This is a genomic window from Enterobacter sp. 5-4, assembly GCF_000612205.1.
In the GTDB taxonomy this organism is placed as follows: domain Bacteria; phylum Pseudomonadota; class Gammaproteobacteria; order Enterobacterales; family Enterobacteriaceae; genus Enterobacter; species Enterobacter roggenkampii.
This window is the reverse complement of record NZ_JFHW01000013.1, coordinates 1-49,643: the sequence shown is the minus strand read 5'-3', so window position 1 is coordinate 49,643 and position 49,643 is coordinate 1. Positions and strand designations below refer to the sequence as shown.

44 protein-coding genes and 5 tRNA genes are annotated in these 49,643 nt (G+C 56.4%); 12 read left to right on the top strand and 37 right to left on the bottom strand.

Annotation, left to right across the window (positions count from 1 at the left end; genetic code table 11):
* Positions 1 to 88: 88 nt before the first annotated feature.
* From corA to AA74_RS0109035, 8 genes are all read right to left on the bottom strand, one after another.
* A complete protein-coding gene (corA, locus tag AA74_RS0109065; RefSeq protein ID WP_008501540.1) occupies positions 89 to 1,039 on the bottom strand; it encodes a magnesium/cobalt transporter CorA in 951 nt (316 codons plus the stop codon).
* A 150-nt stretch (positions 1,040 to 1,189) separates the two neighbouring features.
* Entirely contained in the window at positions 1,190 to 1,246 is a 57-nt protein-coding gene (gene ysgD / locus AA74_RS1000000123620; RefSeq protein WP_212743980.1) for a YsgD/CorL family protein, read from the bottom strand.
* 149 nt (positions 1,247 to 1,395) lie between these two features.
* Complete coding sequence (uvrD, locus tag AA74_RS0109060; RefSeq protein ID WP_025912241.1) at positions 1,396 to 3,558, bottom strand: DNA helicase II; 2,163 nt, start codon at positions 3,556 to 3,558, stop codon at positions 1,396 to 1,398.
* Positions 3,559 to 3,665: 107 nt separating this feature from the next.
* A complete protein-coding gene (gene yigB / locus AA74_RS0109055; RefSeq protein WP_023293565.1) occupies positions 3,666 to 4,382 on the bottom strand; it encodes a 5-amino-6-(5-phospho-D-ribitylamino)uracil phosphatase YigB in 717 nt (238 codons plus the stop codon).
* On the bottom strand, positions 4,382 to 5,284 hold the full coding sequence (gene xerC / locus AA74_RS0109050) for a tyrosine recombinase XerC (protein WP_008501543.1): 903 nt from the start codon (positions 5,282 to 5,284) through the stop codon (positions 4,382 to 4,384). Before xerC ends, yigB begins: the two co-directional genes overlap by 1 nt.
* Positions 5,281 to 5,988 (bottom strand): DUF484 domain-containing protein, encoded by a 708-nt coding sequence (locus AA74_RS0109045; protein WP_008501544.1) that lies wholly within the window; start codon positions 5,986 to 5,988, stop codon positions 5,281 to 5,283. Before AA74_RS0109045 ends, xerC begins: the two co-directional genes overlap by 4 nt.
* Positions 5,985 to 6,809, bottom strand: coding sequence for a diaminopimelate epimerase (gene dapF, locus AA74_RS0109040; protein WP_008501545.1), 825 nt, complete (start codon positions 6,807 to 6,809; stop codon positions 5,985 to 5,987). Before dapF ends, AA74_RS0109045 begins: the two co-directional genes overlap by 4 nt.
* Before the next feature lie 35 nt (positions 6,810 to 6,844).
* Complete coding sequence (locus AA74_RS0109035) at positions 6,845 to 7,048, bottom strand: lipoprotein (protein ID WP_021242847.1); 204 nt, start codon at positions 7,046 to 7,048, stop codon at positions 6,845 to 6,847.
* 135 nt (positions 7,049 to 7,183) lie between these two features.
* Here AA74_RS0109035 and cyaY point away from each other — a divergent pair, with 135 nt between their 5' ends.
* Positions 7,184 to 7,504, top strand: a complete 321-nt coding sequence (gene cyaY / locus AA74_RS0109030) for an iron donor protein CyaY (protein WP_025912240.1) — start codon at positions 7,184 to 7,186, stop codon at positions 7,502 to 7,504.
* Between the two features lie 89 nt (positions 7,505 to 7,593).
* On the opposite strand, the gene cyaA is transcribed toward cyaY, so the two are convergent.
* The gene (gene cyaA / locus AA74_RS0109025; protein ID WP_008501547.1) at positions 7,594 to 10,137 is read right to left on the bottom strand and encodes a class I adenylate cyclase; all 2,544 of its coding nucleotides are present in this window, start codon (positions 10,135 to 10,137) and stop codon (positions 7,594 to 7,596) included.
* Between the two features lie 349 nt (positions 10,138 to 10,486).
* Between cyaA and hemC the strand changes: the two genes are divergently transcribed.
* From hemC to AA74_RS0109000, 5 genes are all read left to right on the top strand, one after another.
* On the top strand, positions 10,487 to 11,428 hold the full coding sequence (gene hemC / locus AA74_RS0109020; RefSeq protein ID WP_032635435.1) for a hydroxymethylbilane synthase: 942 nt from the start codon (positions 10,487 to 10,489) through the stop codon (positions 11,426 to 11,428).
* Positions 11,425 to 12,165: a uroporphyrinogen-III synthase gene (hemD, locus tag AA74_RS0109015; RefSeq protein WP_023345088.1), complete on the top strand. Its 741-nt coding sequence runs from the start codon at positions 11,425 to 11,427 to the stop codon at positions 12,163 to 12,165. Before hemC ends, hemD begins: the two co-directional genes overlap by 4 nt.
* 20 nt (positions 12,166 to 12,185) lie before the next feature.
* Positions 12,186 to 13,382 carry a uroporphyrinogen-III C-methyltransferase gene (gene hemX / locus AA74_RS0109010; RefSeq protein WP_025912239.1) on the top strand — a complete coding sequence of 399 codons (1,197 nt, stop codon included), beginning with the start codon at positions 12,186 to 12,188 and terminating at the stop codon, positions 13,380 to 13,382.
* A gap of 2 nt (positions 13,383 to 13,384) precedes the next feature.
* Positions 13,385 to 14,584 (top strand): protoheme IX biogenesis protein HemY, encoded by a 1,200-nt coding sequence (gene hemY, locus AA74_RS0109005; protein ID WP_023293568.1) that lies wholly within the window; start codon positions 13,385 to 13,387, stop codon positions 14,582 to 14,584.
* Between the two features lie 172 nt (positions 14,585 to 14,756).
* Positions 14,757 to 15,968 carry an MFS transporter gene (locus tag AA74_RS0109000; protein WP_025912238.1) on the top strand — a complete coding sequence of 404 codons (1,212 nt, stop codon included), beginning with the start codon at positions 14,757 to 14,759 and terminating at the stop codon, positions 15,966 to 15,968.
* A 506-nt stretch (positions 15,969 to 16,474) separates the two neighbouring features.
* On the opposite strand, the gene AA74_RS0108995 is transcribed toward AA74_RS0109000, so the two are convergent.
* The 17 genes from AA74_RS0108995 to trxA form a co-directional block, all read right to left on the bottom strand.
* Positions 16,475 to 16,551: transfer RNA gene (locus AA74_RS0108995), tRNA-Pro, on the bottom strand.
* 45 nt (positions 16,552 to 16,596) lie between these two features.
* Positions 16,597 to 16,682, bottom strand: a tRNA-Leu gene (locus tag AA74_RS0108990).
* 21 nt (positions 16,683 to 16,703) lie between these two features.
* Positions 16,704 to 16,779, bottom strand: a tRNA-His gene (locus tag AA74_RS0108985).
* Positions 16,780 to 16,846: 67 nt separating this feature from the next.
* A tRNA-Arg gene (locus tag AA74_RS0108980) sits at positions 16,847 to 16,923 on the bottom strand.
* A gap of 102 nt (positions 16,924 to 17,025) precedes the next feature.
* On the bottom strand, positions 17,026 to 18,411 hold the full coding sequence (locus tag AA74_RS0108975; RefSeq protein WP_021242842.1) for an amino acid permease: 1,386 nt from the start codon (positions 18,409 to 18,411) through the stop codon (positions 17,026 to 17,028).
* Positions 18,412 to 18,608: 197 nt separating this feature from the next.
* Positions 18,609 to 19,349, bottom strand: coding sequence for a lipopolysaccharide N-acetylmannosaminouronosyltransferase (gene wecG, locus AA74_RS0108970; RefSeq protein ID WP_008501554.1), 741 nt, complete (start codon positions 19,347 to 19,349; stop codon positions 18,609 to 18,611).
* Between the two features lie 12 nt (positions 19,350 to 19,361).
* Positions 19,362 to 20,714, bottom strand: coding sequence for an ECA oligosaccharide polymerase (gene wzyE, locus AA74_RS0108965; RefSeq protein WP_025912237.1), 1,353 nt, complete (start codon positions 20,712 to 20,714; stop codon positions 19,362 to 19,364).
* Positions 20,711 to 21,790, bottom strand: a complete 1,080-nt coding sequence (locus tag AA74_RS0108960) for a TDP-N-acetylfucosamine:lipid II N-acetylfucosaminyltransferase (protein ID WP_023326288.1) — start codon at positions 21,788 to 21,790, stop codon at positions 20,711 to 20,713. The genes wzyE and AA74_RS0108960 overlap by 4 nt, the downstream gene beginning before the upstream one ends.
* Positions 21,787 to 23,037 (bottom strand): lipid III flippase WzxE, encoded by a 1,251-nt coding sequence (gene wzxE / locus AA74_RS0108955; protein WP_023326289.1) that lies wholly within the window; start codon positions 23,035 to 23,037, stop codon positions 21,787 to 21,789. Before wzxE ends, AA74_RS0108960 begins: the two co-directional genes overlap by 4 nt.
* Position 23,038: 1 nt before the next feature.
* On the bottom strand, positions 23,039 to 24,169 hold the full coding sequence (gene rffA / locus AA74_RS0108950) for a dTDP-4-amino-4,6-dideoxygalactose transaminase (protein ID WP_008501559.1): 1,131 nt from the start codon (positions 24,167 to 24,169) through the stop codon (positions 23,039 to 23,041).
* Positions 24,170 to 24,173: 4 nt separating this feature from the next.
* Positions 24,174 to 24,854, bottom strand: a complete 681-nt coding sequence (gene rffC, locus AA74_RS0108945) for a dTDP-4-amino-4,6-dideoxy-D-galactose acyltransferase (RefSeq protein ID WP_025912236.1) — start codon at positions 24,852 to 24,854, stop codon at positions 24,174 to 24,176.
* Positions 24,851 to 26,113, bottom strand: coding sequence for a UDP-N-acetyl-D-mannosamine dehydrogenase (gene wecC, locus AA74_RS0108940; protein WP_025912235.1), 1,263 nt, complete (start codon positions 26,111 to 26,113; stop codon positions 24,851 to 24,853). The genes rffC and wecC overlap by 4 nt, the downstream gene beginning before the upstream one ends.
* Positions 26,110 to 27,240, bottom strand: coding sequence for a non-hydrolyzing UDP-N-acetylglucosamine 2-epimerase (gene wecB / locus AA74_RS0108935; RefSeq protein WP_023615519.1), 1,131 nt, complete (start codon positions 27,238 to 27,240; stop codon positions 26,110 to 26,112). The genes wecC and wecB overlap by 4 nt, the downstream gene beginning before the upstream one ends.
* Positions 27,241 to 27,296: 56 nt before the next feature.
* A complete protein-coding gene (gene wzzE / locus AA74_RS0108930; protein ID WP_008501563.1) occupies positions 27,297 to 28,343 on the bottom strand; it encodes an ECA polysaccharide chain length modulation protein in 1,047 nt (348 codons plus the stop codon).
* 13 nt (positions 28,344 to 28,356) lie between these two features.
* The gene (gene wecA, locus AA74_RS0108925; RefSeq protein ID WP_025912234.1) at positions 28,357 to 29,460 is read right to left on the bottom strand and encodes a UDP-N-acetylglucosamine--undecaprenyl-phosphate N-acetylglucosaminephosphotransferase; all 1,104 of its coding nucleotides are present in this window, start codon (positions 29,458 to 29,460) and stop codon (positions 28,357 to 28,359) included.
* Between the two features lie 241 nt (positions 29,461 to 29,701).
* Complete coding sequence (gene rho, locus AA74_RS0108920) at positions 29,702 to 30,961, bottom strand: transcription termination factor Rho (RefSeq protein ID WP_008501566.1); 1,260 nt, start codon at positions 30,959 to 30,961, stop codon at positions 29,702 to 29,704.
* Between the two features lie 345 nt (positions 30,962 to 31,306).
* The gene (gene trxA / locus AA74_RS0108915) at positions 31,307 to 31,636 is read right to left on the bottom strand and encodes a thioredoxin TrxA (RefSeq protein ID WP_006179218.1); all 330 of its coding nucleotides are present in this window, start codon (positions 31,634 to 31,636) and stop codon (positions 31,307 to 31,309) included.
* A gap of 144 nt (positions 31,637 to 31,780) precedes the next feature.
* Here trxA and rhlB point away from each other — a divergent pair, with 144 nt between their 5' ends.
* Both rhlB and gppA read left to right on the top strand, forming a co-directional pair.
* The gene (gene rhlB, locus AA74_RS0108910; protein WP_021242834.1) at positions 31,781 to 33,049 is read left to right on the top strand and encodes an ATP-dependent RNA helicase RhlB; all 1,269 of its coding nucleotides are present in this window, start codon (positions 31,781 to 31,783) and stop codon (positions 33,047 to 33,049) included.
* Between the two features lie 6 nt (positions 33,050 to 33,055).
* The gene (gene gppA / locus AA74_RS0108905; RefSeq protein WP_025912233.1) at positions 33,056 to 34,540 is read left to right on the top strand and encodes a guanosine-5'-triphosphate,3'-diphosphate diphosphatase; all 1,485 of its coding nucleotides are present in this window, start codon (positions 33,056 to 33,058) and stop codon (positions 34,538 to 34,540) included.
* 51 nt (positions 34,541 to 34,591) lie between these two features.
* Here gppA and rep read toward each other — a convergent pair whose 3' ends face one another.
* Positions 34,592 to 36,616 carry a DNA helicase Rep gene (gene rep, locus AA74_RS0108900; protein WP_008501569.1) on the bottom strand — a complete coding sequence of 675 codons (2,025 nt, stop codon included), beginning with the start codon at positions 36,614 to 36,616 and terminating at the stop codon, positions 34,592 to 34,594.
* A gap of 85 nt (positions 36,617 to 36,701) precedes the next feature.
* On the opposite strand from rep, the gene ppiC reads away from it, so the two are divergent.
* Entirely contained in the window at positions 36,702 to 36,983 is a 282-nt protein-coding gene (ppiC, locus tag AA74_RS0108895) for a peptidylprolyl isomerase PpiC (protein WP_008501570.1), read from the top strand.
* Between the two features lie 86 nt (positions 36,984 to 37,069).
* Here ppiC and ilvC read toward each other — a convergent pair whose 3' ends face one another.
* Complete coding sequence (gene ilvC, locus AA74_RS0108890) at positions 37,070 to 38,545, bottom strand: ketol-acid reductoisomerase (RefSeq protein ID WP_008501571.1); 1,476 nt, start codon at positions 38,543 to 38,545, stop codon at positions 37,070 to 37,072.
* A gap of 152 nt (positions 38,546 to 38,697) precedes the next feature.
* On the opposite strand from ilvC, the gene ilvY reads away from it, so the two are divergent.
* The gene (gene ilvY / locus AA74_RS0108885; RefSeq protein ID WP_023293577.1) at positions 38,698 to 39,588 is read left to right on the top strand and encodes an HTH-type transcriptional activator IlvY; all 891 of its coding nucleotides are present in this window, start codon (positions 38,698 to 38,700) and stop codon (positions 39,586 to 39,588) included.
* 45 nt (positions 39,589 to 39,633) lie between these two features.
* On the opposite strand, the gene ilvA is transcribed toward ilvY, so the two are convergent.
* From ilvA to ilvL, 7 genes are all read right to left on the bottom strand, one after another.
* A complete protein-coding gene (gene ilvA, locus AA74_RS0108880) occupies positions 39,634 to 41,178 on the bottom strand; it encodes a threonine ammonia-lyase, biosynthetic (protein WP_025912232.1) in 1,545 nt (514 codons plus the stop codon).
* Between the two features lie 2 nt (positions 41,179 to 41,180).
* A complete protein-coding gene (gene ilvD / locus AA74_RS0108875; RefSeq protein ID WP_025912231.1) occupies positions 41,181 to 43,031 on the bottom strand; it encodes a dihydroxy-acid dehydratase in 1,851 nt (616 codons plus the stop codon).
* A 60-nt stretch (positions 43,032 to 43,091) separates the two neighbouring features.
* Positions 43,092 to 44,021, bottom strand: a complete 930-nt coding sequence (gene ilvE, locus AA74_RS0108870; RefSeq protein ID WP_023326297.1) for a branched-chain-amino-acid transaminase — start codon at positions 44,019 to 44,021, stop codon at positions 43,092 to 43,094.
* Positions 44,022 to 44,039: 18 nt separating this feature from the next.
* Positions 44,040 to 44,303, bottom strand: a complete 264-nt coding sequence (gene ilvM, locus AA74_RS0108865) for an acetolactate synthase 2 small subunit (protein ID WP_003860184.1) — start codon at positions 44,301 to 44,303, stop codon at positions 44,040 to 44,042.
* On the bottom strand, positions 44,300 to 45,946 hold the full coding sequence (ilvG, locus tag AA74_RS0108860; RefSeq protein WP_025912230.1) for an acetolactate synthase 2 catalytic subunit: 1,647 nt from the start codon (positions 45,944 to 45,946) through the stop codon (positions 44,300 to 44,302). Before ilvG ends, ilvM begins: the two co-directional genes overlap by 4 nt.
* 2 nt (positions 45,947 to 45,948) lie before the next feature.
* Complete coding sequence (ilvX, locus tag AA74_RS1000000123615; RefSeq protein ID WP_192930497.1) at positions 45,949 to 45,999, bottom strand: peptide IlvX; 51 nt, start codon at positions 45,997 to 45,999, stop codon at positions 45,949 to 45,951.
* Positions 46,000 to 46,085: 86 nt separating this feature from the next.
* Positions 46,086 to 46,184, bottom strand: coding sequence for an ilv operon leader peptide (gene ilvL, locus AA74_RS1000000122755; protein WP_001311244.1), 99 nt, complete (start codon positions 46,182 to 46,184; stop codon positions 46,086 to 46,088).
* A 341-nt stretch (positions 46,185 to 46,525) separates the two neighbouring features.
* On the opposite strand from ilvL, the gene AA74_RS0108855 reads away from it, so the two are divergent.
* Positions 46,526 to 48,046, top strand: a complete 1,521-nt coding sequence (locus AA74_RS0108855) for a YifB family Mg chelatase-like AAA ATPase (RefSeq protein WP_025912229.1) — start codon at positions 46,526 to 46,528, stop codon at positions 48,044 to 48,046.
* A gap of 30 nt (positions 48,047 to 48,076) precedes the next feature.
* Here AA74_RS0108855 and AA74_RS0108850 read toward each other — a convergent pair whose 3' ends face one another.
* Positions 48,077 to 48,415: a DUF413 domain-containing protein gene (locus AA74_RS0108850; RefSeq protein ID WP_008501577.1), complete on the bottom strand. Its 339-nt coding sequence runs from the start codon at positions 48,413 to 48,415 to the stop codon at positions 48,077 to 48,079.
* A gap of 118 nt (positions 48,416 to 48,533) precedes the next feature.
* On the opposite strand from AA74_RS0108850, the gene hdfR reads away from it, so the two are divergent.
* Complete coding sequence (gene hdfR / locus AA74_RS0108845) at positions 48,534 to 49,355, top strand: HTH-type transcriptional regulator HdfR (protein WP_021242824.1); 822 nt, start codon at positions 48,534 to 48,536, stop codon at positions 49,353 to 49,355.
* Positions 49,356 to 49,453: 98 nt separating this feature from the next.
* Here hdfR and AA74_RS0108840 read toward each other — a convergent pair.
* Positions 49,454 to 49,529: transfer RNA gene (locus AA74_RS0108840), tRNA-Trp, on the bottom strand.
* Between the last annotated feature and the right edge of the window lie 114 nt (positions 49,530 to 49,643).

Here is a 49,643-nt window from a genome sequence, read left to right as displayed (position 1 = left end):
CTATGCCAGTTATAACTGTTACCCATGTATCCGGTCTAAAGTGTTACCCATGTTTCCGGTTCATACCGTAGCGCCACCGGGCGGATTCTCAAAGCCAGTTACGACGCTTAAAGTAGAGATACGGCGCCAGCCCGGCGAGGATCATGAAGATAATCGCCCCCGGGTAACCAAAGCTCCACTTCAGCTCCGGCATAAACTCAAAGTTCATCCCGTAGCTGGACGCCACCAGCGTCGGCGGCAGGAACACCACGGACACCACCGAGAAGATCTTAATGATGCGGTTCTGCTCGATGTTGATAAAGCCCATCGCCGCCTGCATCAGGAAGTTGACCTTCTGGAACAGGGATTCGTTGTGCGGCAGCAGGGATTCGATATCGCGCAGGATCTCACGCGCCTGCTCCAGCTGACCGCCCGGCAGACGCGCCTTGCGCACCAGGAAGTTCAGCGCGCGCTGGGTATCCATCAGACACAAGCGCACCTTCCAGCCGATATCTTCCAGCTCCGCCAGCGTCGAAAGCGCTTCGTCGTACTCATCGCCCTGATGGCCTTCCATGATCACGCGGCTCAGCTTTTCCAGATCGCTGTAGATGTTTTCAATTTCATCCGCCAGCTGTTCAATTTTGGTCTCGAACAGATCGAGCAGCAGCTCATAGGCGTTGCCGTCCACCATCGCCTGGCTGCGGGCGCGCATGCGGTAGAGGCGGAATGCCGGTAGCTCACGCTCGCGCAGGGTAAACAGGCGGCCGTCGCGAATGGTAAATGCCACGGTGGAGTTGCCCGCGTGGTCTTCGGCATCTTCGAAGAAGAAGAAGGAGTGAATGTGCAGGCCGTCTTCGTCTTCAAAAAAACGGGCGGATGCTTCGATGTCTTCCAGTTCCGGGCGCGTTGCCAGGCTTTGCCCCAGCTCAGATTGTACGCGAAGGCGCTCATCGTCGTCCGGCTCGACCAGATCCACCCATACGGCATCAATGAGGGGCTGTGACTCTTCGGCTTCAAGCCGAGTCAGTCGGTTATTTTCGAGTTGAAATGCGCTCAACATGACCGGGACTCCCAATGCAAAAAATATCGGACAGTTCGGTGGGCACACAGAAACAAATTGGGTTTCAGACCATTAAACAGCCTGACTCAGCGCGACGGGAATAATGCAGTCGCTGACAACCACTAAGGCCATCAGCAAGAGGAGATAGCCTTAGGAGTTGTTCCTGGATGACAGGGAATTGAGCCAGTATCTACTGGGTGTGTCCAAGGCGAATGTCCTCTTAGCGTAATCGTGCGCGCATGTTACGCCAGCTATAACTGTGGCGTCAACACGCAACGAAACGCTGAAGGGCATTAATTGACCTTCAACGTATAAGGCTAGCAGATTATTACAAAATAATGATATTTTTCTGAAAGTTAGACTGTTTCCAGCTTCGCGTAGGCGGCCACCAGCCATTTGATCCCCTGCCCCTGGAACGCCACCTGCAGGCGGCTGTGCTCGCCGCTGCCTTCCAGATTCACAATGGTGCCTTCGCCAAACTTCGAATGGCGCACGCGCTGGCCCAGCTTGTAGCCGGTGTCGGTTTCCGCCATCGGCGAGCCCATGCGCTGATGGCTGACCGGACGGCTGATGCTCGCCCGCAGACGTACCTCTTCGACACACTCTTCCGGCAGTTCACCGATAAAGCGCGACGGACGGTGGTAGACCTCTTTACCATAGAGACGTCGGGTTTCAGCGTAGGTCAGCGTCAGCTTCTGCATCGCTCGCGTCACGCCCACGTAGGCTAGACGACGCTCCTCTTCCAGACGTCCGCCTTCATCCAGCGACATCTGGCTCGGGAACATCCCCTCTTCCATCCCGACGATAAACACCTGCGGGAACTCCAGACCTTTGGCGGAGTGCAGGGTCATAAGCTGAACCGCATCCTGCCAGGTGTCCGCCTGCCCTTCACCCGCTTCCAGCGCGGCGTGGGAGAGGAATGCCTGCAGCGGCATCAGGTCCTCGTCTTCTTCGTTGTAGCTGAACTGGCGCGTTGCCGTGACCAGTTCCTCTAAGTTCTCAATACGGGTCTGGCCCTTCTCGCCTTTTTCCTGCTCGTACATGGTGCGCAGGCCGGAGTCTTTAATCACCCGGTCGGTCTGCACGTGCAGCGGCATGTCGGCGGTTTCCTGCGCCAGGGCGTCAATCAGTTCAAGGAAGCGCTGCAGGGCGCTGGCCGCGCGTCCGGCAAGCGCTTTTTCCTGCAGCAGCTCGCGGCACGCCTGCCACAGCGTCAGCTGACGGTCGCGCGAGGCCTGACGCACCACGTCCAGCGTGCGGTCGCCAATCCCGCGGGTCGGCGTGTTAACCACGCGTTCAAACGCCGCGTCGTCGTTACGGTTGGCAATCAGACGCAGATACGAGAGCGCATCTTTGATTTCCTGACGTTCGAAGAAGCGCATACCGCCGTAAATGCGGTACGGCATCCCCACCTGCAGCAGCGCCTCTTCCAGCACGCGCGACTGGGCGTTGCTGCGATAGAGAATGGCGCACTGCTCCAGCGCGCCGCCGTTGTCCTGCCAGGTTTTGATGCGGTTGACCACGAAGCGCGCTTCGTCGAGCTCGTTGAAGGCGCAGTAAATCGAAATCGGTTCGCCGTCGACGCCGTCGGTCCACAGCTTTTTACCCAGACGCCCGTTGTTGTTCTCAATCAGGGCGTTAGCCGCGCTCAGGATATTGCTGGTAGAGCGGTAGTTCTGCTCCAGACGGATGGTTTGCGCGCCGGGGAAATCGTTGAGGAAGCGCTGAATGTTCTCCACCTGCGCCCCGCGCCAGCCGTAGATCGACTGATCGTCATCGCCCACGATCATCACCTTGCCGGTATCGCCGGCCAGCAGGCGGATCCATGCGTACTGGATGTTGTTGGTATCCTGGAATTCGTCCACCAGAATGTTGGTGAAGCGTTCGCGGTAGTGCTGCAGGATGTGCGGCTTGTTGAGCCACAGCTCGTGAGCGCGCAGCAGCAGCTCGGCGAAATCCACCAGGCCGGCGCGATCGCACGCTTCCTGATAGGCCTTGTAGACGTTCTGCCAGGTCTGCTCGATCGGGTTGCCGAAGCTCTGAATGTGGTGCGGGCGCAGCCCCTCGTCTTTCTGACCGTTGATGTACCACATCGCCTGACGCGGCGGCCACTGCTTCTCGTCGAGGTTCATCGCCTTGATCAGGCGCTTCAGCAAACGGAGCTGATCTTCGCTGTCGAGGATCTGGAAATCCTGCGGCAGGTTGGCGTCCATGTGGTGCGCACGCAGCAGGCGGTGCGCCAGACCGTGGAAGGTGCCGACCCACATCCCGCCCTGGCTGGTGCCCATCAGCTGGGCGATGCGGTGGCGCATCTCCGCCGCCGCCTTGTTGGTGAACGTGACCGCCATGATGGAGTACGGCGAGCAGTTTTCCACGCTCTGCAGCCAGGCGATACGGTGAACCAGCACGCGCGTCTTACCACTGCCCGCTCCAGCCAGCACCAGCAGGTTGGTGCGCGAGGCGGCAACCGCGTCACGCTGTTTGTCATTAAGGCTGTCGAGCAGGTAAGAAACGTCCATTGGCACCGTCACATAGTATTCAGGAACAGAGCAAAACGCCCGGTGGCGCTTCGCTTACCGGGCCTACAACAGCAAAACCCTGGTAATTTATACAATATTACTGGTGATTATATCAGCGTCGTGAGGGATGCCAACCGCGAAATTTCCACGTGCGGCAGAAGACGGCTATCGGAGGCGATCATCAGGTCAGCATTTTCCGGCTTGATCCAGCAGGCCTGCATGCCGCAGCGGATGGCGCCCGCCACGTCTGTGGTCAGGTCATCCCCCACGTGCAGGATCTTACCCAGCGGCAGGTTAAGCTTATCCGCCGCCAGATGGTACATGTCGCTGAACGGCTTCGCGCGCCCGTGAGGACCCGCACGCAGCACGAATTCAAAGTAATCGCTGAGGCCGAACAGCTCCGGCTGGGCATTGCCGTTGGTGATGGCCACCAGCGGCCACTTTTCGGCAAGCGTCGCCAGCGTGTCGTGGGTTTCCTGCGGCACGTCGATACGGCTGCGCCATTTGGCGAAGTTTTCCATGGCCGCTTCCGCCCCAATCGCGGCATCCTGCGCACTCAGGCCTACATTCAGCATCGCCTGCTCAACCGCGCGACGACGCCATTCGGTCACGTCGTGGTAAATGTCCGGCTCGGTCTCCCGCAGGGACTGACGCAGCTTCTGGAAGTCCTTGTTCTGCATCGTCTTCAGCGCGGGATGATAGTTCTGCACAAACGCCAGCGACTCCTGCTCGGTACGCAGGATCACCTCGCGGTTGTCATAAAGAGTGTCATCAAGGTCAAACGTCAGGGCTGAGATCTGACCGAGTGGGCGGTAAAAACGCATTATTTCCCCCGTTTGGCGCGTGGATGCGCCGCGTCATACACCGAGGCGAGGTGTTGGAAGTCTAAGTGGGTATAAATTTGAGTGGTCGACAGATTTGCGTGGCCAAGCAGTTCCTGCACGCCGCGCAGATCGCCGCTCGACTCAAGCATGTGTGTTGCAAAGGAGTGGCGCAGCTTGTGCGGATGCACGTGGCTGTTTAGCCCCTGCTTAATGCCCCACTCCGCAAAGCGCTTCTGCACGTTACGCGCCGAGATCCGCTTGCCGAGTTTCGACAGGAACAGCGCATCTTCGTCGGTGCCAAACAGCCCGCGCAGGTCAAGCCAGTGCTCAATCCAGGAGACCGCATTGCGGCCAATCGGCAGGCGGCGCTCTTTGCTGCCCTTACCCATTACCCACACTTCGCCCGATTCCAGATCGAGATGCTTCAGGTCGAGGTTGACGAGTTCAGACAGACGCAGCCCGGCACCGTACATCACCTCCAGCATCGCGCGATCGCGGACGGCCAGCGGATCGTTCAGATCGATATCCAGCAGACGGTTTACGTCGTCAACGTCAATATTTTTAGGCAGATGGCGCGGCGCTTTCGGCGTGGCGATCCCTTTTGCCGGGTTGGCTTTTATGCCGCCCTGGCTGACCAGCCAGTCGAAGAAGCTGCGCAGCGCAGAGAGCCTGAGCGCCAGGCTTGCCGGGCTGAGATTTTTTTTGCGGCTACGCACGACGAACGCGCGTACCGTCGCAGCATCACATTGTTGCCAGCTTTTCAGGCCGATCTCGTCGGCGATCTGCATGATGGCATCAAGCTGACGCTGATAGTTAAGCAGCGTAATGGGGCTAAGCTGACGTTCCACGCCGAGATAGCGCAGAAAGCGCGAGACGTCAGTGGCGAGCAGTCCGTCCGTCATACGCGCTCAATCCAGCGCTCCAGCAGCTCGGGCAGCATCAGGGCGATCTCCTGCAGCAGGTGCGTGGCTTGCCCCTGCTCATAGTGATGCGCGTCGCGGCTGGTAAATAAGATGACGCCCAGATCGCCATCGCGCCCCATCAGCGACATCGCCACCGAGCCAATCGCTTTGGCCTCCGGTAACACCACCAGCAGCTCAGGTCCGTTAAGCGGCCCCAGATAGTGGTGCTCATGGCCCAGACGCTGAATGCGCAGCGGTTCAAACGCCTGACGGCTCAGTGCCAGATGGGTAAATCCCGACGGTGCGCCGATGCGCCAGCGGTCAGGAAAAAGACGAATCGTTGCACCCGCCAGCCCCAGCTCGCGGGCCCAGCGGTGGAAGCGGCTGAGGAACTCGTCAAGACTGTGCGCCGACGCCAGACGCGCCTGCAGATGCAGCAGACGATAGAACAGGCTTTCATTGGTGCTGGCCTGCTCCATCAGCAGCGTCATGTTCTCTTCAAGCTGGCTGATGTGGTTGCGCGCGCGCGCCATGTGCCATTCCACCAGCGACACGGTTCCGCGAACCGGATGCGGCACGCGCATCTCTTCGACGACGCGTGCATTGCGAATAAAAAACTCAGGATTGCGCAGCAGATAATCAACAACAGCTCTGTCGTCCAGTTCCGTCACTGTTTCCTGCAGTTCTTCCCCTGGTTGTTTCATAGATGGATAAACCCGTCATAGACATGTGCCGCCGGGCCAGTCATATACAGTGGATGACCCGGTCCTTTCCAGGCGATATCAAGCCGACCGCCCGGTAATTCCACGCGAACCTCTTCAGCCAGTAACCCCTGGGAGATGCCCACGGCCACTGCCGCACAGGCTCCGCTTCCGCAGGCCTGCGTCTCGCCCGCACCGCGCTCGTAAACCCGCAGACGAATGTGCTCGCGCTTCACCACCTGCATAAAACCGATGTTCGCGCGCTCCGGGAAACGTTCGTGGCTTTCCAGCACCGGGCCGAGCGTTTCGACCGCGGCAGTTTCCACATCATCAACCTGAATCACGCAGTGTGGGTTACCCATAGAGACGACGCCGCACAACACTGTCTGCTCGGCCGCCCGCATAATATAGGTCTTTTCCGCTTTGTTTGCGCGAAACGGCACGACGGAAGGCTCGAAGTTAGGCTCGCCCATGTTCACGCGCACCAGCTCATCATCGGTGACGCTGAGCACCATGCGACCATTGGCTGTACTGACGCGAATATCACGCTTGTTAGTCAGCCCTTTCAGGCGGACAAAGCGGGCGAAACAGCGCGCGCCGTTGCCGCACTGGTTCACTTCGCTGCCGTCCGCGTTAAAAATACGGTAGTGGAAATCGAGGTCGGGATCGTACGGCGGCTCAACCACCAGCAGCTGATCGAACCCCACGCCCAGATGCCGATCCGCCAGACGACGGATCAGTTCCGGTGAGAAAAACACATTCTGCGTTACCGCGTCGACGACCATAAAATCGTTGCCAAGGCCATGCATTTTAGAGAACTGCATCATTTGCTCCATTGCGCGGGTACAGAACGTTGTCGTCAGAGATTAACCTGAGTCGGGCCGCCGTTGTCGCCACGGTCGTTAGTATCTGGCGTGGAAGACTCAATGCCGCTGTTAACCGGTTTCGTCGGCGGTGGTGCGGTTTTATCCGCAGGCGGAAAGTACAGTGGTCCCTTCAGTCCGCAGCCAGTCAGGCTAAACAGCGTGATGAGAACGGCAAGCGTTCGGAAAGCGTTTTTCATTATAAAGTTGCCCGTAAGTTCAAATCTGTTTCTATCATCGCAGGAGAAGACACAAAAGCAAGAGTTTGCCGCTTTCCTGCAACGGGAATTATTTAGGGTTATACTGCCGGCATCACGAAAAACAGGAACAAAACCATGAACGACAGTGAATTCCATCGCCTTGCCGACAACCTGTGGATGACCATCGAAGAGCGTCTTGACGACTGGGACGGCGACAGCGATATCGATTGTGAAATCAACGGCGGTATTCTGACCCTGAGCTTCGAAAATGGCAGCAAAATTATTATTAACCGTCAGGAGCCGCTTCACCAGGTGTGGCTGGCGGCCAAACAGGGCGGCTATCACTTCGATCTGAAGGGTGATGAGTGGGTGTGCGACCGTAGCGGCGTACCGTTCTGGGATCTGCTGGAACAGGCCGCGACCGCGCAGGCGGGTGAGGCGGTGCGTTTCAGGTAGTTTTGTTGCCCGGTGGCGGCTGCGCCTAACCGGGCCTACAACGGCTCGAACCGTAGGCCGGGTAAGCATTAGCCACCCGGCGAAAAGGCTCAGGAGAAATACTGCTGCAACAGCGGCGCGGTGTCCTGATTGGCAGGCGCGGCAGGCGTGACGGCCTGAGTGCGGAACGGGATCACCTGCGCACGGCCATCGACGTTCACAATCTGGTAGAACTGCGGCAGGTTAAAGTTGATAAAGCTTGAGCCGTAGGTAAAGCGGTCATGCGAAGAGGAGTAGAAGCGGCTGACGTCGCGCACCAGCTCCTCTTTACTGCCTTCACAGTGGTGATACACCTCGGCGCGGTTGGTCTCATCCAGAATGTAGATGTTGAACCCGGCATCGTCGCCCGACTCTTCAAAGAAGAACTGAATAATCCCTTCACTGGCAAAGCCGTCCACCACCTGCGGGAGCTTAACGTGGTTGGTTTCCACCTGCACCGACAGGCCATGCAGCTTGTTATGCGAAATCGCGCCGTAGAATTCAATGGCGTTTTCCAGCTTCTGTACCGATACGTTGAGACGTTCAAAGAACAGGCCCCAGGTCTGGCCGGAGACGCGCAGCGCTTTAAAGCGCCCGGTTTCCTGACGGGTACTGGAGAGACGCAGCTCGATACACTCCGAGACCAGCTGCTGCACGCGGGTACGAATCAATCCACGCAGGTGCTGGCTGTAGCAGAACACTTCCACGCTGTCCGGCGGCGCGGCATCCTGGTGCATCTTGCCGAGAATGGTTTTCAGCGCTTCGATCATCGCCTGCTCGCCGTTGAAGTGCAGGGTACGCACTTCGTTCCACGAGTTGCGGTACAGCAGGTCCACGCTGCCCACCAGGCAGTTTTGCTGCTCGCCAAAGCTAAAGACGTCCAGCTTGCGGAAGTCAAAATGGACCACCTGATTGCGGAAGGCCGCCGTCGGGTCATATTCCAGGTTGACGATGATCGCCAGATGGCGAATCTCGCACGGGCTGTAGAGCGCTTTTGGCGTCGGCGCAGGCAGACGCAGCGGGAAGTGGTGCGACACATCTGCGACCATCTCCTGCAGCTTAGCGAGATCGACCACCTCGTTGCCTTTGATAAACAGGCGCGTGCGCGAGGTCAGCAGGCCGTTAAACCAGGCCCAGGCCACCAGCTTGTTCAGATAGCGGTTATATTCCAGCGGCTGATGGCTGATGATGGAATCCATGCTTGGCGCACGGTTGTACAGATACCACCCGGTGCGGTTCGCGCGGCCCGGCGGCACGTAGATAAAGGTCAGGTTCGGTTCTGACAGGTCAGGCGAAATCTGCGGGTTAACCAGCGTGACTTTACCCGGCAGCGCTTCAAACGCGGCGTACAGCTTACGGGTCAATACCCCGATATCCTGCGGACTGGCGGAAACGCTGAGGTTGTTGCGGCGCGCAAAGCGGATCAGATTACGGTAGCTTTGCATCATCGCATCGAGCAGTTCGTTGTGCGCTTCACGCACCTGATCGATTTTCCAGTTGGCCCGGTTGTCGAGCATGGACAGACGCGCGTCGTCCCATCCCCACTCTTTTACTAACTGGCTGACCACTTCACGACGCCAGCCCACGCAGGCGCGTTCGCGGCTCAACTTCTCACAGACTTTGAGATAGAAACATCGACGTACCAGGTCCAGACGCGTGGTGTCATCAATGGCTTTCAGGTATTCGGTTACGCGCTCCAGCATCATGCAGTAGGCGTCCAGCCCGAAGGAGACGATCTCCCCGTCGTGCAGGCGCTGCTTGATGTCTTTCGCCAGCAGGCGCGGCGTCGGGTATTCCCAGGAGTAGGCTTCCAGCAGCAGCGTTTTCAGCACAGCTTTGTACGGTGAGTCGATACTCTTATAGAGCTGCCAGAGGCTTGCGCCGAAATACTCTTCCGCAGACAGTGAGCTGAGACCGCCGAGGTCCAGCCATTCGTTTGGCGTCAGTACGCCCTGCGCATAAAGCGACATGACGTAATCGTCGTAATGCTCTTCTTCTTCGCACGGGACCATATTCCACAGAATACGTTTCCCGGCCAGGCGAACGGCAGTACGGTAGAATTCATCCAGCAATAAGATGTGCTGGGTCGAGCCGCAGTCCTCACCACCCAGACTGCCGCTTTCGTTATGGCGGAAACGGTTTTCATCAATCAGGAAGAAGCTCACTTCCACGCCGAGCGATGCCGCCCAGCTCTCCAGCAGGCTGCATTTACGCTGCAGCAGCTGACGCTCTTCGTTGTCGAGCCAGGACTGATGACAGACCCAGATGTCCAGGTCAGAAGAACAGCTTTGCCCTACCGATGAGGTGCTCCCCATAGAGTAAACGCCGGTAATCGGCAGCTCACCTTTCGGGGACTCCTGTGGCGGCATGCCCCGGTAGAGTTCCAGCTCGTTCAAATAATGCTGTTGGGTTTCATCAGGCGTGAAAAGGCAAATGCCCTGGGGAACGTTACCATCAAGGTAGCCAGGCATCAGCGGGTGGTGATAGTGCAATAATGTCGGCAGCAGACTGTATACCTGCTGGAAAGCAGGGCCCATAGCAGCAAGCGCGCGATCCACACGCAGTTGATTTATGGCATCCAGTCTCTGTTTCAGAGTCTCAATATAGAGGTACAAGACGTATCGCCTGATGTTTCCGGGTGTCGCAGCTATTCAAAACACGAGTAACAGCGGACCCGCAGTATTTCAAAAAGATAACCGTTACCCTTTTTCGCCCTTATCATTTTTGGTGGTACCGACGAAAAAATGGTCTAAAACGTGATCAATTTAACACCTTGCCGATTGACCGTAAAGAAAGATGCGCTACATACAAGTGTAGCACCGTTCTGTACGTGTAAATTCCTGAATACGGCTATGGCTGACGAATACGCCGCCTTGTCCCTCTCACTCTTCATCAACCGTAAAACTGCCATCCCAGAGTCAACAATGTTAGGATGGTTAGCGATTGATAATGACGGTAACAAGCATGTTAGACAATGTTTTGAGAATTGCCACACGCCAAAGCCCTCTCGCGCTCTGGCAGGCACATTATGTGAAGCAGCGCCTGGAAGCCTGCCACAGTGGATTGCGCGTCGAGCTGGTGCCGATGGTCACGCGCGGTGACGTGATCCTCGATACGCCGCTGGCGAAAGTGGGCGGCAAGGGCCTGTTTGTCAAAGAACTGGAACTGGCATTGCTTGAGAACCGCGCCGATATCGCCGTACATTCGATGAAAGATGTGCCCGTCGAGTTCCCGGAAGGGCTGGGGCTAGTGACCATCTGCGAGCGCGAAGACCCGCGCGATGCGTTTGTCTCTAACCGCTATGACTCGCTCGACGCGCTGCCAGCGGGTAGCGTGGTTGGTACGTCGAGTTTACGCCGTCAGTGTCAGCTGGCGGAGCGTCGTCCTGACCTGATCATCCGCTCGCTGCGCGGTAACGTCGGCACGCGTCTGGGCAAGCTGGATAACGGCGATTACGATGCCATTATCCTCGCCGTTGCCGGCCTGAAGCGTCTGGGGCTGGAAGAACGTATTCGCGTAGCGCTGCCGCCAGAGCTCTCACTGCCCGCTGTTGGCCAGGGTGCCGTCGGCATCGAGTGCCGTCTGGACGATGTGCGTACCCGCGAGCTGCTTGCCCCACTGAATCATGACGAAACCGCTACGCGCGTAAAAGCGGAGCGGGCGATGAATACCCGCCTCGAAGGCGGGTGCCAGGTGCCAATTGGCAGCTATGCTGAATTGACGAATGGCGAACTGTGGCTGCGCGCGCTGGTAGGCGCCCCGGACGGTTCGCAGATGGTGCGCGGCGAACGTCGCGGTAACGCGCAAGATGCCGAGCAGCTTGGCGTGTCGCTGGCGGAAGAGTTACTGGATAACGGCGCCCGCGAGATCCTGGCTGACGTATATAATGGAGAGCCCCCTGCATGAGTATTCTCGTCACCCGCCCTTCTCCCGCAGGAGAGCAGTTAGTGAGCCGTCTGCGCACACTGGGGCAGGTGGCCTGGAGTTTTCCGCTCATTGAATTCTCCCCCGGTCGCGAGCTCTCTGCGCTCGCCGACCAGATGAATACCCTTCAGGACGGTGACCTGCTGTTTGCGCTGTCGCAGCATGCCGTGGAATTTGCCCACGCACAGCTGCAGCAGCAGGACATGGCCTGGCCAACCGCCCCCGGCTATTTCGCGATTGGCCGCACAACGGCACTGGCGCTGCATACCGTAAGCGGCGCGGACGTTCGTTACCCGTTAGATCGGGAAATCACTGAAGTCTTGCTACAATTACCTGAATTACAAACTGTTGCCGGAAAGCGTGCGCTCATTTTGCGCGGCAATGGGGGGCGCGAGCTGCTGGGCGAAACGCTGCGTGAACGTGGTGCGAACGTGACGTTCGTTGAGTGCTATCAGCGCTGTGCAAAACACTACGATGGCGCGGAAGAGGCGATGCGCTGGCACGCGCGAGGCATCAATACACTGGTGGTCACCAGCGGTGAAATGTTACAACAGCTTTGGGCGCTGATACCGCTTTGGTATCGCGAAAACTGGTTACTCCGCTGTCGGCTTCTGGTCGTCAGTGAGCGTCTGGCGAACCAGGCCCGGGAACTGGGCTGGCAGGATATTCGGATCGCTGATAACGCCGACAACGATGCGCTGCTGCGCGCATTACAATAACTCTCAAATGGGAAGCCATAATGACGGAACACGACAAATCCTCCGCCGTGGTTGAAGAGACCAGGGAGACTGTGGAGACGACGCCACAGCCAGAGACGACTGAGAAAACCGCTGAGAAGAAAAACGGCAGCAACAAAACAAGCCTCACGCTGAGCGCGATTGCCATCGCCATTGCGCTGGCAGCGGGGGTTGGCCTGTACGGGCTGGTGAAGCAACAGAGCGCTAACCAGACGTCCACCAGCGATGCGCTGGTGAATCAGCTCACTGCCCTGCAAAAAGAGCAGGAGACGCAGAAAACCGAGCTGGAAGCCGTGATTAAGCAGCAGACCGCCGCGCTTGCCGAAGCGAACAGCAAACAGGAAGAGCTGACCAAACAGCTGGGTGAAGTACAGCAGAAAGTCGCCACGATTTCCGGCACCGATGCCAAAACCTGGCTGCTCTCGCAGGCTGACTTCCTGGTGAAGCTCGCCGGACGTAAGCTCTGGAGCGATCAGGACGTCACCACTGCCGCCGCGCTGCTGAAAAGCGCCGATGCGAGCCTGGCAGACATGAACGATCCAAGCCTCATCGCAGCTCGTCGCGCGATTACCGAAGACATCGCCAGCCTCTCCGCCGTTTCGCAGGTGGATTACGACGGCATTATCCTCAAGGTGAACCAGCTTTCGAATCAAATTGATAACCTGCAGCTGGCGGATAACAACGACGACGACTCCCCGATGGATTCCGACGGTACCGAACTTTCCAGCTCCCTGAGCGAATGGCGCATAAACCTGCAGAAAAGCTGGCAGAACTTTATGGACAGCTTTATCACTATCCGCCGTCGCGACGAAACTGCCGTACCGCTGCTCGCGCCGAACCAGGACATCTATCTGCGCGAGAACATTCGTTCCCGCCTGCTGGTGGCGGCCCAGGCCGTGCCGCGTCATCAGGAAGAGACCTATAAACAGGCGCTGGATAACGTCTCAACGTGGGTACGCGCTTACTACAACACCGATGATGCGACGACCACCGCCTTCCTCGAAGACATTGATAAGCTGAGCCAGCAGAACATCACCATGAACGTGCCGGACAAGCTGACCAGCCAGCCGATTCTGGAGAAACTGATGCAGACGCGCGTGCGTAACCTGCTGGCGCAGCCGGGCGTGCCGGCTGAGCAAACGGGCGGAGCGGCACCTGCTCCGGCTCCTGCGCCTGAAAGCGCACCGCAGGGAGAGTAACGATGCTAAAAGTCCTCTTACTCTTTATCCTGCTGATCGCCGGGATCGTCCTGGGGCCTATGCTTGCGGGTCATCAGGGTTATGTCCTGATCCAGACCGATAACTACAACATTGAAACCAGCGTAACGGGTCTGACGATCATTCTGATCCTTGGCGTGGTGGTGCTGTTTGCGATCGAGTGGATCCTGCGCCGTATTTTCCGTACCGGTGCCCATACCCGCGGCTGGTTCGTTGGCCGTAAGCGCCGTCGCGCCCGTAAACAGACCGAGCAGGCGCTGCTTAAGCTCGCAGAGGGTGACTATCAGCAGGTTGAAAAGCTGATGTCGAAAAACGCCGACCATGCCGAACAGCCGGTGGTGAACTATCTGCTGGCGGCCGAAGCGGCGCAGCAGCGCGGTGATGAAGCCCGCGCTAATCAGCATCTGGAGCGAGCGGCTGAGCTGGCTCACGGCGACCCGATTCCGGTGGAAATCACGCGCGTTCGTCTGCAGCTGGCACGCAATGAGAATCACGCGGCTCGCCACGGCATCGACCGTCTGCTGGAAGTTGCGCCGCGTCATCCGGAAGTGCTGCGCCTTGCCGAGCAGGCCTATATTCGTACCGGCGCCTGGGGCTCACTGCTGGACATCATTCCGTCGATGGCGAAGGCCGAGGTGGGCGACGATGAACATCGTGATGAGCTTCAGCGTCTGGCGTGGATTGGCCTGATGGATCAGGCGCGCGCAGACCTGGGCAGCGACGGTCTGAAAACGTGGTGGAAGAATCAGAGCCGTAAAACGCGTCAGCAGGTTCCTCTGCAGGTGGCGATGGCGGAACATCTCATCGAATGTGACGATCACGACACGGCTCAGGCGATCCTCCTCGACGGTCTGAAGCGTCAGTACGACGATCGTCTGGTGATGGTGATCCCGCGCCTGAAAACCAACAATCCTGAGCAAATCGAAAAAGTGCTGCGTCAGCAGATTAAAACCGTCGGCGATCGACCGCTGCTGTGGAGCACGCTCGGCCAGTCGTTGATGAAGCACGGCGAATGGCAGGAGGCGAGCCTCGCCTTCCGTGCAGCGCTGAAGCAGCGTCCGGACGCCTTCGACTACGCCTGGCTTGCCGATACGCTGGACAAGCAGCATAAGCCGGAAGAGGCCGCCGCCATGCGCCGTGACGGGCTGTTGCTGACCCTGCAAAACAACGGTACCCAGCAATAATCAAAAAGGAGGCCAAACGGCCTCCTTTTTTTATCGCCTTTCTGCTGCTACATTCTTTACACCTGCATCCGCAAACGAGCCCGCCAATGTAACGATCTCTTTTCATTAACTTTTTCTCACACACGCGCACATTCTGCAGCGTGGATTAAATCGTTTTTGAAAGGAAATCGTCATGAACTCGCTTCTGTATGCGCTGATTGAAGCGCTGCGCTGCCACCGCTGGCTGCGCCTCCTTGCTTGTGCTTTTATCTTTTCTTCGCTGGGGAATGGCTTAACCCAGGTCGTGGTCTTCGGCTTGCTGTTAGCATGGTCAGCCCCGCCCGCACTGCTCACCCTCGCTTTTCTTTTCGCTACGGTGCCGGGGTTTATCGGAAGTACGATCGGCGAAAAGCTGTGCTCCCGATGTTCTCCGATCGCCCTGCTGATACTGACCGAGGCACTGGGATTGCTCGCCCTGCTCTTTCCCCTCCTTGGTGTGGGTTATCACAGCGTTACCGCGTTACTCGCCGTGCAATCCACCGAAGCGCTGCTCAGCGGGATGAGCTGGCCCGCGCTGACGTTGCTCTTCAAGCGCGGTCTCAGCGAAGCGGAGCTGCCTGCTGCGACCTGTCTGGAAAATGTGATTTTTGCTTCTCAGGTTTTGCTGGGGACCGGCCTGGGCGTGATGCTGTTTCAGAAGATATCCGTATTTACCCTGCTGGCCATTGATGCCGCCAGCTTTCTCGGGTCACTGCTCATGCTATGGCTGGCTGGACGCCGGTTTTCTGCGCCATCACTCCCGTCCCTCGAGGAAGAGGAAGCCCCTGCGGCATTACGCTGGCTGACGTTGACCGTTCGGCAGAAACGCAGTCTGCTCATCCTGCCAGCGCTGGCGGCCGTCGGCTCGCCGGCCGTGGCACTGCTTCCGGCACTGGCACAGCAACTCCATCCTCAGGATGCGGCGGGCCTTGCTCTGCCGCTGCTTTTCGCCAGGAGCCTGGGACAGCTTTGCGGTCCCATGTTGCTAAAAAAAGAGAGCCTGACGCGCTTTGCCGCTCGCACGCCACGCATCATCGTTTGTCTCGGCATCTTTCTGGCCGCTTATGGAATGCTGCCGTTGTTGTCCGGGTGGATGGCATGTGCGCTGGGGATGATCTTTATCGCGCATCTGGCTTCGAATGTTCTGTTCGCGGCCGGGACGTTTGGCGTTCTCAGTAGTTTTCATATTACGCAAACCGCTTCGGCCAGTGGTAAAGCCTGGCGCTTGCAAACGCTCAGCGCCTCTCTCTTCACCGGCATCGCAGCGGCAGTGGCTGCCGGGTTTGGCTCAGTAGCCGCACTCTATGCTGTCTCGTCAGCGGCCCTGGTGATGGTTGCCCTGATTGTGCGCCGGTATCGGGAATAAGGCATAAAAAAACGCCTGCTATAAAAGCAGGCGTTAAAACAGGTCTGTAAGACAACATATTTGGTGCTTCACTCAACGTTATGTCCATGGTGTCTGATGAGGCCGAAGCGACATCTGTCAGTGGACGATAAGCACCGTAAATGGCTCTGCGTCATTCCGGAGTTTATGAGGCACGAAGGCGAACATAAGAGATGGAATGAGCATCTACACGCATATTATTGCACGTAACGTGCCAACATGACACGCAGAACTTTTACATGACGCAACATTTTAAGATAAAAGGAAATTATGCTGTTAAGCGCCGTCTTAATCGCTACAACATATCGGTCAACGCAGAAATATGTCGCCAGGAGGAGACAGCAAAACCTATGGATAGTAAATATGTTTATTTTCAATGAATTATATGTCGCTGAATCGCGACAATGAAACAGGACGCTGTCGGGGAATCACTACAGGGGTGAAAAGTGGCAGAAAACAAAAAACCCCGCCGAAGCGGGGTTCAAAATTGGTCGGCGAGAGAGGATTCGAACCTCCGACCCACTGGTCCCAAACCAGTTGCGCTACCAAGCTGCGCTACTCGCCGATGTACTGCTTTTTGAATTTTTAGTTCAATTCATTTAAAAAGTCGTGGTGCGAGGGGGGGGACTCGAACCCCCACATCCTAAGGACACTAACACCTGAAGCTAGCGCGTCTACCAATTCCGCCACCTTCGCAATTCACAACTCTTTCAATAATGGGGTGGCTAATGGGATTCGAACCCACGACAACTGGAATCACAATCCAGGGCTCTACCAACTGAGCTATAGCCACCACTGTATTCTTTCACGCGGTACTGACTACTTCTCAGACCACCGCAGCTCTAGCGCCGGGACTAAAATGGCGCGCCCGACAGGATTCGAACCTGAGACCTCTGCCTCCGGAGGGCAGCGCTCTATCCAGCTGAGCTACGGGCGCTTAGCGCCGTTGCGGGGCTGGATATTACGTACCTCCGTCCCCGCTGTCTAGTGCTTTTTTGAAAAAAATGCGCGTTTGGTTATCGTTTGCACATTTTGCCGCTTATTCCTCCACTTTCTGCGTGGTGGCACGGCGACCGAGACCAAAAAGCTTATAGGCAGCCGTTACAGCGGCCAGGAAGATCATCCCGACAAACAGCGACATGCGGGTATCTTCATTAAAGTACATTCCGATTAATACGCAAATCAGGAACGCCATCGTTAAATAGTTCGCATACGGGAACAGAATTGAACGGAACGGATGGCTTTCAATCGCCTTTTTATGCGCATGACGGAAACGCAGCTGGCTGATGAGGATAACAAACCACGGCACCATGCCCGGCAGGACGCTGGCGCTGTAGACGTAAACAAACACCCGCTGCGGATTGGGAATGATGTAATTCAGGCAAGAACCAATCAGCAGGATCGCAATCGAAACCGCCACGCCCGCCACCGGCACGCCAGCACGTGACACTTTGCTCATCGCCGCAGGCAGCTGGTTATTCTTCGAGAGCGCATAGAGCATACGCCCACAGCTGTACATCCCGCTGTTACACCCTGACAGCGCGGCCGTCAGGACCACAAAGTTGATGATGCCCGCCGCCGCCGTGATGCCAATTTTGGCAAAGGTTAAAACAAACGGGCTGCCCGTCGTGCCAATTTCGTTCCACGGGAAGATGGTTACGATAACGAAGATCGCGCCCACATAGAAAATCAGGATGCGCCACAGCACTTTGCCCACCGCGCTACGCAGCGTGACCTGAGGATTTTTCGCTTCACCGGCAGTAATACCGATCAGCTCTACGCCCTGATACGAAGCCACAACGATACACAGCGCCGTCAGGAAACCCTTCCAGCCGCCGGCAAAGAAGCCGCCGTTTTCGGTCAGGTTACCGAAACCGATAGCGTGTCCACCGTTGCCAAAGCCGAAGAAAATCACGCCCAGGCCAACAACAATCATCACGATGATGGTGGTGACTTTAATCATCGCGAACCAGAACTCGATCTCACCATAAAGACGCACGGCGGCCAGGTTTGCCAGCGCCACCAGCCCCACGGCAATAAGCGCGGGTATCCACTGGGCCATGTCCGGGAACCAGAACTGGACGTAGACCCCTATCGCGGTGATCTCGGAGATGCCCACCGCCATCCACATGAACCAGTATGACCAGGCTGTCAGGTAGCCGAAAAAGGGGCTCATATACCGGTGCGCGTAAACGGCGAAGGAGCCGGTTACCGGCTCCAGGAAGAGCATTTCGCCCATGGAACGCATGATGAAGAAAACAAACAGCCCGGCAATAATGTACGCCAGTAATACGGAAGGGCCTGCCCACTTGAGCGTGCTTGCGGAGCCCATAAACAGGCCCACGCCGATAGTGCCGCCCAGCGCTATCAGTTCAATATGACGAGCTTCCAGCCCACGCTGTAGCTCCTGTTTTTTCTCTGCCATAGATCCTCGATTGTGTTTGCTGTTTCCCGACTTAAGACCGGGTATTGTTTTTTAGGGGGACTAAAATACGGAGCGAATGGTTTCTTAAAATGTGCCAAATGGCAAACGATGCATAAAAAAAATGAATGCATTGCACAGATTATCAGCAGTTTTGCAGGCGAGTTGCAGCGCGAATAGCATATCGCGCTACATTTTGATTACATTTTCCCGGTGTAATGCCAGGCGAGGTAGCGAAGCAGACGGATCTGGCGTTTAATGCGTGTCGGTTGCGATAGCAGGCGATACAGCCACTCCAGCCCCAGATGTTGCCAGACCGCTGGCGCACGCTTGACGTGGCCGGTAAAGACGTCATATGTGCCGCCAACGCCCATGTAGAGGGCATCCGGGCAGACCAGACGACAGTCACGCATCAGGATCTCCTGGCGCGGAGACCCCATCGCCACGGTGACAATCTTCGCCCCGCTGTCACGAACGCGCTCAAACAGCGCCTGCCGATCTTCCGGTTTGAAGTAACCATCCTGGCTGCCGACAATATTAACATTCCATTGACGACGCAGTTTCTCTTCCGTCTGGGCCAGTATCTCCGGCTTCCCGCCAATCAGGAACACGGGCGTTCCCTGCGCGCCTGCACGGGCCATAAGCTGCTCCCAGAGATCGGCACCCGCCACGCGGGAAACATTAGCGTCAGGATACTTTTTACGGATAGAGCGAACCACGCTGATCCCGTCCGCGTATTTAAATTCGGCCGCGTCTATCAGGCTTTTGACTTCCGCGTTATCCTCAACCGCCAGCATCTTTTCCGCGTTGATGGCCACCAGCGTACCGGATTTCATCTGGCCGTCGGCGAACAGAAAATCCAGCGCGTGCTGCATGTCGCGCCAGCCAATCAGCTGCAGACCACGTAGCGCATAGCGCGGTGCAGAAATTCTATCAGTCATTACTATCCTTACTCAGACTTGCGACAGCGTTGTGCTGCCCTGCCGCTCGCGCCTGTGCACAAGCCCGGCGCTGTCAAACAGCCAGTACAACAGTTTGGCCAGTAACAGGCAGATGCCGAAAACGACCATGAAGAACACCACGCGCGAAACGAACGAGTCCAGACCTTCGCGCGCCAGAACGATCATATTGAAAATGGCACCAAAGCAGAAACTGTGCAAAATGGCCGCTTTATAGCGGTTGGTCTCTTCATTGCCACGCAGGTAAAGCCAGTCGAACCACTTGATAATCAGCCCTACGGCAACCGCTCCGGGGAGAATGAACCATGCCCCGCCCATCACCACCAGGGAACCGAGCAGCGTGGGTGAAATTGCCAGACCGGAATGGTTGTTCAGCACTTCCCAGGTGAAGTAATTCGCCGTATTCAGCACCACGCCAGGACGGTCCGGCCATAGCCAGGAAGGGATAAAGACGTAGAAGTCGCGAACAATCGGCGCCAGCCCCTGGAAATCAATCCTGTCATAATTTTGCAGCAGCAGTGCCAGGTTTTCCCATGGCGAGAAGGTATCGCGCGTGAGGTAAAGGAACGTGTAAAACGCCTCATCACCCGCCACGTTCATCCCGTAGCGCTTCAGCGCCAGCCAGAACATCCCCACAATGCCAAACACGCCTGCTGCAACCAGCATCCAGAGCGAGATCCAGCCGCGGATAATGCCGATAAACAGGAAGATCGCGAAGGCGATGATGATGTTCGCGCGCGTACCGCCCACAATCATGTAGGTCAGGATGCCAAATGCGACGGTACTGACCAGGAAGAACAGCCACGCTTTGCTGTCCTGGCGCAGGAAGAAGATCACCAGCATCGCCGGGATGAAGAAGTAGAAGAAACGCTTAAGCGCCACGCCCGAGACTTCTGCCGAAAAAATCTGGCTGTAGGAGTGGAGTTTAAAAAGCAGGAAGCCGTTATGCATGAAGAAGATGCCAACGCTGACCAGGGCGATAGTCATCAGCATCACCCATGTCAGGTGGGTTTCCACCCGATTCATGGTAAAGAGCGCCCGGCGTGGGGCAGCTGTCTGCGCTGAACGCAGACGCGTTTTATAGGTGACGTAGTAAACCGCATAGAAGCAGGTCGCCGCCAGAAGCGCCTGGAGCAGAATGTCCGGCGGCGCGACGCTCACGTCAAAACGGAAGACCAGTATGCTGGTCAACGGGAAGCCGAAAAAGAACGTTAGCAGAAACAGTAACGAGAAGAAGACGTTAAAGTTGAAGCGCACGCGGCGGAATTCAAACCAGGTGAGCGTGGCGATAAACAGGCTGCTCAGAAGCCAGACAACCAGTAAGCCGCTGAATTGCAACTGACTCATGCTTTGTCTCCTGCAGCGATACGCAGCGCGCGGTGCCAGGGCGTGAGATAATTCGGGCTGAAAAAATCGATGCTGTTTTTATCCACCAGCGTGAGCTGACGTTGAGCTTCACGTACCACCTCGACATTCAGCGTGTCTGAGGTAAACAGCACCGGAATATGCTGCTCGGCCATGTCCTGCCAGAACGGGTTGTCGCGGTTGAGCACGCACGGTACACCTGCCTGAATCAGCAGGCACAGCGTGCCAATCCCCTGCTGCCGGGCAAAGATGAAATAACCGAGATCGCATTTTCTCAGCAGCGCAAGATATTCATCAAATTCCAGCTTATCGCTGAGGATGTGCAGATTTTCAGCGCTAAACAGCGCCAGCCCCTGCTGACGAACCTCGTCGATATAGGCGCTGTTGTTGGCGGGATAGCCCATCGGCACCACCACGTTCACCGTGTCGCCAAACTGCTGATGCACCGCCCTGAGCGCCGCGACATGTTCGTTACTGCGATCGCCGGAATTCCCCACCAGAATCGTCAGCTTGCCTTCTCGCACCGCGTCATTCGCCATGGCATTCAGCGCCGGATCCATGCGGGTGGGGAAATAGAGCAACTCGCCGCGCACGTTCGGGTGCTGTTTAGCAAAATAGTTGAGATCGCCGCGGGTAGCAAAAACGCAGCCTACGCGCCCCTGAGCCATGCGGCGCAGGGGATAAAAAAGACGGAATTTCCAGCCGCGGGAGACTTCATAAAGATCGGCTCCCCAGATATGCCAGCTGCACTGGGAGGGTTTAATCCCTCCGCTGAGAAGCGCCAGCCACAGGCCGGTATTGAACTGCCCGTGGAAAAAGAAACGTTGCTTACGATCCGCTTTGGCTTTGGCAACCACCGCCTTCGCCAGTGAGGCCTTATCCGGCCAGAAGCGAATCGTCAGTGCCGGAAACGCCTCGCTCAGGCCCTTATCCTGACCTGCAACCATAAACTCACGCGCATCAGGATCTCCCGATGCCAGCTCGTCGTTGAAGAACCGCAAAACGGTCTGGTTATGGTGTGGGATATCCGATCCCAGGATGTGAATCAGTGCAGTCATGCGCGTTTACGCCACAATAAAAATACACCGCAACAGGCGGCGAAATAAACGATATAGGTTGCCATGTAGGCCTGAGCCGCCCCCAGCGCACCGTGCGCGGGTATCAGCCAGTGCGAGAACGAAGTCAGTAATGCAAACTGGCTAATTTCCGCCAGGATATAGAGCCGCAGGGACGCTTTCGCGATCACCAGATAGCCGAAAACGTAAGCCCCCACTTTCAGTACATCACCCACCAGCTGCCAGGCAAAGAGATCGCGCATGGCGGTGAACTTCGCCGAGAACAGCAGCCAGATGGCGACATCGCGCAATAACCAGACGGTAAAGCTGGCAGCCGCGACGGCCGGCAATACAAAGCGCAGCGATCGGAAAATCTCGCGCGTTATGTCCTGTCTGGACGTCAGACGCGACAGGGTTGGCAGCAGGTAAACGCTAAAGGAAGCCGTAATAAACTGAAGATAGGCATCGGAAATACTGCTTACGCCCTGCCAGATCCCGACCTCATCCCAGCTATAGTGCGCCGCCAGCAGGTTTCGCATCATCACGTAGGCCACCGGCAGCGTGACGGAGGTGATGAGCGCCATCAGGGTAAATTTACCCAGTTGGCTGGCAAGCATCGAGTCCCATTGCGGTTTCAGGTAGCTCAGCGGAATGACGCCCCGACGCATCAGCATAAATGCCGCAGGCACAACCACCAGCGCCGGAACCAGCGCCAGCCCCAGCAGTGCGCCTTCATAGCCACCCAGGCGATAGCAGAAATAATAGGCAATCACGCCGATGACGCTGCCCAGGATCAACGCAAGCGCGTTCCCGGCAGCATCACGAAACCCTTTCATCAGCGCCAGCAGCAGGTTAGCCCAGGCAATTCCCATCTGAACCAATGCGACCAGACGCACCAGCCCCTGATAGTGGGTGTGACCGAATAATCCCTGGCTGATGGGCGCTGCCGCCAGCAGAAAGATGATCGCCATCAGGGTCGAAAAACCCGTGACCATCGCCGACGAGGTGCCCACGACCCTCCGAAGCTGGGCCGCATCATCATGATACTGCGCAACGTATTTGGTGACGCCGTTGAAGATACCGGCACCGGCCAGCACGCCAAGGACGGTGACAAGCTGACGGAAATTACCCGCCAGCCCCACTCCTGACGGGCCAAATGAGACGGCCAGGAGCTTGACGACCAACAGCCCGGCCCCAATTTTTACAAGCGTGGACGCGGCGGTCCACACCGATGCTTTTGCCAGAGACATATCAGCCGAAATAACTCAGGAGGGTATTAATCACCGTACGCTGGTTAACTGGCGCGAGGTTGTAGAACAGTGGCAGACGAAGCAAACGCTCACTTTCTTTGGTGGTGTAACGGTCTTCACCCGCGAACGTTCCAAACGCTTCGCCCGCCGGACTGGAGTGCAGCGGGATATAGTGGAACACCGCCATAATTTCGGCTTCTTTCAGCCAGGCGATGAGCTCGCTGCGGTCGTCGTTATCGCGCAGCTTGATGTAGAACATGTGCGCGTTGTGGACGCAATCCGCCGGAATCGTTGGCAGCGCAATACGCCCGGCTTTTGCCAGAGGTTCCAGCGCATCGTAATAGGTTTGCCACAGGGAGAGACGCTGCAGGTTGATGCGATCCGCGGCTTCCAGCTGCGCCCACAGGTACGCGGCCTGCAGATCCGCCATCAGATAGCTGGAGCCAATATCGCGCCAGGTGTATTTGTCTACCTGGCCGCGGAAGAACTGGCTGCGGTTGGTGCCTTTTTCGCGGATCACTTCCGCACGCTCCACGAGCGCCCGGTCGTTAATCAGCGTCGCGCCACCCTCTCCGCCTGCCGTGTAGTTTTTGGTTTCGTGGAAGCTAAAGCAGCCGATGTGGCCGATGGTGCCCAGCGCGCGTCCCTTGTAGGTCGACATCACGCCCTGCGCGGCATCTTCCACCACAAACAGGTTATGTTTTTTGGCGATGGCCATGATGGTGTCCATTTCACAGGCCACACCTGCGTAGTGAACCGGCACGATCGCGCGCGTTTTGTCGGTGATCGCCGCTTCAATCAGCGTCTCATCAATGTTCATGGTATCCGGGCGGATATCCACAAAGACGATTTTCGCCCCGCGCAGGACAAACGCATTCGCCGTGGAAACGAAGGTGTAGCTCGGCATGATCACTTCATCGCCGGGCTGGATATCCAGCAGCAGTGCGGCCATTTCCAGCGATGCCGTACAGGACGGGGTCAGCAGTACTTTGGCGCTGCGAAAACGCTGTTCCATCCACTGCTGACAGCGACGGGTGAAACCGCCGTCACCGCAGAGTTTGCCGCTGCCCATGGCAGACTGCATATAGTCGAGTTCCGTTCCGACGACGGGTGGTGCGTTAAATGGAATCATCTTGTCACCTGTATAACCAGTAGGCGGTGGCGTCGATGTTGGCACCACTCGCAATATAACGTTTAAGCGCGGCGGTGTTGCCCACCTGGGTCGCCACCCGCAGCGTCTCAACCTGCTGCTGCTGCTGCGCCCAGTGCAGCGCCGCCTGCATAAGTTTCTCACCCATGCCGCGCCCGGCTAATAAGCCAATACGCGCCTCGCGCACGTTGAGCTTGCGAAGCGAGACGAACCCCTGGGGTTGACCGTCCCCTGCGCGTAAAACCAGGCAGACGTGGTCAAAGGTGCCTTTAACCGCATTCTCTATCCACTGGGCATAGAAACGGCCGCTATCGTCAGGTGCGTACCAGGGCGTACGAAAGCGACTCTGCGCAAACGCCTGAGCCGCCATCTGACGCAGCACGGGAATATCCTGTTCGGTTGCGATTTCAGCGCCGGGTGCATCATGCCGGGTGAGGGTTATGGAAAGGTCTGCCTCACCTTCCACCAGCTGAAAACCGCGTTGCTGGAGCGCATCAAGCAGGTCGGTACGGTCCGCCGGGATCTTCGCCTGAATCCGTTGCCAGGCGATGAAATCCGATTCAGCCAGTACCGGCGCATCATCGCGCAGACGCACAATGGCCGACGGCAGGCCGAAAAAGGCACTCTCCCACTGCAGGGGCTCAAGTACCCCGTTCAGGCTGTTCAACGCCAGACACCTTTGGTATCAACCACATAATTCTGACGCACCGCATCACCGGACGTCGCTTTAAACGCTTTATGATCCACCAGCAGCACCAGCACGTCCGCCGTCGCCAGCGCCTCATCCAGCGCTGCCAGCGTGCAGTGCCCCGCCAGTTTTGCCGGCAACTCATGGATATTCGGCTCAACCACCAGCGTTTCACCCTTGTGCCATTCGGCAATCATCTGAGTAATTTCCATTGCCGGGCTTTCACGCAGATCGTCAATGTTGGGTTTGAATGCCAGACCAAAGCAGGCAATTTTCAGCTCGCTGGCGCGCTTTCCGCTCTCTGCCAGACAATCCGCTACCGTGGTTTTGACCTGATTGAGCACCCAGTGAGGTTTGCTGTCGTTCACTTCACGCGCGGTGCGAATCAGGCGCGCCTGCGCCGGATTCTGAGCCACAATAAACCACGGATCGACGGCGATGCAGTGTCCACCCACGCCCGGGCCTGGCTGGAGAATGTTTACACGCGGATGGCGATTCGCCAGGCTAATCAACTCCCAGACGTTAATCCCCTGATCGGCGCAAATCAGCGACAGTTCGTTCGCAAAGGCGATATTAACGTCACGGAAGCTGTTCTCCGTCAGCTTGCACATCTCGGCGGTGCGGGAGTTTGTCACCACGCACTCGCCTTCCAGGAAAATCTTGTACAGCGCGCTAGCGCGTTCGGAACAGACGGGCGTCATACCGCCAATGACGCGGTCATTTTTAATCAGTTCGACCATGACCTGGCCCGGTAGCACGCGCTCCGGACAGTAGGCAATGTTGATATCCGCCTGCTCCCCCGCCTGTTGCGGGAAGCTTAAATCAGGGCGCGCGTCGGCCAGCCACTGCGCCATCTGCTCGGTAGCACCGACCGGAGAGGTTGACTCCAGAATCACCAGCGCCCCTTTCTTCAGCACAGGAGCAATGGACTTTGCCGCCGCCTCGACGTAGACCATGTCGGGCTCGTGGTCGCCTTTAAAGGGCGTTGGAACAGCAATCAGGTAGGCATCCGCTTCAACCGGCGTGGTACTGGCGCGCAGGAAGCCGCCCTCCACCGCCTCTTTCACTACGCGATCCAAATCGGGCTCGACAATATGAATCTCGCCACGGTTAATGGTTTCCACCGCACGGGCGTTGATATCCACACCGACAACCTGTTTCTGACGAGAGGCAAACGCCGCCGCGGTAGGCAAGCCAATGTAGCCAAGACCAATGACAGAGAGGGTAGTAAAACTCATAGCGATACCTGATTGTGTTTAAGTGCATGCAAAATACGGCCACAAGCCTGCCCGTCTCCATACGGATTATGGGCCCGGCTCATCGCCTGATACGTTTCGTCGTCATGCAGAAGGCGCGTGACCTCTTCGACGATGAGTTCCGCGTTGGTGCCGACCAGACGCACCGTACCGGCTTTGACCGCTTCCGGACGTTCGGTGGTTTCACGCATCACCAGCACCGGTTTGCCAAGAGAAGGCGCTTCTTCCTGAATGCCGCCGGAATCGGTAAGGATCAGCCAGGCATGGTTCATCAGCCAGACAAACGGCAGATAGTCCTGAGGTTCAATCAGAAGGACATTTTCGATATGACCCAGGATGCGGTTAACCGGCTCGCTGACGTTAGGATTGAGATGGACCGGATAGACAATCTGCACGTCGTCGTTCTGCGCCGCGATTTCAGCCAGCGCGTGACAGATTTGCTCAAAACCCCGGCCAAAGCTTTCGCGACGGTGGCCGGTGACCAGAATGGTTTTTTTGCCGTTGTGCAGGAATGGATAGCGGGCAGCGAGTTCGTTCTTAAGCTCGTGGTTTGCCAGGACCCGGTCACGTACCCAAATTAACGCATCGATGACCGTATTGCCGGTCACAAAGATTTTGTTATCGGCGATATTTTCACGCAGCAGGTTCTGACGCGAGTTTTCCGTAGGCGCAAAGTGATACATCGCCAGGTGGCCCGTTAGCGTGCGGTTGGCCTCCTCCGGCCACGGCGAATAAAGATTGCCGGTACGCAGACCCGCCTCAACATGCCCCACGGGAATTCGCTGGTAAAACGCGGCCAGGCTGGTCGCCACGGTCGTGGTGGTGTCGCCGTGTACCAGCACCACGTCAGGCTTGAATGACTCCAGGATAGGCTTCAGCTCTTGCAGAATACGACAAGTTATCTCCGTCAATCCTTGCCCCGGTTTCATAATATTGAGGTCGTAATCCGGGACGATGGAAAAGAGCGTTAACACCTGATCGAGCATCTCACGGTGCTGGGCCGTGACGCACACTTTCGCTTCAATATCAGGATCGCTGGCCAGCGCATGAACCAGAGGCGCCATCTTTATGGCCTCCGGCCTGGTGCCAAATACGGTTAGTACTTTCACATCGATTCTCTTCGATTAGGCGATCAAGGCAGTAGCCTTCATCGTAAACGGTATTCTTAGTTTGTACGACGACGCGTTAACGCCACGCCTGCGCCCGTCAGTGCGCCCACAATCCCCCACATGATCATCAGGAATGCACGACGCGGACTATCGCGTTTTACAGGTTCTTCAGGCGTTCGCAAATAACGATAGGTCTGAAAACGCGGGTCCAGAGATGGACCGACATTAAGCGTATTGAGCATCGCGCGATTTTGATCGTAATCGAGGTCAAAATCAGGACCGACGGCCTGAAGGTTTTCCAGACGTGCCTGCAACATGGGGCGGCCAAGGAGGAACATCTCTGAATCAGGTAGTTCATCAGCCGGCACGTCCGTCTCAGTACGGGAAATATTGTGCTGTTCCGCAATTTTCAGCGCCTGCTCAATATTGTGTACACGGCGAGCGAAAATCGCTTTAGCCACCTCTTCCTGACGTTTCACCTGCGCTTTCATCTGGATGGTACGAGCCGACCAGGCGCCTTTAAGCTCTTCGTTAAGATGGCTTGCGGCACGCTGGCTGGCAAACGCGACATACTGACGCAGCAGGTTGTTGGCGTCCGGCGCGGTTTCTGCAATCAGCTTGACGCTGTCATTCACGTTACGCAGCGCGTCGCCCGGCATAAATTGAATATTGTTAATCAGATCGTCCAGCAGAGCGGCATCGGCTTTGGTGTTATCAACCCGACGCTGCTTGTAGTAATCCGTCTGGGACCAGAAGTCGCGGCGCGTATCCCACGAAGCCAGTTGCATCACAAACTCTTTATAGGCCTCATCCATAACGGAGACCTGATCCGGCGTGGCGAGGTTAGCTTTGATATCCAGGTTTCGCAGGAATTGCTGTTGGGAATAGAACCCCCCAAGCATGTTAACCGTTGGTTTGTCAGTGATTGCCGTGGCGCTCCACTCTTGTTTTGCAAAGAACGTATAGGCCAGCGCTAACAGTGCAAACCCCAGCGCGATCCCCGCAATCCAAAGTTTGCCTGCCCATAACACGCGAAACAAACCCCGAATATCCAGTTCATTCTCAGTTACCACTGATTTCGCTCCCGCCAACGGTTGAGTCATCATAGTCCCGGTTTTACTTAGTTAATGTTGTGTTTTTGCCACTGTTACGACGCATCCTGCGTTTAATACGTTTAATGAACCGCGCTACTTTCCATGCGCGCTTAATGCAGTAGCCGTAGAGAGAAAAAGCTAGCAAGAACAATACCAACATAGCCCATTCAGGTACAAAATGTGTATATTCCGCCGTCACGCCAATCGCCGCTAGAATAGCAGCCGCCAGCGTAATAAGCACAAATGCCTGCCGGGAAGTGAATCCGGCTCGCATGATTAAATGATGAATGTGCTGGCGGTCAGCAGAGAAAGGGCTCATCCCTTTACGCAGACGGCGATACATAATCGCAACCATATCCATTAACGGGATAGCGATAATCCATAATGCTGTTACCGGGCTAATGGGGTGTACATCACCCTGAGTGGTTTCCAGCAAGATCCAAATGATAGTAAAGCCGATAAGCGTGCTACCCGCATCACCCATGAATACTTTATAGCGCCGGCCCAATGCACCGAGATTTAACAGGATATAAGGCAGGATGGCCGCAATCATGGCAAAACACCACATAGCAAGGCTATATTGCCCATCGAACCATAAAATGAAACCAATTGCGGCAAATGAGACGCAGGACAGGCCTCCCAGCAAACCATCAATACCGTCAACCATGTTGAATGCGTTAATCGCCACCCACACGGCAAAAAGTGTCAGGAAATAACCGAACGGACCAAGTTCCATCTCCCAGGAGCCAAAAATATAGCCCAAGCTACTCAAGTGCAGCTTAGCGAACACCATCATAGCAATAGCCACAGCAGCCTGAACGAAGGCGCGGATTTTGACGCTAATATCATAACGGTCGTCAAGAGCGCCAACCACCACAAGCACCGTCGCGCAGGTTAGGTACAGCCTGGCATGTGGGATATAGTAATCCGCGATGGCAAACGTGAAGCAGATCCCCGCGAAAACAGAGATACCTCCGACCAAAGGGATCATGCCTTGATGACGCTTACGGAAGTTGGGTTTATCCACTAACCCCAGATATTTCGCCACCTTACGTGCCAGAAACAAAAAGCAGGTGGTAAACAAGAAAATACTGGTTAGTTCAGTAAACGTATCAAGTAGGTTCACAATGGATGTTCTCAACAAATGTTAGTCAAGGAAGTATAACCATCAAGGCGCTGAGCCTGAAGTTATAAAGCAAACCTCTTACAGTTCCATTTGTTTATTATTCAAGCTATTAATGTTTTTACTGTGCGAATTATCTTATTGTCGCACTGCCCAGTCAAAATTGTGAGTAGGTGGTACTAGCGTATAGTCCATAAAAGAAAAACGCCACGTAAAAACGTGGCGTTCGCTGGCTTTATTTGCGTTACGAGCGTTTCATCATGTCGAAGAAATCGTCGTTGGTTTTGGTCATTGCCAGTTTGTTAATGAGGAACTCCATCGCGTCGATTTCACCCATTGGATGAATGATTTTGCGCAGGATCCACATTTTCTGCAGCTCTTCCTGGGTGGTGAGCAGCTCTTCTTTACGGGTACCGGAACGGTTGTAGTCGATTGCCGGGAAGACGCGTTTTTCAGCGATCTTACGAGAGAGGTGCAGTTCCATGTTGCCTGTCCCTTTAAACTCTTCGTAGATAACTTCGTCCATTTTGGAACCGGTATCGATCAGCGCCGTCGCGATGATGGTCAGGCTGCCGCCCTCTTCGACGTTACGTGCAGCACCGAAGAAACGTTTTGGACGATGCAGGGCGTTAGCATCCACACCACCGGTCAGGACTTTACCAGACGCCGGGACCACGGTGTTGTAGGCACGCGCCAGACGGGTGATGGAGTCGAGCAGGATGATCACGTCTTTCTTGTGCTCAACCAGGCGTTTTGCCTTCTCGATAACCATTTCCGCAACCTGAACGTGGCGAGATGCTGGCTCGTCGAAGGTAGAAGCAACCACTTCACCTTTAACCAGACGCTGCATCTCGGTCACTTCTTCCGGACGTTCGTCAATCAGCAGCACCATCAGCACACAGTCAGGGTGGTTGTAAGCAATGCTCTGCGCGATGTTCTGCAGCAGCATGGTTTTACCCGCTTTTGGCGGCGCCACAATCAGACCACGCTGACCACGACCGATTGGTGAGGCCAGATCCAGAACGCGCGCGGTTAAGTCTTCGGTAGAACCGTTACCACGCTCCATACGCAGGCGAGAGTTCGCGTGCAGCGGCGTTAAGTTCTCAAAGAGGATCTTATTGCGCGAGTTTTCTGGCTTATCGAAGTTAACTTCATTGACTTTCAACAGCGCAAAGTAGCGTTCACCCTCTTTAGGAGGACGAATCTTACCTGAAATGGTGTCACCAGTGCGGAGGTTGAAACGGCGGATTTGGCTGGGGGATACGTAGATGTCGTCAGGGCCGGCGAGGTAGGAGCTGTCTGCAGAGCGGAGGAAACCAAATCCGTCTTGCAATATCTCCAGCACACCGTCGCCAAAGATATCTTCGCCACTCTTAGCGTGCTGCTTCAGGATGGCGAAAATGATGTCCTGCTTGCGCATACGAGCCTGGTTTTCCAGCCCCATATTTTCGCCGAGAGTGATCAGCTCAGAAACCGGCGTATTCTTTAATTCGGTAAGATTCATAATGGTGTGGGTTCTTAAACTCGGGGTGATTCTCGAACTTAATGTTGTGAATGGTATGGCAGGGTCATCCATGCCTGTTTAGCGGCCATCAACTCATGTCTGTTCGCTGTCTGGTCACAGGGAAAGAACGCAGAACTGAAACGACAAGACGGATTGAGTGACAAGCCCGGAATTTAGCCACTTCACGCACTGTTCATGTTAACAACGGGAAGTATCGGGTAAAACAAGATTCAAACAACAAGATATGTTTAAAACGAAGTCATAGCTAACTTAGCACGACTTCAGCCGGGCGTCCAGAGTTCCGAATCATTTAGCCGGGGGCTCTGAACGCACAGCGGAGAAACCTTACGCCAGGTTAGCGTCGAGGAACTCTTTCAGTTGACCTTTGGACAGCGCGCCCACTTTGGTCGCCGCCACTTCGCCGTTTTTGAACAGCAGCAGGGTCGGAATACCACGGATACCGTATTTTGGTGCGGTGCCCGGGTTCTGGTCGATGTTCAGCTTGGCAACGGTCAGTTTGCCCTGATATTCGTCGGCGATCTCATCCAGAATCGGGGCGATCATTTTGCAAGGACCACACCATTCAGCCCAGAAATCGACGAGGATCAGCCCGTCAGCCTTAAGTACGTCCGTGTCAAAACTGTCGTCAGTCAGGTGAATAATTTTATCGCTCATATATAACTCCACAGGAATAAGCCTGGTACGTTGGTTTTGTCTCCACCAACGACGCGTTGATGTCGCATTAACCAACTAAAGGTTGACTTTATTTCACCGGATACGCTTTCGTAAAGCAATAGTAAGCTGATATTCTACCACACTATGAGCAAAACACATTTAACAGAACAGAAGTTTTCCGACTTCGCGCTGCACCCGAAGGTGATTGAAGCCCTTGAAAATAAAGGGTTTCATAACTGCACGCCCATTCAGGCCCTCGCGCTGCCGCTGACGCTGGCCGGACGCGATGTTGCCGGGCAGGCGCAAACCGGTACCGGCAAAACGATGGCGTTTTTAACGTCAACGTTTCATTATTTACTTTCTCACCCAGCGATTGCAGACCGCAAAGTTAACCAGCCGCGCGCGCTAATTATGGCCCCGACGCGAGAACTGGCGGTACAGATCCACGCAGACGCTGAACCCCTGGCGCAGGCTACCGGCCTGAAGCTGGGCCTGGCCTATGGCGGCGATGGCTACGATAAGCAGCTGAAAGTGCTGGAAAGCGGTGTGGATATCCTGATCGGTACCACCGGCCGTCTTATTGATTACGCCAAACAGAACCACATTAACCTCGGTGCCATCCAGGTTGTGGTGCTCGATGAAGCTGACCGCATGTACGATCTGGGCTTCATTAAAGACATCCGCTGGCTGTTCCGCCGTATGCCTCCGGCTAATCAGCGCCTGAATATGCTGTTCTCTGCAACCCTCTCCTACCGCGTTCGCGAGCTGGCGTTCGAACAGATGAACAACGCCGAATACGTTGAAGTGGAACCGGAACAGAAAACGGGTCACCGCATTAAAGAAGAGCTCTTCTATCCTTCAAATGAAGAGAAAATGCGCCTGCTGCAAACGCTGATTGAAGAAGAGTGGCCAGATCGCGCCATCATCTTTGCCAACACCAAACACCGTTGTGAAGACATCTGGGGCCACCTGGCTGCCGATGGTCACCGTGTTGGCCTGTTGACCGGCGACGTGGCGCAGAAAAAACGCCTGCGTATTCTCGAAGAGTTTACCCGCGGCGATCTCGATATTCTGGTCGCCACCGACGTGGCTGCACGTGGTTTACACATTCCAGCCGTAACGCACGTCTTTAACTACGATCTGCCAGACGACTGCGAAGACTACGTACACCGTATCGGTCGTACCGGTCGTGCGGGCGCAAGCGGTCACTCTATTAGCCTTGCGTGTGAAGAGTATGCGCTGAACCTTCCGGCCATTGAGACCTACATCGGTCACTCTATTCCGCAGAGCAAATACAATCCGGAAGCGCTGTTAAGCGAACTGCCGCCGCCTAAGCGTCTTACCCGCCCACGCTCCGGCAATGGTCCGCGTCGTTCAGGCGGCGCACCGCGTAATCGTCGTCGTTCAGGTTAAGAAAATATGCTCAGCTCCACCACGCTTTATGCGGCAATTGATCTCGGTTCGAATAGTTTTCATATGCTGGTTGTGCGCGAGGTGGCGGGAAGCATACAAACGCTGACGCGCATTAAGCGCAAGGTCCGCCTCGCGGCGGGCCTGAGCAGCGACAATCACCTCTCGCCTGAAGCCATGGAACGTGGCTGGCAGTGCCTGCGACTCTTTGCCGAGCGTCTGCAGGATATCCCGCACGCCCAAATAACCGTTGTCGCCACTGCGACACTCCGCCTGGCGGTTAACGCCGTGGATTTTATTGCCAGAGCGCAGGAGATTCTCGGTTGCCCGGTTCAGGTTATTAGCGGTGAAGAAGAAGCTCGCTTGATTTATCAGGGGGTTGCACACACCACGGGGGGTGACGATCGCCGCCTGGTGGTGGATATCGGCGGAGCCAGTACCGAGCTGGTGACCGGCACCGGCGCGCAGGCTACGTCGCTGTTCAGCCTGTCGATGGGCTGCGTGACCTGGCTTGAGCGCTATTTTACCGATCGTAATCTGGGTAAAGAGAACTTCGACGAGGCAGAAAATGCCGCGCGCGAGGTATTACGTCCCGTGATGGACGAACTGCGCTATCACGGCTGGAAAGTGTGCGTGGGTGCGTCGGGGACCGTGCAGGCCCTGCAGGAAATCATGATGGCGCAGGGAATGGACGAGCGGATTACGCTTGCCAAACTTCAGCAGCTAAAACAGCGCGCCATCCAGTGCGGACGCCTGGAAGAACTGGAAATTGAAGGCCTGACGCTGGAACGCGCGCTGGTCTTCCCGAGCGGGCTGGCCATTCTGATCGCCATTTTCACCGAGCTCAACATCCAGTGTATGACCCTTGCCGGCGGCGCGCTGCGCGAAGGTCTGGTCTACGGGATGCTGCATCTGTCGGTCGATCAGGATATCCGCAGCCGAACCCTGCGCAACGTACAGCGTCGTTTTCTGGTCGATATCGATCAGGCAGGACGCGTATCGCAGCTGGCATCTCGCTTCGCCGATCAGGTCGCTAACGTCTGGGATCTTGATCATCTGAGCCGCGATTTACTGCTGAGCGCCTGTGCGCTGCATGAAGTGGGGCTGAGCATTGATTTTAAGCAGGCCCCCGCTCACGCAGCGTATCTGGTTCGCAACCTGGATTTACCGGGCTACACGCCCGCACAGAAAAAGCTGCTGGCAACGCTGCTGCTGAACCAGACCAACGCCGTTGATCTCTCATCTTTGCATCAGCAAAACGCCGTACCGCCGCGCGTGGCCGAGCATCTGTGCCGCCTGCTGCGTCTGGCGATTCTCTTTGCCAGCCGCCGTCGCGATGATTTGCTGCCTGCAATCAATCTGGTGGCCGATGACGAAAAACTGTCGCTGACGCTGCCGGAAAACTGGATTGAGCGTCACCCGCTTGGGGCAGAGATGATCGAGCAGGAGTGCCAGTGGCAGAGCTATGTGCACTGGGTGCTGGAAGTGAAGTAATACGCTGAACATTGCCGGGTGGCGGCTTCGCCTTATCCGGCCTACTCATCATTATCCTTTCTCTTTGGCTTTTGCCAGCATGGCGCGAATGTTCGCCACGTTAGCCTGCCCCTTATGCATCCGCTCTTCTGCGGTAATCACTTTGCGTTCCTGTTCCCAGATCAGGTCATCCTGCGGCAGCTCCAGCAGGAAACGGCTCGGCTCCGGGCGGACGAGTTCGCCATACTGACGGCGCTCTTTACACAGCGTGAACGTCAGCTCTTTCTGCGCACGGGTGATCCCCACGTAGGCCAGGCGGCGCTCCTCGTCGACGTTGTCTTCATCAATGCTGCTCTGATGCGGTAACAACCCCTCTTCCATACCAACCAGATAGACATACGGGAACTCCAGACCTTTTGACGCGTGCAGCGTCATCAGCTGTACCTGATCGGCCTCTTCTTCGCTCTCGCCACGCTCCATCATGTCGCGCAGGGTAAAGCGGGTGACGACCTGCGTCAGGGTCATCGGCTCGTCGATTTCAGAGCCCTCCAGCATTTCGGTCATCCAGCTGAAGAGCTGGTTAACGTTTTTCATCCGCATCTCAGCCGCTTTCGGGCTGGCCGAGGTTTCGTACAGCCAGGACTCATAGTCGATGCCGTGAATAAGATCGCGCACCGCCGCCACCGGCTCGCGCTCCGCGAGACGCTGCACTTCGCCGAGCCAGTGGGTGAATCGCGTTAGCGAATCATAGCCGCGACCGGTTAACGTCTGGCTCAGCCCCATGTCGAAGCTGGCGGTAAACAGGCTTTTATTACGCGTCATCGCCCACTCGCCCAGCTTTTGCAGCGTCGCCGGGCCAATCTCGCGCTTCGGCGTATTCACGATGCGCAGAAACGCGCTGTCGTCATCCGGGTTCGTGAGCACGCGCAGATAGGCCAGCAGATCTTTAATCTCTGGCCGTGAGAAGAACGACGTACCGCCCGAGATTTTGTACGGAATGCGGTTCTGCATCAGCATCTTTTCAAAGACGCGCGACTGGTGATTGCCGCGATAGAGGATCGCGTAATCCTTATATTCGGTTTTATTGACGAAGTGGTGGGCGATCAATTCGCCCGTCACGCGCTCCGCCTCATGCTCTTCATTATTGGCGCTGAGCACCTTCAATTCAGTACCGTAACCCAGCTCGGAGAAGAGACGCTTCTCAAACACATGCGGGTTATTGGCGATCAGGATATTTGCCGCTTTCAGGATACGCCCGGAGGAGCGGTAGTTTTGCTCCAGCTTAATCACCTGCAGAGCGGGAAAATCTTTGCTCAGCAGCACCAGGTTTTGCGGACGCGCGCCGCGCCAGGAGTAAATTGACTGGTCGTCGTCGCCGACAACTGTGAAACGCGCGCGCTGCCCCACCAGCAGCTTCACCAGCTCGTACTGGCTGGTGTTGGTGTCCTGATACTCATCCACCAGCAGGTAACGGATTTTGTTCTGCCAGCGCTCGCGAACCTCTTCGTTCCGCTGCAGCAGCAGCGTGGGCAGCAGAATCAGGTCGTCAAAGTCCAGCACGTTGCACGCTTTCATATGTGCATCGTACAGACCGTAGCAGTGGGCGAAGATCCGATCCCGTTCGCCTTTGGCGATCGCCGCGGCCTGGGCCGGGGTCATCAGATCGTTTTTCCAGTTTGAGATCGTTGAGATCAGCTGCTGCAACAGCACCTTGTCATCTTCGATCAACCCCTCGGTGAGCTCTTTGAGCAACGCCACCTGGTCGGTGTCATCGAAGAGCGAGAAGTTGGACTTCATTCCCAGCGCAGCATACTCGCGTTTAATGATATCCAGCCCCAGCGTGTGGAAGGTGGAGATCATCAGGCCGCGCGCCTCTTTTCGTCCCAGCGTCTGGCCGACACGCTCTTTCATCTCACGCGCCGCTTTATTGGTAAAGGTTACCGCCGCAATGTGCCGGGCCTGATAGCCACAGCCGCGGATCAGGTGCGCAATCTTATTGGTGATAACGCGCGTTTTGCCGGATCCTGCACCCGCCAGCACCAGACACGGTCCGGTGACAAATTCGACGGCTTGTTGTTGTCCGGGGTTTAAACGCATAAATGATCGCTCAATGAAAGTCAGGAGGGGAGAATAACAGCGTGGTAGTATAGCGAGCCTAATCCATACCACTCAAGGCACGATCATGGCAAAAACAGCAGCAGCACTGCATATTCTTGTTAAAGAAGAGAAACTGGCTCTGGATCTTCTGGAGCAGATCAAAAACGGCGCCGACTTCGGCAAGCTGGCGAAGAAGCACTCTATCTGTCCGTCAGGCAAACGCGGCGGCGATCTGGGTGAATTCCGCCAGGGTCAGATGGTACCGGCATTCGATAAAGTGGTCTTCTCCTGCCCGGTGCTGGAGCCAACCGGCCCGCTGCACACGCAGTTCGGCTACCACGTGATTAAAGTGCTGTACCGCAAATAAACAAGCCGGGTGGCGGCTGCGCCTTACCCGGCCTACATCTTACGGTTTTGTAGGTCGGGTAAGCAAAGCGCCACCCGACAAAGTTGTTAACCCGCTACCGCGATACGCTTCATGTCGGTCATGTAGCCACGCAGTTTGTGACCCACTTTCTCGATCTGGTGGCTGCGAATCGCTTCGTTCACATCGCGCAGCTGCGCGTTGTCCACGGCACCTTCTGCAATCGCTTTACCCAGATCGCCCGGCTGCAGAGTGGTCATAAACTCTTTCAGCAGCGGTACGCAGGCGTAAGAGAACAGGTAGTTACCGTATTCTGCAGTATCAGAGATAACCACGTTCATTTCGTACAGACGCTTACGGGCGATGGTGTTCGCGATCAGCGGCAGCTCGTGCAGTGATTCGTAGTACGCAGACTCTTCAATGATGCCGGAATCCACCATGGTTTCGAACGCCAGCTCAACGCCTGCTTTCACCATCGCGATCATCAGCACGCCTTTATCGAAGTACTCCTGCTCGCCGATTTTACCTTCGTACTGTGGCGCGGTTTCGAACGCGGTCTTACCGGTCTCTTCACGCCAGGTCAGCAGTTTCTTATCGTCGTTCGCCCAGTCAGCCATCATGCCGGAAGAGAACTCGCCGGAAATGATGTCGTCCATATGTTTCTGGAACAGTGGCGCCATGATGGTTTTCAGCTGTTCAGACAGCGCGTAAGCACGCAGTTTTGCCGGATTGGACAGACGGTCCATCATCAGCGTAATACCGCCCTGCTTCAGCGCTTCGGTGATGGTTTCCCAGCCGAACTGAATCAGTTTTTCCGCGTATGCCGGGTCGGTGCCCTCTTCAACCAGCTTATCGAAGCACAGCAGAGAACCGGCCTGCAGCATGCCGCACAGAATGGTCTGCTCGCCCATCAGGTCGGATTTCACTTCGGCAACGAAGGACGATTCCAGCACGCCCGCACGGTGGCCGCCGGTCGCCGCTGCCCATGCCTTGGCAATCGCCATGCCTTCGCCTTTCGGATCGTTTTCCGGGTGAACCGCGATCAGCGTCGGCACGCCGAAGCCACGTTTGTACTCTTCACGGACTTCGGTACCCGGGCACTTCGGTGCCACCATCACTACGGTGATGTCTTTACGGATCTGCTCGCCCACTTCAACGATGTTGAAGCCGTGGGAGTAACCCAGCGCCGCGCCGTCTTTCATCAGCGGCTGTACGGAACGCACAACGTCTGAGTGCTGCTTGTCCGGCGTCAGGTTAACCACCAGATCCGCCTGCGGGATCAGCTCTTCGTAGGTACCCACTTTGAAGCCATTTTCGGTCGCTTTGCGCCAGGAGGCACGCTTCTCGGCAATCGCTTCTTTGCGCAGGGCGTAGGAGATATCCAGACCGGAGTCACGCATGTTCAGGCCCTGGTTCAGACCCTGTGCGCCACAGCCGACGATGACCACTTTTTTACCCTGAAGGTAGCTCGCGCCATCGGCAAATTCATCGCGCGCCATGAAGCGGCATTTGCCCAGCTGCGCCAGCTGCTGGCGCAAGTTCAGTGTATTAAAGTAGTTAGCCATGGGTGATACCTCGTGATGTTGTGTGTCTTATTGTTCGGTTCGCGTTTCAGCGAGAATGTACCCACATTACAACAGGAAATTTATTGCGGAAATTGATATATTCACAACGTCACATTGCAATTTATGCAATGTAAAAAGAGGGAGTGGAATCGGTGGATTTACGCGATCTGAAAATGTTCCTGCACCTGGCGGAAAGCCGTCACTTTGGCCGCAGCGCCCGGGCGATGCACGTCAGCCCCTCCACGCTTTCGCGCCAGATCCAGCGCCTTGAGGAAGACCTCGGCCAGCCGCTGTTCGTGCGCGATAACCGCACCGTCACCCTCACGGAAGCGGGCGAAGAGCTGCGTATTTTTGCCCAGCAGACGCTGTTGCAGTACCAGCAGCTGCGGCACTCTATCGATCAGCAGGGGCCGTCACTCTCCGGTGAGCTGCATATTTTCTGCTCCGTGACCGCCGCCTACAGCCATCTGCCGCCCATCCTTGACCGCTTTCGCGCGGCGCATCCGTCGGTTGAAATTAAGCTCACTACCGGCGACGCTGCCGACGCGATGGAAAAAGTGGTGACAGGCGAAGCGGATCTCGCCATTGCCGGGAAGCCGGAAACCCTGCCGGGCGCGGTAGCGTTCTCGATGCTGGAAAATCTGGCGGTGGTGTTGATTGCCCCGGCGCTGCCCTGCCCGGTGCGTAACCAGGTATCGGTGGAAAAACCGGACTGGTCCACGGTGCCGTTTATCATGGCCGATCAGGGCCCGGTTCGCCGCCGCATTGAGCTGTGGTTCCGCCGTCAGAAAATCAGCAACCCGTCGATTTACGCCACCGTCAGCGGCCATGAGGCGATGGTGTCGATGGTGGCGCTGGGCTGCGGCGTGGCGCTGCTGCCGGAAGTGGTGCTGGACAACAGCCCGGAGCCGGTGCGCAATCGCGTGATGATTTTAGAGCGCAGCGACGAGAAAACGCCGTTTGAGCTTGGCGTGTGCGCACAAAAAAAGCGGCTGCATGAGCCGCTTATTGATGCGTTCTGGACGATACTGCCGAACCACTAAAGCCGGGTGGCGCTGCGCTTACCCGGCCTACATGCCGCTCAGCCCTTAGCCTGCCAGGAAGAAGCGGAACGCCGGGTTGTGGGTTTCGTCATGGCACTCGTAGCCCAGCTCGTTCAGCCGCGTTTCGAAATCCGGCTCGTGCTCGCCCAGTTCGAACGCCGCCAGCACGCGGCCGTAGTCGGTGCCGTGGCTGCGGTAGTGGAACAGAGAGATGTTCCAGTGCGTGCCCAGCGTGTGCAGGAACTTGAGCAACGCGCCCGGCGATTCCGGGAACTCAAAGCTGAACAGGCGTTCCCTGAGCGGCTTCGAAGGACGACCACCGACCATGTAACGCACGTGCAGCTTCGCCATCTCGTCGTCGGAGAGATCGACTACGCTATAGCCGCCCTCATGCAGCAGGCTGAGGATCTCTTTGCGCTCCTCCACGCCGCGGCTCAGACGCACGCCGACAAAAATACAGGCGTCTTTAGCATCGGCAAAACGGTAGTTAAACTCCGTCACCGAACGACCGCCCAGCAGCTGACAGAACTTCAGGAAGCTGCCCTTCTCTTCCGGAATGGTCACCGCCAGCAGCGCTTCACGCTGTTCGCCCAGCTCGCAGCGCTCGGACACGTAGCGAAGACCGTGGAAGTTCACGTTGGCACCGGAAAGCACGTGCGCCAGACGCTCGCCGCGAATGTTGTGCTGCGCGATGTATTTTTTCATGCCCGCCAGCGCCAGCGCGCCGGAGGGTTCCGCCACCGCACGCACGTCTTCGAACAGATCCTTCATCGCCGCGCAGATCGCATCGCTATCCACCGTGACGATATCGTCGAGATATTCCCGGCACAGGCGGAACGTTTCGTCGCCAATGCGCTTCACCGCCACGCCCTCGGCAAACAGCCCGACGCGCGGCAGGTCGACCGGATGCCCGGCATCCAGCGCCGCTTTCAGGCAGGCGGAGTCTTCCGCTTCCACGGCAATGACTTTGATCTGCGGCATCAGCTGTTTGATCAGCACCGCCACGCCTGCGGCTAAACCACCGCCGCCCACCGGGACAAAGACGCGGTCGAGATGGGCATCCTGCTGCAGCAGCTCCAGCGCCAGCGTCCCCTGCCCGGCAATCACCATCGGGTGGTCGAACGGCGGCACCCAGGTGAACCCCTGCTGCTGCGCCAGTTCAATCGCTTTGGCTTTTGCTTCGTCAAAGTTGGCCCCGTGGAGCAAGACTTCGCCGCCGAAACCGCGCACCGCGTCGACCTTGATATCGGCGGTAGCAACCGGCATCACGATCAGCGCTTTCAGCCCCAGACGGGCAGACGAGAACGCCACGCCCTGCGCGTGGTTGCCCGCCGATGCGGTAATCACCCCGCGCGCTTTCTGCTCGTCGGTCAGCCCGGCCATCATCGCGTAGGCACCGCGCAGCTTGAAGCTGTGCACCGGCTGGCGGTCTTCGCGCTTCACCAGGATGACGTTGTCGAGGCGCGAAGAGAGTTTTTCCATTTTCTGCAGGGGAGTGACCTGCACGGCTTCATAGACCGGCGCGCGAAGCACCGCCCTGAGATATTCCGCCCCCTCGGGGGCGGCGGATAAGGGTTGCGACTCGGCCATCGTTAGCCCCCAAGTTTAGATTTATCGCGCACCGCGCCTTTATCTGCACTGGTGGCAAGGCTCGCGTAGGCGCGCAGGGCGAAGGAAACTTCACGCTGGCGGTCTTTCGGCGTCCAGGCTTTATCGCCGCGCGCTTCCTGCGCTTCACGACGCGCCGCGATCTCCTGGTCGCTCAGCTTGAGCTGAATGCCGCGATTCGGAATGTCTATTTCGATCAGGTCGCCGTCTTCGATGATGGCGATGTTGCCGCCGCTTGCCGCTTCCGGCGAAACGTGACCGATGGAGAGACCAGAGGTCCCGCCGGAGAAACGACCGTCGGTGATCAGCGCACAGGCTTTACCGAGGCCCATGGATTTCAGGAAGGTGGTCGGGTAGAGCATCTCCTGCATGCCCGGCCCGCCTTTTGGACCTTCGTAGCGAATGACCACCACGTCGCCTTCCACCACTTTGCCGCCGAGGATGGCGTCTACCGCTTCATCCTGGCTTTCGTACACCTTCGCCGGACCGGTGAATTTCAGGATGCTGTCGTCCACGCCAGCGGTCTTCACGATGCAGCCATTTTCCGCAAAGTTACCGTACAGCACGGCCAGGCCGCCGTCTTTGCTATAGGCATGCTCCAGCGAGCGGATGCAGCCTTCAGCGCGGTCATCGTCCAGGGTATCCCAGCGGCAGTCCTGCGAGAACGCCTGGGTAGTACGAATACCAGCAGGGCCCGCGCGGAACATCTTTTTCACCGCGTCGTCTTTGGTCAGCATCACGTCGTACTGGTTCAGCGACTCAGGCAGCGACAGGCCAAGCACGTTTTTCACGTCACGGTTCAGCAGCCCGGCGCGATCCAGCTCGCCGAGGATACCGATGACGCCACCCGCGCGATGCACGTCTTCCATATGGTACTTCTGGGTACTCGGTGCGACCTTACACAGCTGCGGCACTTTACGGGAGAGCCTGTCGATGTCGCTCATGGTGAAGTCGATTTCGGCTTCCTGCGCGGCGGCCAGCAGGTGCAGAACGGTGTTGGTGGAACCACCCATGGCGATGTCCAGGGTCATGGCGTTCTCGAACGCCGCTTTGCTGGCGATGCTGCGCGGCAGCGCGCTGGTGTCGTCCTGCTCGTAGTAGCGCTTAGTCAGCTCAACGATGCGTTTACCAGCACTGAGGAACAGCTGCTTACGGTCGGCGTGGGTCGCCAGCAGCGAGCCGTTGCCCGGCTGAGAGAGGCCCAGCGCTTCGGTCAGGCAGTTCATGGAGTTCGCCGTGAACATACCGGAACAGGAGCCGCAGGTCGGGCACGCGGAGCGCTCCACCTGGTCACTCTGCTCGTCAGAGACTTTCGGGTCCGCGCCCTGAATCATCGCATCGACCAGGTCGAGCTTGATGATTTTGTCGGAGAGCTTGGTTTTCCCCGCTTCCATCGGGCCACCGGAGACGAAGATCACCGGAATGTTCAGGCGCAGGGAGGCCATCAGCATCCCCGGGGTGATTTTGTCGCAGTTGGAGATACAGACCATCGCATCGGCGCAGTGGGCGTTAACCATGTACTCTACCGAGTCGGCGATCAGCTCGCGCGACGGCAGTGAATAGAGCATGCCCCCATGGCCCATCGCGATACCGTCATCCACCGCAATGGTGTTGAACTCTTTCGCCACGCCGCCGGAGGCTTCGATTTGCTCGGCAACCAGCTTACCGAGATCGCGCAGGTGCACGTGGCCCGGTACGAACTGGGTGAAGGAGTTCACCACGGCGATAATTGGCTTGCCGAAATCGGCGTCGGTCATTCCGGTGGCGCGCCACAGCGCGCGGGCACCGGCCATGTTACGGCCGTGGGTGGTGGTGGCTGAACGATACTTAGGCATGCTTTATTTACTCCCGTCTGACTATGTAATGGGACGGTGCGTGCCGTCCCAAATTTATATTTAGTGATTAACCTGATCCAACCAGCCGTATTTATCTTCTGTCTCGCCGGTGAAGAGGCCAAAGAACGCTTGCTGAATGCGTTTGGTGACCGGGCCACAGCGGCCCTCGCCCACCTGAATGCCGTCTACGCTGCGCACCGGGGTGATTTCAGCCGCGGTACCGGACATAAACACTTCATCGGCCAGGTACAGGGATTCGCGGGACAGCACCTGCTCGCGCACTTCGATACCCAGATCTTTCGCCAGCTTGATGATGGCATCACGGGTGATGCCCGGCAGCGCGGACGAGGTGAATGGCGGCGTAAACAGAATGCCGTCTTTCACTTCAAACAGGTTTTCACCTGCGCCTTCGGAGATGTAGCCATTCACGTCGAGCGCGATACCTTCCTGGTAGCCGTGACGGCGCGCTTCGCTGCCGACCAGCAGGGAAGAAAGGTAGTTACCGCCCGCTTTCGCCGCGGTCGGGATGGTGTTTGGTGCAACGCGGTTCCAGGAAGAGACCATTGCGTCGATCCCCTGCTCCAGGGCTTCAGCACCCAGGTAGGCACCCCATGGGAACGCGGCAATGATCACATCGGTGTTGTAACCGGCTGGCGGGTTCACGCCCATACCGACGTCACCCACGAAGACCAGCGGACGAATATAGGCGCTAGTCAGGTTGTTCTTACGGATCACGTCGCGGCAGGCTTCCATCAGCTCATCCACGCTCTGAGAAACCGGGAAACGATAAATTTTGGCTGAGTCATGCAGACGCTGCATATGTTCGCGATGGCGGAACACCACTGGCCCTTTGTGAGAATCGTAGCAGCGGATGCCTTCAAACACGGAGGTACCGTAATGCAGCGCGTGGGACATCACGTGGACCTTCGCGTCCTCCCAGCGAACCATCTCACCATTGAACCAAATGTAATCAGCTTTTTTTGTCGTCATTTTTTCGTCCTGTCACGCTTAAGCGCGGATTTGTTGTGATGTGGTTGTGCTCTGGCAGATGGCAACATGGGCAACGTCTACCAGCTTTGATAACTGACTAAACAGTAAGTCGACCGGCCGCGGGCTGGCAACGGTTAATTCGATACTGATGTTTTGCGCGTCGGTGGCCGTCTCCATATTCATAGAGCAAATCTGAAAACCACGATGGCGCACCACGCGCAAAACGCGTTCTAATGTTTCCGGGTTGAAGCGAGCCTGCACGGCGACCTGATGTTGCATCATGATAATTTCTCCAGCATTTGTGAGTTACTGGCACCGGGCGGTACCAACGGCCAGACGTTCTCAAGCTCGTCGATTGAGACATGAAGCAGGTATGGCCCTTCGCTTGACAGCATGGTGTCGAGTGCCGCTTCAACCTGGTCTTTACGGGTGATGTGCTGGCCAGGAATGCCGAAGGCGCTGGCCAGGGTGAGGAAATCGGGGTTATCGGTCAGGGTGGTTTCACTGTAACGTTCCTGGAAGAACAGCTGTTGCCACTGGCGAACCATCCCTAAACGCTGGTTATCGAGCAACACGATCTTCAGCGGTAACTGCTTGCGCTTCACGGTGCCGAGCTCCTGAACGTTCATCATGAAGGAGCCGTCACCGGAGATACAGATAACGGTATCGTTCGGGCGGGCAACCTGTGCGCCAACCGCGGCTGGCAGACCGAAGCCCATCGTCCCTAACCCGCTGGAAGTGATGAAGTTTTCCGGACGGGTGTAGGTCATGTGCTGGGCGGACCACATCTGATGCTGGCCGACATCGGTCGTCACCACGCTGTCGGCGGGCTTACGGTCGGACAACTGCTTCAACAGCAGCGGCGCGTAGATGGCCTCGCCGGGATGGTCGTAACGCCAGGCGTGTTCAGCGCGCATATCGGCGGTATGCTGACGCCATGCGTTGATATCCAGCGGCTGCTGCAATGCCGGTAACAGCGCGTTGAGATCGCCCTGCAGCGCGACGTGCGCCTGACGCAGCTTGTTCATCTCCGCCGGGTCGATATCCATATGGATAACTTTGGCGTTCGGCGCAAAGGTATTCAGCTTACCGGTGACGCGGTCGTCAAAACGGGCACCGACGGCGATGAGCAGATCGCACGCCTGCACCGCCAGGTTTGCCGCTTTGGTGCCGTGCATCCCCAGCATGCCCAGATAGTAGGGGTAATCGGCATCTACCGCACCCAACCCTTTCAGCGTGCAGGTGGCAGGCATTTGCGTTGCCGCGATAAATTCGCGCAGGGCAGGAACCGCCTGCGCCATGCCTACGCCACCGCCAACGTACAGCATCGGCTGTTTCGCCTGCACCAGCATCTGACGCGCCTCTTCAACTTCCGCATGCGGAAACGCGTCGTCGTTTCCAACGGTGGAGAAGTGCGGCTCCAGTTCGCCGTGTGCGACCTGGATATCTTTCGGGATATCGACCAGAACCGGACCAGGGCGACCGGAGCTGGCAACCTCGAATGCTTCTGCCATTACGCGCGGCAGCTCTTCCAGTGACTGAACGAGAAAACTGTGTTTGGTGCAGGCCAGCGATAAACCGAGTACATCGACTTCCTGGAACGCGTCGGTGCCGATGAACGGAGAGGCAACCTGTCCGGTGATGGCAACAACGGGAACAGAATCCAGCAGTGCATCAGCCAGACCGGTGATCAGGTTCGTTGCGCCCGGACCTGAGGTCGCCATACAGACACCGGTTTTACCGGTGGCACGGGCATAACCGATGGCGGCCATCGCTGCGCCCTGCTCGTGTCGGCACAACAGGTGCTCCACGCCGCCGTCATACAGTGCATCGTAAATCGGCATAATTGCGCCACCCGGATAACCGAATACTGTCTCGACTCCCTGCGCGCGCAACGCATGTACTACCCACTGTGCCCCATTCATAGTTAGTTCCCCGTCATAAATCGGGAGAAACAGAATTTTGTGCTACTTGTCATTCTCTGCTCCTCATTTACGTTTTTTAGTCATAAAAAAACCCCCGGACCTTTCGGTGCGGGGGTCTTAGTTCGTTAAGGCTTGATTTCTAAGCCTTTCCTCGTCCAAGTGCAGCCCCGCACGGTGGGATAATAATCACCACCACGCTAATCACGACCAGGCTAATCACTCGTAGAAGGGCTGTCATTTTCAGTTCTTTTTGCATCTTGTTCGAAGGAATACCTAAAGAGTTATCACAGTTTTTCAATCAAACACAAGATTTATTTATGACGGATTTGGTTAGCCCGCGAATCATATTTCTTAAAATCGTTGTTTTATATACGGAAATTAGAAAATGAATATTTTTCACTTTTTTACTCCTCCGCTAACCGTCAAAACAGGTTTTTTTTCGCTCTGCGAGGAGGGTTCCACGATTGTGCAATAGTTTCAGTGTGCTTTTAAAATCCCTGAACAGGCAGCGTAAATTCGCTAAATAGCGCTAAACAGGCATAACGCGTACTGGCATAGTGACACCAGGAGGTAGTGCAAATGTCACTGTCAGTTGTTTATACGCGTGCGGCTCTCGGGGTAAAGGCACCGCTTGTTTCCGTAGAGGTTCATTTGAGTAATGGGCTGCCCGGACTCACGCTTGTCGGGTTACCTGAAACGACGGTTAAAGAGGCCAGGGATCGCGTTCGCAGCGCAATAATAAATAGCGGTTATACCTTCCCCGCGAAGAAGATCACCATCAACCTTGCCCCCGCCGATCTGCCCAAAGAGGGCGGGCGATACGATTTACCTATCGCAATTGCGCTTCTCGCGGCTTCTGAGCAGCTTACTACGACCAGGCTAGGCTCGTACGAGTTCGTGGGTGAACTCGCGCTCACAGGCGCATTGAGAGGCGTTCCCGGTGCGATATCGGGAGCGCTGGAAGCCATTCGTGCAGGGCGGCAAATCATTGTCGCCAATGAAAACGCATCAGAAGTGAGTCTTATTGCCGAAAAGGGGTGCCTCATCGCCGGGCATCTTCAGGAAGTGTGTGCCTGGCTGGAAGGCCGACATGAACTGTCCGAGCCGGAGGAGTGCGACGAGGCTGTAGCAGATGTGCCAGAAGATCTCAGTGAGATCATGGGACAGGAGCAAGGTAAACGGGCGCTGGAGATTACGGCTGCAGGCGGACACAATCTCCTGCTGATTGGCCCGCCTGGTACAGGTAAAACGATGCTGGCGAGCAGGCTGAGTGGGTTGCTCCCGCCGCTCAATAATCATGAAGCGCTGGAAAGCGCTGCCATATATAGCCTCATCAGTTCGGCATCGTTGCAAAAACAGTGGCGCCGTCGCCCTTTTCGTTCCCCACATCATAGCGCTTCTCTGACGGCAATGGTCGGCGGTGGGTCTATCCCCGGACCGGGTGAGATCTCACTGGCACACAATGGCATTCTGTTTCTTGATGAGTTGCCTGAGTTTGAGCGTCGCGTGCTGGATGCACTGAGAGAACCTATTGAATCTGGAGAAATACATATCTCGCGCACGCGGGCCAAAATAAGCTATCCCGCGCAGTTTCAACTGGTCGCTGCGATGAACCCCAGCCCCACGGGGCATTATCAGGGCAACCATAACCGCTGTACGCCAGAGCAGACGCTGCGCTATCTGGGAAAGCTTTCCGGCCCATTCCTCGACCGTTTCGATTTATCCCTCGAAATCCCCCTCCCGCCGCCGGGCCTGCTCAGGCAGACGGGCATAACGGGTGAGAGCTCAGTAAAAGTGCGCGAGCGGGTGATCGCTGCCCAGGCACGACAATACGCCCGTCAAAACAGGCTGAATGCTCGGCTTGATAATGCCGGGATCCGGCAGTTTTGTTCGCTTAACAGTGAAGATGCAGGATGGCTTGAGGAGACGTTGACGCGCTTTGGGCTGTCTATACGAGCGTGGCAACGTTTGCTAAAAGTGGCCAGAACCATTGCTGACGTGGAGGGATGTACTGACATTGAGAGGAAACACTTGCAGGAGGCGCTGAGTTACCGCGCTATCGATCGTTTGCTGCTGCACCTGCAGAAGTTGCTGGCATAAAAAAAGGGGCCGTAGCCCCTTCTTATCATCTTAGTCATCAGACTCGGTGTAGTCTTCTGCACCTTCCATCTGCGGCTTACCGCCAGACAGCGTATGGAAGCGCTTTGGACGCTTAATGCGTGCCATATACTTGATCCATACACGTTCCGCTTCAGACTGCGGCTCACGCTCACCACGGCAAACAGAAACAAACTGTTTTTCGTCTTCAGTAGCAGGCTCACGCTTGCCCAGATCCAGCTCGTTAAAGGCATAACCATGGCGCTCAAGCAGTTGAGCTTCTTTGATGGTGAAATCGCCGTGACGAGAGAACCCGCGCGGATAATGTTTATTGTCGAAAAAACGATTAGTCGTCGTAAAGCTTTCCGCCATCCTACACGCTCCTAATTCTTTGGCCGAGCTATTTATGGCGCGGAGTATTAGTTACGCTTGACAGAGTGTAAAACAAAACATTTAAATCATAACGACAAATAATTTTGCGGAGAAAGATGTGGATACGGAATTGCTTAAAACTTTCCTTGAAGTGAGCAGAACACGCCACTTTGGGCGAGCAGCTGAAGCCCTTTACCTGACGCAGTCAGCAGTCAGTTTTCGTATTCGACAGCTGGAAAATCAACTGGGTGTGAATCTTTTTACCCGCCATCGCAACAATATCCGCCTCACGCCCGCCGGCGAAAAACTACTGCCGTACGCAGAAACGCTGATGAATACCTGGCAGGCGGCACGCAAAGAGGTTGCACATACTTCGAGGCATAATGAGTTCTCGATAGGGGCCAGCGCTTCCCTGTGGGAATGTATGCTAAGTCAGTGGCTTACCCGGCTTTATCAATCTCATAGCCACCTGCAATTTGAAGCCAGGATTGCGCAACGGCAGTCGCTGGTTAAGCAACTTCATGAGCGCCAGCTTGATCTTCTTATCACAACCGAAGCCCCCAAGATGGACGAATTTAGCAGCCAGATTGTGGGCCAGTTTGGCCTGGCGCTTTATGCCTCTGAACCTTCGATGATGAAGGCAGACCTGACCTATTTGCGCCTGGAATGGGGGCCTGATTTTCAGCAGCATGAGACGGGCTTGATTGCACCTGATGACGTCCCACAGTTAACGACCAGCTCTGCAGAGATCGCCTGTCAGCAACTGCCCTTGCTGAGAGGTTGTACCTGGTTACCTGTTCGCTGGGCAGACACTAAAGCTGGGCTGCATACCGTAATGGATTCCACCACGCTTACCAGACCGCTGTATGCGATTTGGCTGCAAAACAGTGATAAGCAGTCGCAGATAAAAGATCTGTTAAAAATCAATGTAATGGATTGATACATCAGCCAGCAGGAATGCTGGCTGAATAGTAAGAAGAGATGTTTTTACAGTCTTTCAGGCAAAAAAAATCCTTTGCCGAAGCAAAGGATTCTATATGGCAGGGGCGGAGAGACTCGAACTCGCGACACCCGGTTTTGGAGACCGGTGCTCTACCAACTGAGCTACGCCCCTAAAGTTTTTTTGCCATTAAGCCTGCCAGTAAGGCAGGCTTAATGTCTTAATAAGTGGCGGAACGGACGGGACTCGAACCCGCGACCCCCTGCGTGACAGGCAGGTATTCTAACC

Excerpts from the sequence above, each read along its gene's own strand:
- wzzE (WP_008501563.1), bottom strand. The coding sequence starts at position 28,343 with ATGACTCAACCGTTGGCGGGAGCGAAATCAGTGGTAACTGAGAATGAA.
- corA (WP_008501540.1), bottom strand. The coding sequence starts at position 1,039 with ATGTTGAGCGCATTTCAACTCGAAAATAACCGACTGACTCGGCTTGAA.
- hemY (WP_023293568.1), top strand. The coding sequence starts at position 13,385 with ATGCTAAAAGTCCTCTTACTCTTTATCCTGCTGATCGCCGGGATCGTC.
- AA74_RS0109045 (WP_008501544.1), bottom strand. The coding sequence starts at position 5,988 with ATGAAACAACCAGGGGAAGAACTGCAGGAAACAGTGACGGAACTGGAC.
- ilvD (WP_025912231.1), bottom strand. The coding sequence starts at position 43,031 with ATGCCTAAGTATCGTTCAGCCACCACCACCCACGGCCGTAACATGGCC.
- rffA (WP_008501559.1), bottom strand. The coding sequence starts at position 24,169 with ATGATTCCATTTAACGCACCACCCGTCGTCGGAACGGAACTCGACTAT.
- wecG (WP_008501554.1), bottom strand. The coding sequence starts at position 19,349 with ATGACTGATAGAATTTCTGCACCGCGCTATGCGCTACGTGGTCTGCAG.
- ppiC (WP_008501570.1), top strand. The coding sequence starts at position 36,702 with ATGGCAAAAACAGCAGCAGCACTGCATATTCTTGTTAAAGAAGAGAAA.
- rho (WP_008501566.1), bottom strand. The coding sequence starts at position 30,961 with ATGAATCTTACCGAATTAAAGAATACGCCGGTTTCTGAGCTGATCACT.
- AA74_RS0108975 (WP_021242842.1), bottom strand. The coding sequence starts at position 18,411 with ATGGCAGAGAAAAAACAGGAGCTACAGCGTGGGCTGGAAGCTCGTCAT.
- wzyE (WP_025912237.1), bottom strand. The coding sequence starts at position 20,714 with ATGAGTCAGTTGCAATTCAGCGGCTTACTGGTTGTCTGGCTTCTGAGC.
- cyaY (WP_025912240.1), top strand. The coding sequence starts at position 7,184 with ATGAACGACAGTGAATTCCATCGCCTTGCCGACAACCTGTGGATGACC.
- yigB (WP_023293565.1), bottom strand. The coding sequence starts at position 4,382 with ATGCGTTTTTACCGCCCACTCGGTCAGATCTCAGCCCTGACGTTTGAC.
- uvrD (WP_025912241.1), bottom strand. The coding sequence starts at position 3,558 with ATGGACGTTTCTTACCTGCTCGACAGCCTTAATGACAAACAGCGTGAC.
- AA74_RS0108855 (WP_025912229.1), top strand. The coding sequence starts at position 46,526 with ATGTCACTGTCAGTTGTTTATACGCGTGCGGCTCTCGGGGTAAAGGCA.
- ilvA (WP_025912232.1), bottom strand. The coding sequence starts at position 41,178 with ATGGCCGAGTCGCAACCCTTATCCGCCGCCCCCGAGGGGGCGGAATAT.
- xerC (WP_008501543.1), bottom strand. The coding sequence starts at position 5,284 with ATGACGGACGGACTGCTCGCCACTGACGTCTCGCGCTTTCTGCGCTAT.
- ilvL (WP_001311244.1), bottom strand. The coding sequence starts at position 46,184 with ATGACAGCCCTTCTACGAGTGATTAGCCTGGTCGTGATTAGCGTGGTG.
- rhlB (WP_021242834.1), top strand. The coding sequence starts at position 31,781 with ATGAGCAAAACACATTTAACAGAACAGAAGTTTTCCGACTTCGCGCTG.
- gppA (WP_025912233.1), top strand. The coding sequence starts at position 33,056 with ATGCTCAGCTCCACCACGCTTTATGCGGCAATTGATCTCGGTTCGAAT.
- trxA (WP_006179218.1), bottom strand. The coding sequence starts at position 31,636 with ATGAGCGATAAAATTATTCACCTGACTGACGACAGTTTTGACACGGAC.
- hemD (WP_023345088.1), top strand. The coding sequence starts at position 11,425 with ATGAGTATTCTCGTCACCCGCCCTTCTCCCGCAGGAGAGCAGTTAGTG.
- AA74_RS0108960 (WP_023326288.1), bottom strand. The coding sequence starts at position 21,790 with ATGACTGCACTGATTCACATCCTGGGATCGGATATCCCACACCATAAC.
- rep (WP_008501569.1), bottom strand. The coding sequence starts at position 36,616 with ATGCGTTTAAACCCCGGACAACAACAAGCCGTCGAATTTGTCACCGGA.
- hemC (WP_032635435.1), top strand. The coding sequence starts at position 10,487 with ATGTTAGACAATGTTTTGAGAATTGCCACACGCCAAAGCCCTCTCGCG.
- hemX (WP_025912239.1), top strand. The coding sequence starts at position 12,186 with ATGACGGAACACGACAAATCCTCCGCCGTGGTTGAAGAGACCAGGGAG.
- ilvM (WP_003860184.1), bottom strand. The coding sequence starts at position 44,303 with ATGATGCAACATCAGGTCGCCGTGCAGGCTCGCTTCAACCCGGAAACA.
- AA74_RS0109000 (WP_025912238.1), top strand. The coding sequence starts at position 14,757 with ATGAACTCGCTTCTGTATGCGCTGATTGAAGCGCTGCGCTGCCACCGC.
- ilvC (WP_008501571.1), bottom strand. The coding sequence starts at position 38,545 with ATGGCTAACTACTTTAATACACTGAACTTGCGCCAGCAGCTGGCGCAG.
- wzxE (WP_023326289.1), bottom strand. The coding sequence starts at position 23,037 with ATGTCTCTGGCAAAAGCATCGGTGTGGACCGCCGCGTCCACGCTTGTA.
- AA74_RS0109035 (WP_021242847.1), bottom strand. The coding sequence starts at position 7,048 with ATGAAAAACGCTTTCCGAACGCTTGCCGTTCTCATCACGCTGTTTAGC.
- ilvG (WP_025912230.1), bottom strand. The coding sequence starts at position 45,946 with ATGAATGGGGCACAGTGGGTAGTACATGCGTTGCGCGCGCAGGGAGTC.
- dapF (WP_008501545.1), bottom strand. The coding sequence starts at position 6,809 with ATGCAGTTCTCTAAAATGCATGGCCTTGGCAACGATTTTATGGTCGTC.
- wecC (WP_025912235.1), bottom strand. The coding sequence starts at position 26,113 with ATGAGTTTTACTACCCTCTCTGTCATTGGTCTTGGCTACATTGGCTTG.
- AA74_RS0108850 (WP_008501577.1), bottom strand. The coding sequence starts at position 48,415 with ATGGCGGAAAGCTTTACGACGACTAATCGTTTTTTCGACAATAAACAT.
- ilvE (WP_023326297.1), bottom strand. The coding sequence starts at position 44,021 with ATGACGACAAAAAAAGCTGATTACATTTGGTTCAATGGTGAGATGGTT.